We start from the raw sequence: 56,349 nt of genomic DNA, 5'->3' as shown, positions 1-56,349 counted from the left end.
GGCGGGTCGAGCGGCTCGCCGTCGAGCAGAACATCGCCGTGAGCAACGCGGGCCTCCAGCCCCAGCGGGACACCATCCCGCGTCGTCAGCCTTTCGTCGCGAATCATGGCGCGAACGTCCTTCTGGCTGCCATAGCCAAGATTGGACACCAACTTAATCAGCCGCATTGATCCTCGAATGATGATGGTGCGGTGGCCAAACACGCCACCCGCTGCGGCAAAAGCATAGGTCGTTGCTGCCGCAGCGTCGAGAGGCGACGGCGGGGGTGGACAGACGCGCCGCCGATCCGCTATGCCGGGCCGATGTCCGATGCTCTGAACGCCCTGTTCCACCCTTTCGCCAAGGGTCTCCTGCCCCGCCCCCAACCGGGGCGCGGCGTCTTTCTTCGTGCCGAGGGTCCGCTCGACCCCGACTGGCGCAACGCGCTGCTGTGCGAGCAGAGCTTCAAACCAGCCCACGAGGCGCTGCGGCGCGATGGCTGTACCGTCGTTCCCACCTTCGAAGGCGACGGCTACGATCTTGGCCTCTGTCTGCTGACCAAGCACAAGACCGAGACGCTGGCCAATCTGGGGCGCGCCTGGGCGGCGTTGCGACCGGGCGGCGTTCTCGTCTGTGCCGGTGGCAACGATGTCGGCGCGGGCTCGATCGAACGCGCGCTCAAAACGGCGATCGACGGGGTGTCCTCGCTGTCGAAATCGCATTGCAAGGTGTTCTGGGCCGAACGGGGCGACACGATCCCCCCTGCCCTTGCCGCCTGGGCCGAGGCGGGACAGATGCAACAGGGGACCGAGACCGGCTGTTGGTCGCGCCCCGGCCTCTATAACTGGAACAAGGTCGATGCCGGATCGGCGCTGCTGGTCGAGCATCTTCCCGCCGACCTAACGGGCCGCGTCGCTGATCTGGGGGCTGGATGGGGCTATCTGTCGCTGGCCCTGCTGGCACGGGCACCCAAGATCGCGTCGCTCGATCTGTTCGAGGCAGAGTGGCATGCGGTTGAAGCCGCAAGAGCCAATCTCGCCCATTCGTCCGCCTCGGCCCGGCTCGGCTTTCACTGGCACGACGTCGCCGCCGGGCTGCCGACCGCCGCGTTTGACTGGGTGGTGATGAACCCGCCGTTCCATCAGGGCAAGGCGACCGACATCGATCTCGGCCGCGCCTTCATCACCAACGCCGCCGCCGCCCTGGCCCCCGGCGGGCGGTTGCTGTTCGTCGCCAACCGCCAGCTTCCCTACGAGCCGGTCGTCGCCGCCCATTTCCGCCGCCAGACCACACTGGCCGAAACCGGCCTTTATAAGGTGATCGAGGCTCGGATCTGAGGGGCTTACCCGCCCTTGCGTGAGGTCGACCAGATCCCGACCAGGATCGCGGTAATCCCAACCAGATGGTAGGGCTGGACCGTCTCGCCCAGAAAGGCCACCGCCAGCCCGACGCCGAACACCGGCATCAGATGGATGAACATCCCGGCGCGGACGGCCCCGACCCGGGCCACCCCGATCGTATAAAGCAGATAGGCGATCACCGAGGGGAATACCCCGATATAGCCCAACGCGGCATAAGCCTCGGGCGACCAGTGCGGGACGTGGCCCAGCAGCCGCTCGCCCAGATACAGGACGAACAGGATGGGAATCGCGACGGCGATCTGAATCCCCATCAGGCCGATGCGGTCAAGCTGGGGCGGCACCTTGCGCTGCCACAGGGTATAGAACGCCCACGACACCATCGCGCTGAACACGACAAGATCGCCGATCGAAAAATCCAGCCGGGCCAGACGGGTCCAATCGCCATGCAAGATGATGGTGAGGACTCCGGCAAAGGACAGGATCAGCCCGATTACCTGCCAGCGATGCAGGCTTTGCCCGTAAAACATCGCCCCGAACAGCAGGATCAGAATCGGGATGAAGGAGTTCAGCAGCAAACCGTTCTCGGCAGCGGTCCATTGCAGGCCGAGATAGACGATGGAATTGAAGGCGACGACACCGACCACCGCAAGCCGCAGCACCAGCCAGCGATAGGCCCAATAGACCGGCCAGTCGCGGCGCATCGGTCGCCAAGCCAGCGGCAGAAGGCACAAAAAGGCGATAACCCAGCGCCACAGCGACAGCGTCATCGGCGGCACTTCGCCCCGCATCGCCCGCCCGATGATGAAATTTCCCGCCCAGAACAGCGGCGGCGGAATCAGCAACAACAGGCCGGTGATCTGGGTCTTGGACAGCCCGCGTTCCATATCGTTCCTCTCCGTGCTTGGGGGGACGCCTCTGCCCGCTGCGCTATCGTGGCAAAAGACACGGTCTAGGCAAAAAGAAAGCCGCCCGAAGGCGGCTGTCTTTTTTAGGAAAATTGGTCGGAGCGACAGGATTCGAACCTGCGACCCCCAGTCCCCCAGACTGATGCGCTACCGGGCTGCGCTACGCTCCGACCGTGGCGGGTAAACTCCGCCGAATATTTCGACCAAAGTCGCCAGGGACTTTGGAAGTCTTCCTCGGTGATGGGTCACCGTGGAGAGGGGCGAACTATAGTCAGGCCCCGGGCAGGATGCAAGGGCGTTCTTCACCCTTTTTGACAGAAACTTTGATACGCCTCAGCGGCGATGCAGCAGACCACGAAGGACCTCGAGTTCGGCGAGGATATCAAGCAGGGCAACGCGGGTATCGGCCCCCAGGCCGCGCGCAGGCGGCACAGAGGGGGCAACCGGAGCCGAAGGACGTACCGGGATCGGCGCCGCGACCATCACGCTGGACACCGGAGCCGGGCCGGAGACGGTTCCGGTCGCCGGGGCGCGCGGAGCAACGGTCGAGATGACCGGAGTCGGACGACGTTCCGGAACGACGACAACCGGCAGATCCTCGGCAGGGTCGTCCGCATCCTCGGTCTCGTCATCACGATCGTCATCGGCGGTAAAGGCGAGCGGACGAACACTGGAGGCAGGCGAATCCGACCCGCTGGGGCCGACGCCGCTTTCCTTCAGCAATTTCTGCACACCTTTGATGGTGTAGCCTTCGCGGTAAAGAAGGTCGCGGATGCGCCGCAACAAGGCGACATCCTCGGGCCGGTAATACCGCCGACCGCCGCCCCGCTTTAACGGGCGAACCTGGGGGAACCGCCCCTCCCAGAAGCGCAGGACGTGTTGCGGCACTTCCAGTTCATCAGCCACCTCGCTGATGGTACGGAACGCCGTTTCCGACTTGCCGGAGCGCCGGCCCTGAGACAGATCGCCCTCGTCCTCAGCCATCACTTCGAGCCAGATCCGCCAGCACGGCCGTCATTGATCTGCTTTTTCAAAAGCTGCGACGGCCGGAAGACCAGAACCCTGCGGGGCAGGATCGGCACTTCCTCACCGGTCTTGGGGTTACGTCCGATGCGCTGTCCCTTGGACCGCACAGAGAAGCTGCCAAACGACGAAATCTTGACGGTTTCGCCCCGACCGAGCGCTTCCGCGATTTCATCCAGTACTGCTTCAAGAAGGTCTGCGGACTCGTTGCGAGACAGGCCGACTTCCTGATAGACGGCCTCGCCCAGCTGCGCCCGCGTGATGGTCTTTTCCGTCATGCCGCCCCACGCCCATCCCAGAGCCAAAGATGCGTCAGACCCTAGACCCTTCAGATAAATCCGTCAATATCAGAGGGATGCGTCGCTTGCTTACCGTCGAGGAACAAGGAGAGGACGCCGAGGCTACATCCGCACCAGGGCGGAGCCCCAGGTGAAGCCGCCGCCCATCGCTTCCAGCAGAACCAGCTGGCCGGGACGGATGCGCCCATCGCCGACCGCCTGGGCCAGCGCCAGCGGCACCGACGCCGCCGAGGTGTTGGCGTGCTCGGCCACCGTCATCACCATCCGCTCCATCGGGAAACCGAGCTTGCGCGCGGTGCCTTCGATGATGCGGCGATTGGCCTGATGCGGCACCACCCAATCGATGTCGGCCGCCGTCAGATTATTGGCGGCCAGCGCTTCCTGAACCACCGAGGCCAGATTGACGACGGCGTGACGGAACACCTCGCGGCCTTCCATCCGGACGTGGCCAACCAGGGTCGAGCTAGAGGCACCGCCGTCGACGTAGAGCAGGTCGCTATGACGGCCATCGGAATGAAGATGGGTCGAGAGAATGCCGCGATCGTCCGGGGTTCCCTCCCCTTCACCGGCGCGCAGCACAACGGCACCGGCACCGTCGCCGAACAGAACGCAGGTGGTGCGATCATTCCAGTCGAGGATGCGCGAGAAGGTCTCGGCCCCGATCACCAGGGCGGTCTTGACCTGCCCGGCGCGAATGAAATTATCGGCGACCGTCAGGGCATAGAGAAAGCCGGAGCACACCGCCTGAACGTCGAAGGCGAATCCTCGGGTCAGACCCAGCGCGGCCTGAACCCGGGTGGCGGTGGCGGGAAAGGTGCGGTCGGGCGTCGCGGTGGCGAGAACGATCAAATCGACCTCGTCCGCGTCGATTCCGGCATGGGCCAGCGCGGCCCGTGACGCGGCAATCGCCAGATCGGATGTCAGCTCACCTTCGGCGGCGACGTGACGTTGGCGAATGCCGCTCCGTTCGACGATCCACTCGTCGGACGTCTCGACTCGGGTCGCCAATTCGGCGTTGGTAACGACCCGCGCGGGCAGATACGCCCCGCAGCCGATGATCTGGGAGCGGCGCAGCATCAGTTTAGCGGGTTCCGGCGGCAAGTTGGGGGGACGTAATGTTGGCCGGCTTCAAACGATCGAATTCCTTGCGAATCCGCTCATTATATCCATGGGTCACCAGTTCGACCGCAACACCGATCGCATTGGCGAAGCCAAAGGCGTCGGTGCCGCCATGGCTTTTGACCGCGATGCCGTTCAGGCCCAGGAACATCGCCCCGTTATAGCGGCGGGGATCGGTGCGGACCTTGACCCGGTTCAGGGCGCGACGGGCAAACAGGAAGCCGATTTTGGACATCAGCGAGCTTTTGAACGCTTCCTTCAGGAAGGTCGAATAAAGCTTCACTGTTCCTTCAGCGGTCTTCAGCGAGATATTGCCGCTAAATCCGTCGGTCACCACGACATCGACGGTTCCGGCACAGATATCGTTGCCTTCGACGAAGCCGTAGAAATTGATCGGCAGATGACTCTCGCGCAGGGTCGCCGCCGCCGTCTTGACGACGTCGCTGCCCTTCATGTCCTCGGAGCCGACATTCAACAACCCGATCGCGGGCGTTTCCAGCCCCAGCACGGCGCGGGCATAGACTTCGCCCATCACCGCGAACTCGACCAGATTGTTGGCGTTACAATCGATGTTCGCGCCCAGATCGAGCATCAGGGTTTCACCCCGGATGGTCGGGAACAAGGCGGCGATTGCCGGGCGGTCGATTCCCGGCAATGTCCGCAACACGAACTTCGACACCGCCATCAGCGCGCCGGTGTTGCCAGCGGAAACGACTCCGGCGGCTTCACCTTTTTTGACAGCATCGATGGCCAGCCACATGCTCGACCGCCGCCCCGTCCGCAACACCTGTCCCGGCTTGGCGTCGTTGCTGACGGCCTCGTCGGTATGACGAACCGAACAGACCCCCGCGATCCCGGGATACGGGGCCAAAAGGGGGGCCAGACGGGCTTCGTCGCCAAACAACAGGTAGCGGACGTGGGGCAAACGCTCGTGAGCCATTCGCACCCCTTCCACGACGATTTCAGGGGCAGAGTCGCCCCCCATGGCATCAATGGAAATGGTGACGGGGACGCTCACTGGCCGATGCTCCGCTGCTTAGAGGCTATAGTCGGATCAGGCTTCGGCCTGGACGACCACCTCGCGGCCATCATAATGACCGCAGGCGCTGCAGACATGGTGCGGAAGCTTGGGCTCGCCGCAATTCGGGCACTCAGCACCAACCACGTTGGTCAGGGCGTGATGGGACCGACGCATGTCGCGGCGGGACTTGGAGGTCTTCTTCTTCGGAACAGCCATTTCAATTGCTCACTTCGACCCACGATGGGAAAGGGAGGTTTCTTATCCAAAAACCTCGGCCAGGGCAAGGATTGCTTTCCATTCAGCCTTTTTTTGCTGCAAGGCAGCCAACGCCGAGAATGGGCTTGCCTTTGGTGCTGGTGCGTCATCAGCCCCCGAAGGGGCTTCGAAGGTCGCGCCGGGGGCACGCGGAAACGGGTCGAGCGCCAGCGCCAGATGCTCGGCGACGACTTCGCCCAGATCGATTTTGCCGTCCTCGATCGGGTCGGGCGGATCCTCGCCGTCCCAGATCAGGTCGATTTCGTCTTCCTCGTCCTCGGGAGCCGGACCGAAGGTCAGGCTGAACGGCGCCTCTACGACGGCCGCCAGCGGCACCAACGTCACCACGCAGGTCTGTACCACCTGGGCATGAAGACGCCCCTGGAGCCGCACCAGACCGCGACGGGTGGGGGGATTGATCTCGATCTCGGCGGTCAGGCTGTCGATTGCGACCAGATCGAAGCGCAGGGCCAGGGCGGCCCGCTCGGCCGGGTCGGCTTCCAGCCGGTGGCGGCTGAGCTTTGACGGCAACTGGTCGATCCGGATCGGACGGGAAAATTCGGGAGCGGCTGCGACCGGGATCATTGCGCGGCCTCCGCAAGCGGGGCGAAGCTGACCTGCCCCTCGACCAGTCCGGCACCGGCACCGGCCAGCCACGTGTCCTGCTGACGCAAATAGGCGGCCATCTCCGCGACCACCCCTTCGGCGGGCGCGGGGTCGGCCGCGCCGTAGAGATTACGCTGCAACGCGGAGATCAGTGATTCGTCGCCCTCGCTCAGGCCCTTGTCATAGGCGGCGACGCGGCCATAAAACGCCTGGGCCATCTGTTTGACCCGCTTGCCCACCGCCATGTCACTGACCCCCAGTTCGCGCAGGTTCTGTTCCATATCGGCGAACATCATGTCGAACAGCGCCTGGGAGACCTCCCGCGCCGCCTCGCGCCCGTTGCCCTCGACCCGACCCAAACCGCGCATTACCAGAAAGGCATGCAGCACGATCAGGTCAAAGCGGCCGTCCAGGCTGTCTGGCACCTGCTGGCGAAGATAGAAATCCGGCTGCCGCGCCTGCATGATAATCGCGGTATACAGGCTATGAGCGGCGCGACGGCGACGGCGGCCGTCGAGGAAACGACGAAGCGGCATGGTTGGAGTTCCTGGCATTTAGGACATCACCCCGCCGGCGCGACGTTGGCGACGTCGTTGACAAGGCCAGGAGACGGAGTGCACTCTTCCCCCCCACATTGGCCTCGGAGGCCGTTTCCGTCAATGCTCCGCCGACCTCTGCGCATGAAAAAGCCCCGCCCCGCCCGGTTTGCCCTGGCCACCCTTGCCGTCGTCCTGGCGTCGGGTGCGTGCACCCCGATTGTCGAATTGCGCGGCAACCTGCCGCCGCCCGAACAATTGTCTCAGGTCGTCGTCGGCAAAAGCTCGCGCGATGACGTCCAGTCGCTGCTGGGTACGCCGTCCAACGTCAGCCCGTTCGACGAGGATGCGTGGTACTACGTCTCGACCGTCACCGAACGGGTCTCGTTCTTCGAACCGGACATCAAGGAACGCAAGGTCATCGCCGTGCTGTTCGACCGCAGCGGAACCGTCCGCGCTGTCGACACCAAAGGATTGAGCGACGGCCACGACGTGATTCCGGTCGGACGCGAGACTCCCACCGCGGGACAGGAAATGACGATCCTGAAGCAATTGCTGGGCAATCTCGGCCGCTTCTCGAAGCCGGCGCAGGGGCAGTAGCCGAACCCCGCCTCATCCCGGCAGGTTTCAGACAAACAAAACCCCCGGCCGCGTTGGCGACCGGGGGTCTTTTTCGTTCAATCGAGATCAGCTCGCAACGATCGCCAACAGCAGGATGGCAACGATGTTGATGATCTTGATCATCGGGTTGACCGCCGGACCGGCGGTGTCCTTGTAGGGATCGCCGACAGTGTCGCCGGTGACCGCCGCCTTGTGGGCGTCGGACCCCTTGCCACCATGATGGCCGTCCTCGATGTACTTCTTGGCGTTATCCCAGGCCCCACCGCCCGAGGTCATCGAAATGGCCACGAACAGGCCGGTAACGATGGTACCAAGCAACATCGCGCCCAGCGCGGTGAACGCCGCCTTCTGATTGGCGGCAAACAGGATCACGAAATACAGCACCACCGGCGACAGCACCGGCAGCATGCTGGGAACGATCATTTCCTTGATCGCAGCCTTGGTCAGCAGATCGACAGCGCGGCCGTAATCCGGCTTGCCGGTGCCTTCCATGATCCCGGCGATTTCCTTGAACTGACGACGGACCTCGATCACCACCGAACCGGCGGCGCGACCAACCGCCTGCATGCCGAGCGCCCCGAACAGATAGGGCAGCATGCCGCCAAGGAACAACCCGATCACCACATAGGGGTCTTCAAGGCTGAACTGGACGTTGAGGTTGGGGAAGTAGTGCTTCAGATCCTCGGTATAGGCCGAGAACAGAACCAGCGAGGCCAGACCGGCGGAACCGATCGCATAGCCCTTGGTGACCGCCTTGGTGGTGTTGCCGACGGCGTCGAGCGCGTCGGTGATCTTGCGGACGTCCTTGGGCAGGTTGGCCATTTCGGCGATGCCACCGGCATTGTCGGTGACCGGGCCATAGGCGTCGAGCGCGACAACCATACCGGCCAGGGCCAGCATCGTGGTAGCGGCGATCGAGATGCCGAACAGACCAGCGACCGAGTAAGCGGCGATGATGGCGACCGAAATCACCAGCACCGGAAGCGCGGTGGCTTCCATCGACACGGCCAGACCCTGGATCACGTTGGTACCGTGACCGGTAACCGAGGCCTTGGCGACCGACTGAACCGGACGGAAATCGGTGCCGGTATAATACTCGGTGATCCACACCAGCAGGCCGGTGACGACCAGACCGATGATGGCGCACAGATAGAGCTTGGTGCCGGTGATGATGCCGCCGGTCGAGCTGTAGGTGGCGTCGAAGCCGCCAAAGCCATAGACCAGAACCGCGGCAATCAGCGCCGCCGACAGAATGCCGGTGACGATCAGACCCTTATACAGGGCCTTCATGATTTTGCCCGAGGCGTCGAGCTTCACGAAGAAGGTTCCGACCACCGAGGCGAAGATGCACACGCCACAGATCACCAGCGGAAGCTGCATCATCAGCAGCTTTTCAGCCGGATCGGCAAAGAAGATCGAGCCTAGCAGCATCGTGCCCACCACGGTGACGGCATAGGTCTCGAACAGATCGGCGGCCATACCCGCGCAATCGCCGACATTGTCACCGACATTGTCGGCGATGACGGCGGGGTTGCGGGGATCGTCTTCGGGAATACCGGCCTCGACCTTACCCACCAGGTCGGCACCGACGTCGGCACCCTTGGTGAAAATGCCGCCGCCCAGACGGGCGAAGATCGAAATCAGCGACGCACCGAACGACAGCGCCACCAGCGCCTCGAGCAGCTTGCGCGATTCGATCCCGGCATTTTGCAGGATGGTGTAATACCCGGCGACGCCGATCAGGCCCAGACCGACCACCAGCAGGCCGGTGATCGCACCGGACTTGAAGGCGACGTCAAGAGCCTGCTGCATGCCCCCCGAGCGGGCGGCTTCGGCGGTCCGCACGTTGGCGCGCACCGAAACGTTCATGCCAACATAGCCAGCGGCACCCGACAGCACGGCACCGATGACGAAACCAACCGCCTGATAGGTGCCCAGGTAGTAACCGAGAACGACGGCAACGACCAGACCGACCATGGCGATGGTAGTGTATTGGCGGTTGAGATAAGCGGCGGCACCCTCCTGCACCGCTGCGGCGATCTGCTGCATGCGGTCGGTCCCGGCCGACGCTGCCAGCACGGAGCGTACAGCGTACCCCCCGTACAGCAGCGCCAGGACGCCACATGCGATCACAAATAGGTTGATGTTCATTTGGCTTGAATCCCCCTGATGAAGCCGACGGCGCCGGATATCCCAGTCACGGGCGATCGGGGGCCAGTGCGTCAGGAGCCGCGCCGCAAGCCTGTAAGACCCTGCCAGAAGAGCCAGAGTGATGCAATAAGTTGCTGAAATCGGCTGATCAAAGACAGACTATTTCAGGCTGGGATTCTCGATGACAACCCGGCGCAAATATCCCGGACCCAAGGTACGGTCGGCGACGATCATCAACCTGCGGCTGATGGCCTGGGTATCGAGCGGCTGGTCGGGCTGCACGTTGGTACCAAGGAAGTTGATCATATCTTCTAGAAACGCGTTCTGAAGCCGGGGCAGATTACGGGCGACGATATCCTTGTTGCGCGCCTCGACCTCCAGCCGGACGATCATCTCGGCCTGCTTGCGCACTTCGTGATTCTGGATCACCGGCACCATCAGCAGCCCGAAATCGACATAAGAGGGCGGCGTGGGCGGCGGTGGTGGCGGCGGGGCTTCGTCGTGATGCGACAGCGGATTATCGATCCCCAGCTTGGCCAGTGGATCGATCCCCCAGAAATACAGACCGCCGACGACACCTGCGAGAATCAGCAGCAGAGAGATCACGATGAAAATCACTCGGATCACTCGAGGTATCCTCCACGGTCCGAATTGGCGCGGCCCATTTTGTTACGAACCGGCGCGAAAATGCCGCCAGCCGCCCTGGGCGGCATCAAGCGGTTCACCATCGGGACCGATCGTTACCACGCCCGTTCCGGCGACGATCGCGCCGATCCGGGTCAGTGGCAGGCCAAGCGCGGCGGCCAGCGCCTGAACGTCCGTCACTGCCCCAGGCGGAGCGGTGAACAGCACTTCGTAATCATCCCCCCCACTCAGCAGACTAGCAAGCGTTACGAGACCGGAATCGACAGCCCGTCCCGCCGCCTCCGACAGCGGCACCCGACCGGCCTCGATCCTGGCCCCGACGCCGGAGGCGCGGCAAAGATGGCCGAGATCCTGAATCAGTCCGTCCGACACATCCATCGAGGCCCCGGCCAGTCCGATCAGGCGCGGCCCCAAGGTGACGCGGGGACGCGGCAAACGATAACGGTCGGCAAGAAACGCGATGTCGTCGGGAGCCAGCCGTCCGTCCAGATCGCCTTGTGCCGCGCGCAGGCCCAGCGCTCCATCGCCGATCGTCCCCGAGACCCAGAGATCGTCGCCGACCGAGGCCCCCGAGCGGGCCAGCCCCTGCCCCGCCGCCACCCGCCCGATCGCGGTCAGCGACAGAGTCAGCGGCCCCGGGGTGGCGACGGTATCGCCCCCGATCAGGACGGTGCCAAAGCTCGTCAGATCCTCGCCCAGGCCCGCCGCGAAAGCGCGCAGCCATGCGGCGGTAACGTCGCGGGGAAAGGCGGCGGCCAGCAGCAAGGCCACCGGCTCCGCTCCCTTGGCGGCGAGATCGGACAGATTGACCCGCACCAGCTTGCGGGCGATCAGATCGGGCGGGTCGTCGGGAAGGAAATGCACCCCGGCGACCATCGCATCGACAGTCAAAACGGTGTCGGTCCCCGGCAGGGCGGCGAGGAACGCGGCATCGTCACGCAAGCCCCGCGCCGCCGGATGTCCTCCGGTCAGCGGCACGAACAAGTCGGCGATCAGGGCGAATTCGTCAACTGGCGCGTCGGCCACCGTCGCCTCAGCCCCCCCGGCCCATCTCTCCGGGGCGGATCGCCTGACCCATCCGGTCGAGCACCGCATTCACCAAACCCGGTTCGGGGCCGGAATAAAATGCGTGGGCGACATCGACCCATTCCGAGATGCACACCCGCGCCGGGGTCTGCGGACGGGCTTCCAGTTCCCAGGCTCCGGCCCGCAGGATCGCCCGCAGCACCGCTTCCAGCCGTTCGACCGTCCAATCGCCGGACAGAGCCGCGCCGATGCGCTGATCCAGGGGGGCGGTGTCGGCGGAAACGCCACGGACGATCCGGCCCAGCAGCGACGAATCCGGTTCGGCGATCGGACCGCGCTTGGCCTCGGCGCGGCGCTCGCGATCATCGACCAGCGCCTGTTCGGCCGTGGTCGCCGTCATCTCCATCTGATACAGCACCTGCACCGCGACAAGGCGGGCGGCACTGCGGCGAGCGACCGAGGGATTGACTGTCATTATGCCAACCCCAGCTCGCGCTTGATCGCCAACATACGCAGGCAGGCCCGACCGGCCTGACCGCCCAGATTCTTGCGCTTGGGATCGGCGCGGTTCAGCGCCTGCGCCTCGTCGTGACAGGTCAGGACGCCATTGCCGAACGCCAGCCGGTGGGCAACCGACAGATCGGCCAACCCGCGCATGCATTCGGTTCCGACATGATGGTAATGGTCGGTTTCGCCGCGGATGGCGCAGCCCAAGGCGACAAAGCCGTCATAGCGGGCGGCATCGGTGCCGTTGGCGGCGGCGGCCAGAACCAGATTCAACGCGCCGGGCAGTTCGAAGATGCCAGGAACGGTCAACAGATCGTGGCTGGCACCGGCGGCGTCCAGCGCCTCGCGCGCACCGGCCAACAGGCCGTCGGCGATATGGTCGTAGAAACGGGCCTCGATAATCAGAATGCGGGCCATGCGGTCCTCCTTGTCGTTAGCCTCGGTCGGCTATCCTCAGCCGATCGAGATCGGCCGCTGTTCGACCACCTTCAGGCCGTATCCGTCCAGCCCGACGATGCAGCGGCGGGTGTTGGACAGCAGAATCATTTCGTGGACGCCAAGGTCGAGCAGGATCTGAGCGCCAACGCCGTAATCGCGCAATTCCGGCGCGGGCTGGCGGCCTTCAAGCTGAGCGCGAATCCGCTCGGACAGGCTGTTCGGGCGCGGCTCGCGCACCAGAACCACCGCGCCGCTGCCGTGCGCCGCAATCATTTCCATTGCGGAATGAAGCTCGCCTGCCTTGCCCGACCCCTGGTCTCCCAGCACGTCGTCCAGCACGTTGACGGCATGGACCCGCACCATCACCGGACGGTCGGGAACGATGTCGCCTTTGACCAGGGCGATATGTTCGGCGTAATCGACGGTGTTGACGTAAACCAGCATCCGCCAGTCGCCGCCCCAGGTCGAGTGGAACGGGGATTCGAGCGACCGCTCGACGGTGCGTTCATTCCGGCGGCGATAGGAAATCAGGTCGGCGATGGTGCCGATCCGCACGCCGTGGAACTGAGCGAACTGCACCAGATCGGGCAGACGCGCCATCGTGCCGTCGTCGTTCATGATCTCGCAGATCACCCCGGCGGGGTTCAGCCCGGCCAGACGCGAGATATCGACCGCCGCCTCGGTATGCCCGGCGCGGACCAGAACGCCACCCTCGCGCGCCACCAGCGGGAAGATGTGGCCGGGGGAAACGATGTCGCCCGCCCCCAGCGCCGGATCGATCGCCACCTCGATGGTGCGGGCGCGGTCGGCGGCGGAAATGCCGGTGGTGACCCCGTCGCGCGCCTCGATCGAGACGGTGAAGGCGGTCTGAAGCCGCGAGCGGTTGTCCGAATTCATCAGCTTGAGGCCGAGATGGTCGATCCGCTCGCGCGTCATCGCCAGACAGACCAGCCCACGGCAATGCTTCACCATGAAATTGATCGAATCGGCGGTGGCGAATTGCGCCGGAATGATCAGATCGCCTTCGTTCTCGCGATCCTCATCATCGATCAGAATGAACATCCGGCCTTGCCGAGCATCCTCGACAATGTCCTCGATGCTCGACAGATAATCTCTATATGCCGAAACCACGGAGCTATTCCCTTTGCAGCAGGCGCGCAACATAGCGCGCAAGCATGTCGATTTCCAGATTGACCGTATCCCCGGGCCGGTACAGGCCAAAGGTGGTCACGGATTGGGTATGCGGGATGATATTGACCCCGAAGCGGTCGCCTTCAACCTCGTTGACGGTCAGCGAGACGCCATCGAGCGCCACCGACCCCTTGGGCGCGACGAAATGCGACAGCGCCGCCGGGGTCTCGAACACAAAGCGCATCGACTGGCCGTCCGGGCGCATCTCGGCGACACGGGCAACGCCGTCGACATGGCCCGACACGATGTGGCCGCCCATTTCGTCGCCCATCCGCAGCGAACGTTCGAGATTGACCCGGCTGCCGGTGACCCAGCCGCCCAGGGTGGTCTTCGACAGAGTTTCCCCCGAAACCTCGACGGCATGCCAGCCCGGTCCGGTTTCGACCACGGTCAGACAGACGCCGTTATGAGCGATCGAAGCGCCGATGGCGATGCCTGCGGGATCAAAGCCGCTGGAAATCTCGAAACGGGTCTCGCGGCCCTCGCCGCGAACCACCCGCTTCACCTCGCCAAGCGCGGTGACGATGCCGGTGAACATGGGTCCGTCCTCTGTTAGATGCGGGAATAGGTTTCCATCACGTCGTCGCCGACCGTGCTGATATCAACCCGGCCAAAACGCGGCGTTTGCGACAGGCGGTCAATGCCAAAGCCGACCAGGGCGGCCAGACCGTCGCCACCGATCATCCGGGCGGCTCGGAACCAGATCAAGCGGTCAACCAGATCGGCCCGGAGCAGCGCGGCGGCCAGGTGAGCGCCACCCTCCACCAGGATCCGGGTCAACCCGGCCGAGCCCAGCGCCGTCAGCGCCGCGACCGGATCGACCGCGCCATCGGGGCCGGGCGGGCATTCGAACAACTCGATCCCGGCGGCGGCAAAAGCCCGAGCGCGGTTGCGGTCGCCTCCGGCCAGGGTCACCACCCAGGTGGGGATATCTTCGGCGGTGGCGGCAAGACGATGAGTCAGCGGCATCCGCAGGCGGCCATCGAACACGATCCGCACCGGAGAGCGCGCGCCCAAGCCGGGCAGACGGCAGGTCAGTTCGGGATCGTCGGCAAGCGCGGTCCCGCTGCCGATCATCACCGCGTCGTTCTCGGCCCGCAGAAGATGGGCATGGGCGCGGGCGGCGGGGCCGGTGATCCAGCGGCTTTCGCCGGTATGGGTGGCGATGCGGCCGTCCAATGTGCTGGCCAGCTTAAGCGTCACCAGCGGCCGCCCCTGCTCGATCCGGGACAGGAACCCGGCATTGAGATCGCGAGCCTCGGCCTCCAGCACGCCTTCGACCACACTCACTCCGGCGCGGCGCAGGATCTCGACGCCACGACCCGACACGCGGGGATCGGGATCGCGCAGGGCCGACACCACCCGGACGATCCCGGCCGCGATCAGCGCCTCGGCACAGGGCGGGGTCTTGCCATGATGAGCACAGGGTTCCAGGGTGACATAAGCGGTGGCGCCGCGCGCCGCGTCGCCCGCCATTGCCAGCGCCTCGGTTTCGGCATGGGGGCGTCCCCCGGCGGCGGTACAGCCGCGTCCGACGACACGCCCGGCAGCGACAATGACGCAGCCGACGGCAGGGTTGGGCCATACTTCGCCGAGACCGCGCCGGGCCAGGGCCAGCGCGGCACGCATATGGGCACGATCGGTCTCGGCCCGATTGGGCTCAGTCGGCGGGTGGGCCAATCATCTTCCCCAGGAATTCCTCGAAGTCCTTGGCTTCGCGGAAATTGCGGTACACCGAGGCGTAACGGACATAGGCGACCTTGTCGAGGTCCATCAGCACCTCCATCACCAGTTCGCCGATGAATTTGGAGGGGACTTCGTTCTCGCCGATGCTTTCCAGGCGGCGGTGGATGCCGTTGACGATCCGCTCGATCTGATCTTCTTCGACCGGACGCTTGCGCAACGCGATTCCGATCGAGCGCAGCAGCTTGTCGCGATCGAAAGGAACCCGGTCGCCATCCTTTTTCACCACCACCAGATCGCGGATCTGCACCCGCTCGAAGGTGGTGAAGCGCGACCCGCAGGCCGGACAGGACCGGCGGCGGCGAATCGCCGAATTATCCTCGGTTGGGCGGGAATCCTTTACCTGAGTATCGTCGTGTCCACAAAACGGGCAACGCATGGGATTCTCCGCGCAAGGCGGGGCGGGGACCGGACGGCCCCCGCCCGAAGTCAGGACAGATTAGCTGTAGATCGGGAAACGGCGGCACAGCGCGGTCACTTCGGCACGGGCACGGGCCTCGGCTTCCGCGTTGTTGTCGGGGTTCTGCACCAGACCGTCGAGCACGTCGCCGATCAATTCGCCGACCTGACGGAATTCCTCGACGCCGAACCCACGGGTGGTCGCCGCCGGGGTACCGAGCCGCACACCGGAGGTGATCGTCGGCTTTTCCGGGTCGAAGGGAATGCCGTTCTTGTTGCAGGTCATCCCCGCCCGCTCCAGGCTGGCCTCGGCCGCCTTGCCGGTCAGCTTCTTCGGACGCAGATCGACCAGCATCAGGTGCGAATCGGTGCCGCCAGAAACGATATCGAGGCCACGACGAACCAGGGTGTCGGCCAGCACGCGGGCATTGTCGACAACCTGACGGGCGTACAGCTTGAACTCGGGGGTCAGCGCCTCGCCGAACGCAACCGCCTTACCGGCGATCACATGCATCAACGGGCCGCCCTGGATGCCCGGGAAGATCGCCGAATTGATCTTCTTGCCCAGATCGGCATCGTTGGACAGGATCATGCCGCCACGCGGACCGCGCAGGGTCTTGTGGGTGGTGGTGGTGACGACGTGGGCGTGGGGCAGCGGGTTCGGATAGACGCCACCGGCAACCAGACCGGCGAAGTGAGCCATATCGACCATGAAATAGGCCCCGACCTCGTCGGCGATGGCGCGGAAGCGGGCGAAGTCGATCTCACGCGGATAGGCCGAACCACCGGCGATGATCAGCTTGGGGCGATGGGTGCGGGCCAGCGCCTCGACCTCGGAATAATCGATCTGGGCGTCCTGCTGGCGCACGCCGTACTGCACCGCCTTGAACCACTTGCCCGACTGGTTGGGACCGGCGCCGTGGGTGAGGTGACCGCCGGCATCCAGCGACATTCCCATGATGGTATCGCCCGGCTGGGTCAGAGCCATGAACACGCCCTGATTGGCCTGCGAGCCGGAATTGGGCTGGACGTTGGCATAGGTGCAGCCGAACAGAGCACAGGCGCGTTCGATCGCCAGACGCTCGACGACATCGACGAACTCACAGCCGCCGTAATACCGCTTGCCGGGATAGCCTTCGGCGTACTTGTTGGTCAGGACGGTGCCCTGAGCCTCAAGCACGGCCCGGGAAACGATGTTTTCCGAGGCGATCAGTTCGATCTGGCCCTGCTGACGCTCAAGCTCGTGAGCGACGGCGGCGGCGATATCGGGATCGCGGCTGGCCAGAGAAGCGGAAAAGAAAGCGGAGGGGGAAAGGCTGGACATCGGATCTCTTTCGAGCAGAAGGAGGTTTGAACACGGGAACGAACGGAATCGCGGAGACTATTTTTCGCCGTATTCGGACAGTTTCGCCACCCGGCGGGCATGACGGCCGCCTTCGAACGGTGTCTCCAGGAAAATCTTCAGACAGTCGCGGGCGACTTCGGGGCCGATCGTGCGTCCACCCAGCACCAGAACGTTGGCGTCATTGTGCTGACGGCACATCTTCGCGCCGTACCCGTCATGGACCAAGGCGGCGCGGATATGGGCGTGGCGGTTGGCGGCAATCGAGATCCCGATGCCCGAGCCACAGATCAAGAGACCGAGATCGGCCTCGCCCGTTTTCAGGGCCAGAGCCAGTTTCAACGCGAAATCGGGATAATCGACCGAGGCGGAACCGTCGGTGCCGAGGTCGAGACCGCGCCAGCCAAGACTGGGCAGATCGGCCGCAAGCAGCGTCTTCAACTCAACACCGCCATGGTCCGAAGCGAGAGCGAGGGTGCGCTGGGTCATCGACTCGATCCTGACAATCCTATGGATTGGGGTAGATACCATATGTCGCAACGTTTTGCCAATGCGCCACCAGCCGCTGGGGAATGCGTGGGAATGGGGGCTGGCGCTCCGGGAATTGCCACGAAGGAAATCCGCCTTACTTCCGCCTTAATAGTTAAGTCCGAACCGGACAGTGTGTCTGACCAATTCGCAGTCAGGGGCGATCGCGATTACTGATTGAGACGAATGTCACAAGAATTCGTTACTCGCGTCAAACAGTTTCGAATTGACAAGGATGGTCCAACATGCATTCATTGATTCCAACGTACCAACGATATCTGGTCGGATAAAAAGATGAGTGACACAAGCCAGGAAAAGACCAATCGCGACGATCTGCTCCGTATGGCAGTCGACGTGGTCGCTGCCTATGTCGGCAAGAACCCGGTGCCTGCTGGACAATTGCCTGACCTCATCAATACCGTTTATGGCTCGCTATCCTCTCTTGATGGCGGCCAGCCCGAGATAAAGCCTGAGACGCCCAAGCCCGCCATCGCGATCAAGCGGTCGGTGACGCCCGATTACATCATCTGCCTTGAAGACGGTAAGAAGCTGAAGATGCTGAAGCGGCATCTTCGCACCACCTACAACATCACGCCGGACGAATATCGGGCCAAATGGGGTCTTCCCCCCGATTACCCGATGGTTGCCCCCAATTACGCCGCCCAGCGGTCCGATTTCGCCAAGAAGATCGGTCTGGGCCGCAAGGCCGCCGATCCGGTCGACGAGACTCCGCCGCCCCGCCGTGGACGTCGTTAGAGCGATTTTTCCCCCACCACGAAAAACCCGGAGCCGCGCAAGCCTCCGGGTTTTTTTATGATTTCTCCGCCGCTTTTTTCGCCAGAACGTATTCCAGCCGTCGCAGCGCCTGAGTCCGCAACATCGCCTCACCGGCACTGGCCGGACCCGAGATCGAGATTTCGGTCAAGGAGGGAACGTGAAAGGCGGTGACCTTCACCAGCGCACCGACCCGGCGGAATTCGAACAGCACCTCACCGGACATCGTCATTGATCGCGCTCCTTTCCGCGCCATCCTAGAACCGTTTCCATCCAAAGGATACCCGCGGAACCAGACCGCCTCGCCCGCGTCTTCCGGCACGCAATCGGGACTCCCCCCCCTCACCCACCACCGACGCGGCCAGATTGGGCAAACGCTTCGCGCTCAGATTTACATCTGAAAACTGTTGTTAATTATGATCAAACATTTTTGTTGAGTTAAATTTCTCCATCCCCGTATGCTGGCCCCCGACCTCATGGAGAAATTGCGATGAAGACACGGACGCTCGCCGCCGCCCTGATTCTCACCCTGTCGCTGGGAACAGGAGCGGCGCAGGCCGAAGACAAGGTCCCGGCAGATATCCTGAACGTCTCTTACGATATCTCGCGCGAGCTGTTCGCCCAGATCAACCCGGCGTTCCAGGCCAAGTGGCGCAAGGACACCGGACAATCAATTGAGGTGAAGCAGTCGCATGGCGGCTCGTCGAAACAGGCCCGATCGATCCTCGAAGGACTCCCGGCCGACGTGGTGACCTTCAATCAGGTCACCGACGTTCAGGTCCTCGCCGACAAGGGCTTTGTCCGCGCCGATTGGCAGCAGGCCTACCCCAATTCCGCATCGCCGTTTTATTCCCTGCCCGCCTTCCTGGTGCGCAAGGGCAACCCCAAGAACATCAAGAGCTGGGACGATCTGGTCCGCTCCGATGTCAAGGTCGTGTTCCCCAATCCCAAGACCTCGGGCAATGCGCGTTATACCTATCTGGCCGCTTATGCCTTCGCGCTGGAAAAATTCGGCGGCGATCAGGTTCAGGCCAAGGATTTCATCCGCCGCCTGCTCGCCAACGTGCCGGTGTTCGACACCGGGGGACGCGGAGCCACCACCACCTTTGTTGAACGCGAGACCGGCGACGTGCTGATCAGCTTCGAAGCCGAGGTCAAGGGAATACAGAAAGAATACGGCACCGACAAGGTCGAGGTGGTGATTCCGCCGGTCAGTCTGTTGGCCGAATTCCCGGTGGCGGTGGTCGACAAGGTCGCCGAAAAGCGCGGATCGCGCAAAATCGCCTCGGCCTATCTCGGCTACCTCTATTCCGACGAGGCCCAGGACATCCTGGCCAAGAACTATAACCGGGTGAGCAACCCCAAGATCGCCGAGAAGTACAAGGCGCAATTCCCGAATGTCCGTCTCTACACCGTCGAGCTGTTCGGCGGCTGGGATAACATCCGCAAAATTCACTTTGCCGAGGGCGGCATTCTCGATCAGGTGTTCGAGAAGAAATGAGCTCTGGACGGGGAATTCTTCCCGGCTTCTCGCTGTCGCTGGGGCTGGCGGTCACCTATCTCGGCCTGATCGTCCTGCTGCCGATCGGAGCCCTGTTGTTGCACGCCGGGGGGATGTCGGCCCACGATTTCATCGCCGCCACCACCGGGCCGCGCGCCCTGGCCAGCTATCGGGTGACCCTGCTGTCGGCGGTCGAGGCGGTGATCTTCAATGCCCTGGCGGGCCTGCTGCTCGCCTGGGTGCTGGCTCGGTACGACTCCCCGGCCGCCGCCTGCTCGACGCTCTGATCGACCTGCCCTTCGCCCTGCCCACCGCCGTCGCCGGTGTCGCACTGACCGCGATCTTCGCCTCCAACGGCTGGTTCGGGCAGGTGCTGGTGCCCTATGGGATCAAGATTGCCCATGCCCAACTGGGCATCGCCGTCGCGATGGCGTTCACCAGCCTACCGTTCGTGGTCCGCACGGTGCAGCCGGTGATCGAGGAATTGGAAACCGACATCGAGGAAGCGGCGCGGATTCTGGGGGCCAGCGAGCGACAGGTGTTTGGCCGGATCATCCTGCCGGTGATCCTGCCCGCTTTGATCGCCGGATCGACCCTGGCCTTCGCCCGCTGTCTGGGTGAATTCGGCGCGGTGATCTTCATTGCCGGAAACCGTCCGTTCGAAACCGAGATCGCCGCTTTGCTGATCTATATCCGTCTCGAAGAATACGATTACGCCGCCGCCGCCGCGATCGCCACGGTGATCCTGGCGGCCTCGTTCCTGGTGATGGTCGCCGCCAATGCGCTTCAGGCGTGGCAACAACGCTATCTGGAACGGGGCTGACGACGATGATTCCCTCGATGGCCGTTTCGCATCACCGCCATGTCCAGTCCAAAGGCTGGGGACGTCTGGTTCTGATCGGACTGGCGGTGGGATTGGGCGTTTTGCTGCTGGCGGTGCCGCTGGCGGTGATCTTTGCCCACGCCTTCGCCAGGGGGTGGGAAGCGTGGTGGCACACCGTCTCTTCGCCCGACACGGTTCAGGCCTTGTGGCTGTCACTGTTCACCGTCGCGGTGGTGGTGCCGATCAACGCGATCTATGGATTGTCGGTGGCCTGGGCCGTCACCAAGTTCCGCTGGCAGGGCAAGAAGTGGCTGGTCAGTCTGGTCGAACTTCCCTTCTCGATGTCGCCGATTGTCGCCGGTGTCGCCTGCCTGATGGTCTATGGCAGTTCAGGATTACTGGGCGGAGTGCTGGAAACGCTCGACCTCAAGGTGATGTTCGCCGTGCCCGGCATCGTCATCGCCACTCTGTTCGTCACCAGCCCGTTCATCGCCCGCGAACTGATCCCGCTGATGCGGCTTCAGGGCACCGAGGAAGAGGAAGCGGCCCAGGTTCTCGGTGCGGGAGGCTGGTGGACCTTTCTGGCGGTAACCCTGCCCAATATCAAATGGGCGTTGTTCTATGGCCTGATCCTGTGTGCCGCCCGGGCGCTGGGTGAGTTCGGCGCAGTCTCGGTGGTGTCAGGCCATATTCGCGGTGAAACCAATACCTTACCGCTGCATATTGATCTGCTGTATCACGATTATGACGGCTCGGGTGCCTTTGCCGCCGCCTCGGTTCTGACCTTGCTGGCCCTGGTCACCGTGGTTTTGAAGATTCTGGTCGAAGGGAAAGGCAAGCCACAGGAGTAATCTCGATCTTGCGTCACACCAATGTCTTCGCCTGATGACTTGCCAGAATGGCTGAGGGTGGTAGGCTTCGCCCCCGCATCTCGTCCAGTCTGTCCCGGATTCGCCCCATGAACTTCATTGCCGCCATTGAGGCCCTGAATTCCATCGCCCAGGCCCTTGACCGGCTGTCGCCCAAGCCGCTGGCGAAGGCGGATCTGTCGGTCGCCGACGCCTTCGTGTGGTATGCCGATCCCGACAGGTTCGACCCGATCACCACCGTCAACCGGGTCGAGATCGAGCTGTTGCGCGGGATCGAATCCCAGCGCGAGCAATTGCTCGACAATACCCGCCGCTTCGCCCGCGGGCTTCCGGCCAACAATGCCCTGTTGTGGGGGGCGCGCGGCACCGGCAAATCCTCGCTGGTCAAGGCGGTTCATGCGACAATCAATGCCGAAAGCCCCAAGGCGCTGGCCCTGGTCGAAATCCACCGCGAAGACATTCCCACCCTGCCCCGCTGCCTGCGCCTGCTGAAGGAAAGCGACCGGCGCTTCATCCTGTTCTGCGACGATTTGTCATTCGACCAGCAGGACGACGCCTATAAGTCGCTGAAGGCGGTGCTGGAAGGCGGCATCGAGGGACGCCCGGCCAATGTCGTGTTTTATGCCACATCGAACCGCCGCCACCTGATGGCGCGCGACATGATCGACAATGAACGCGCCACCGCGATCAATCCGGGCGAGGCGATCGAGGAAAAGGTCTCGCTGTCCGACCGCTTCGGCCTGTGGCTGGGCTTCCACCACCTCGATCAGGATACCTATCTGTCGATCATCGAGGGCTATGTCGCCCGCTATCGCTTGCCGATTGAGACCGTCGAATTGCACCGCGCCGCCAACGAATGGACGGTGACGCGCGGCGCCCGCTCAGGCCGGGTGGCATGGCAGTTTATTCAGGACCTCGCCGGGCGTTTGGGGCGACCGTTGTAAAGTTCGCGATTTCTCCTGATATCCCCCTTCACGCGCCCCCTTAAACAGAGTTAAGTGATTCCCTGGGCGATGATCCTTTGCGGATCGGGGGATCGGGAAAGAACCGATGGACACGGACGGGACCAGTGACGGCAAGGCCGAGGGAACTGAGACAGTATCGGTACCTCTGCGCACATTCTTCAGCCGGTTTCTCCAACTGGCCGGTCCGTACTGGCGATCCGAGGAAAAGTGGAAGATCCGCTGGCGGCTGACGCTGTTTGCGGTCCTGACGGTCTGTCAGGTGATCATTCCGATCCAGATCAATCTGTGGAATGCCCGCTTGTTCGATGCGCTGGAACAGCGCTCGATCCACCAGTTCTATGCCCTGATCGCCCAGATCGTCGTGATCCTGATTGCCAGCATGACCGTGACCGGTCTGCATCTGCGCTTGAAACGCCAACTGCAACTGGGCTGGCGGCGCTGGCTGACCCGGCGGTTGCAGGATAATTGGATGGCGATGGGCCACCATTATCAACTGATCCATCTGCCCGGCAATCACGACAATCCCGATGGCCGTATCGCCGAAGACATCCGCACCTGTACCGAATCCGCCGTCGATCTGGCCCATTCGCTGGTCTATTGCGGCCTGCTGCTGTTCAGCTTCATCAACATCCTATGGACGCTGTCCGAGGGGATCAGCATCACCCTGGGCGAGACCACGATCCCCATTCCCGGCTTTATGGTCTGGGTTGCCCTGGCCTATGCTTCGGTAGCGTCGTCACTGGCATTGTGGATGGGACAGCCTTTGATCCGTGCCACCGACCGCCGCCAGACCGCCGAAGCCAATTTTCGCTTCGGACTGGTCCGCGCCCGGGAAAATTCCGAAGCGATCGCCCTGGTCCATGGCGAAGTGGGCGAGCGCCGCCGGTTTTCGGAACTGTTTCGCGGCATCGAGGGAGCCTGGCGGCGCCAGACCGCCGGCCTGACCCGTCTATTCCTGTTCACCTCGGGCTATGCGGTGTTTTCGACCGCCTTTCCGATTTTGATCGCGGCACCGCGCTATATCGCCGGAACGATCTCGCTGGGCCAGACGATGCAATCGGCCCTGGCGTTCCAGCAACTGACCTCGGCCTTGTCCTGGCCGGTCGATAACATGCAGAAGGTGGCGGAGTGGCGCGCCTCGGTCGAGCGGGTGCTGTCGCTGAACGACGCCCTCCAGGCCCTGCGCGACGATTCCACCCGGCCCGACGCCCATGCGGTGATCGTTGAACGGTCGAACATCCCGACGCTGTGCTTCCACGATCTGACCATCGCCGACGCCGACGGGCGGATTGTAATCGAAGGCTTCTCGGCCGAGATCGCGCCGGGCGAACGGGTGCTGATCGGCGGCGATCCCGGCGCGGCGGTCAAGCTGTTCAAAGTCGTCGCCGGGTTGTGGCCATGGGGCAAGGGCACGGTCAGCCTGCCCTGCGACGCGACCTTGTTCTTCCTGCCGCAACGCCCCTACATGCCGATCGGCTCGCTGCGCGGCGTGCTGGCCTATCCCTCGACGTCGGACAGCTTTGCCGAAGGAGCGATGCGCGACGCCCTGGTCCGGGTCGGACTGGCCCATCTGACCGAGCGTCTGCGCCAGCACAACAGTTGGGATCAGGCCCTGACCGCCGGAGAGCAGCAGCGTCTGGGCTTCGCCCGCCTGTTGCTGCACCGGCCGCGCTGGATCGTGATGCAGGAAGCGACCGATGCGCTGGACCCCGAAGGCGAACGCCGCCTGATGCAATTGCTGATCGACGAGTTCCGCGAAGCGACGATCGTCACCGTCGGCTTCCATGCCGATCTCGAAGCCTATCACCAGCGCACCCTGACCCTTTCCGCCAACCATGACGGCAAGATGCTGATCAAGGAAACGCGTAAGGACTGGCAGACCCAGTCCAAGTCGCATTCCTCAAGCTGGAGCGGCCGCCTTCTCAGTCCGCTGCGCCGCCGCAGCGAACGCCGGTCTCTGACCAACGGACTGGGGGGAAAACATGGCGACTGGCGGAATTAAGGAGAGCGACAGCAACGACGCGACCCTGCGCACCTACCGCGACCATGTTCAGGATTATATCGATGGCACGGCGCAGAGTGTTTCCGGGGCGACGCAGGACTGGATCGATGCCGCCCTTGCCGGGCTGCCCGATACGGCCCGGCTCCTGGAACTGGGCAGCGCGTTCGGCCGCGATGCCGCCTATATCGAATCTCACGGCTTCGCCCTCGAATGTACCGACGCGGTGCCGGAGTTCGTCGCCTGCCTTCAGGCCGCGGGGCACAACGCGCGGCTGTTCAACGCGCTGACCGACGATTTAAATTCGTCCTACGATTTGATCTTTGCCAATGCGGTGTTGCTGCACTTCACCCGGGACGAGTTCGCCTCTGTCCTGGGCAAGATGCTGCGGGCGCTGGCTCCGGGCGGGCGCTTTGCCTTCAGCCTGAAGCGTGGCGAGGGCGAATCCTGGTCCAGCGCCAAAGTCGGCGCCCCCCGCTTCTTTTGCTATTGGGAGCCGGAACCGCTGGATTCAGCGCTGCGCAGGGCGGGATTTTTCACCTGGACCATCGACGAAGCCCGGACCGGGCGGGCTCACCCCGACTGGCTGTATGTGATCGCCCGCGCCCCCGGCTGAGTGCGCCAGAACCGACATAAGCCGCAGACGTTCGACTCGGATCATCGCCCAGGGGAACGCCAGCATCTCGCGTCCCCAACCCAGCCACCACTCCAACCCAGACTGTTCCGGCCGCCGCGCCGCCACCCCGGAAACGGGCAGACCGAGGCGGCGAAAGGTATAGAGCGCGCGCGGCAGATGATGCGGGTCGGTCACCAGCAAAAGCCGCCGCCAGCCCTGGGCCGCGACGATCGGATGGCACCCGACGGCATTGCCGATGGTGTTGCGCGATGCTGCCTCGACGAAAATCCGCTCGGGTGCCAGCCCGGCCGCCAACGCCAGATCGCGCATCACCTCCGCCTCGGGGCGGGGATGGCGAACCGGCCCCCCGCTCATCAGCACGGCCGCGACGTGTCCCGAAACCGCCAGATCGATAGCACAGGCAACCCGACGCGCCAAAGCCGGGCTGGGACCGCCATCGAGAGCGACGCTGGCCCCCAAAACGATGGCGGCATCGAACGGCGGGACAGACGAGGGCATGGGGGGCGGAACCTCCGGCGCAGCAGGGGAACAAAAATTACAATTACGCAGCATAAACGGGTGGAAAAATCTTGAAACGCCGTTTCCTCCGCCCGGGTTCCGACGTATCCTGCGCCCGCGTCACGCCGGCCGGGGGGCTGGTGCCGCGCAATCCTCCCCTGAGTTATGGGAAAAGGCCAAGATGAGCGAGACCGTCAAATATCTGTTGTCCGAAGACCGAATCCCCAAGGCCTGGTACAATCTGGCCGCCGACCTGCCCGTGCCGTTGCCGCCGCCGCTGCATCCCGGCACCGGCCAGCCGATCGGTCCGGACGATCTTGCTCCTATTTTCCCGAAGGCGGTCATCGAGCAGGAAGTCAGCACTGAGCGTTGGATCGACATTCCCGAGCCGGTGCGTGAGGTCTATCGCCTGTGGCGTCCGGCGCCGCTGATCCGCGCCCGTGGGTTGGAAAAGGCACTCGACACCCCGGCCAAGATTTACTTCAAGTACGAGGGCGTCAGCCCGGCGGGCAGCCACAAGCCCAATTCGGCGGTGCCGCAGGCGTTCTTTAACAAGCAGGAAGGCATCACCCGTCTGGCCACCGAGACCGGTGCCGGTCAGTGGGGCAGCTCGCTCGCCTTTGCCGGATCGCTGTTCGGCATCGAAGTCGAAATCTATATGGTCAAGGTGTCCTATCAGCAGAAGCCGTACCGCCGCGCGCTGATGGAAACCTATGGCGCCACCTGCATCGCCAGCCCGTCGAACCTGACCCAGGCCGGGCGCGACGCCCTGGCCAAGGACCCCAATTCGAACGGGTCGCTCGGCATCGCGATTTCCGAGGCGGTCGAAGTCGCCGCGTCGCGCGCCGACACCAATTACGCCCTGGGCAGCGTGCTGAACCATGTCTGTCTGCATCAGACCATCATCGGCGAAGAGGCGATGTTGCAGATGGAGATGGCGGGCGATCAGCCCGATATCGTCATCGCTTGTACCGGCGGCGGCTCGAACTTTGCCGGTCTTGCCTTCCCCTATATCCGCGAGAAGATCAAGGGCTCGAAGGTGCGGGTGATCGGCGTCGAACCGGCTTCGTGCCCGACCTTGACCCGGGGCCGCTATGCCTACGATTACGGCGATACCGGCAAGCTGACCCCGATGGTCAAGATGCACACCCTGGGCTCGACCTTCATGCCGCCGGGATCGCATTCTGGCGGGCTGCGCTATCACGGCATGGCCCCGATGGTCAGCCATGTGAAGGAATTGGGCCTGATGGAGGCGCGCTCCTATCACCAGAACGAATGCTTCGCCGCCGCCGTCCGCTTCGCCCGCGCCGAAGGCATCGTGCCTGCGCCGGAATCCTCGCACGCGATCAAGGGCGCGATCGAGGAGGCGTTACGTTGCAAGCTGGAAGGCCGCTCCGAGACGATTCTGTTCAACCTGTCGGGCCACGGCCATTTCGACATGCAGGCCTATACCGATCATTTCGGCGGCAAGCTGATCGACCCGGCCTTTAACCAGAGCGCGCTCGACACCGCTTTGTCGGAACTGCCGAACATCGGCTGACCGCACGCCCCGCTCCCGCCTCACGGTGGGAGCGGACACTCTCTTTGCCCCAAAAACGACAACGCCGCCGTTCCCAACGGAACGGCGGCGCTGCCATTACAGCCTGAAGGCGTGATTACTTCACGGTCTTCAGATAGGCGATGACGGCGGCCACGTCGGCGGGGTTCTTCAGACCACCGAAAGCAGCGCCCATCTTGTTGCCCGGAATGGTTTCCTTCGGATTGGCGAGATACTTGGTCAGCATCGCCTCATCGATGGTCATGCCCGAGGCGAGGTGAGCCGGGGAGTATTTGTAGTTCGGGGCCAGACCGACCTTGCGGCCATACGCGCCCGACAGGCTGGGGCCAACGCCGTTCTTGCCGGCTTCGATGCTATGACAGGCCTTGCACTGGTTGAAGGCGGGCGGGGCATCGGCGGCGGTGGCGGCGAAGGGGGCGGCGAACAGGGCGACGGCAGCGGCCAAGCCCAGCTTTCTGAAGGTAAACATGAGGTTATCTCCCGTTGCGCAGAATGTTGGTGGCGCGAGGTCCCGGTTATCCCTTATGACTGTGACAATTTCAAGTGGGGAGTAGAGGTCGGTGTGGGGCGCGGACAAAACTTTCGAGTAGGCCCCCCCCTGCCCAGGTCCCCCCTCGCACACCAGAAGCCCAGGCCAAACACACGGAAAATCAACCTGAGGCTGACACCGCATCTCCAGCCACCGGGGGGAAGTGGCCGGAGAGAATCCGTGTGGATTCGGTTATTTCAGGGTCTTCAGATACTCGATCACCGCTTTGACATCGTCGGGATTCTTCAGGCCGGCGAAGACCATCTTGTTTCCGGGAATGACCGTCTTCGGATCAGCCAGATATTTGGTCAGGGTCGGCTCGTCCCAGGTCAGACCGGACTTCATATGCGGGTCGGAGAATTTGAACCCGCTGAGAGTTCCCGCCTTGCGCCCGTACACGCCCGCCAGACTGGGGCCAACGCCGTTCTTCCCCGCTTCGACGCTATGACAGGCCTTGCACAGGGTAAAGCCTGCCGGGGCATCGGCAGCGGACGCCAGAGCGGGGACTGACAACAGCGCGGCGCCAAACAGGAAACCAGCAATCCTATAGACCTTCATTACGCCCTCCTCGAACGACCCACAAAGCCCACACGGGGCATGTGGTAACTGTTTCCTAAGATTGTGCCGAATTCAAGCACGACTCGGACAGAAAGCGTTTAATTCAGCCCGGTACAGGAAATGTCTGATATGCAGCCGACTCCCTTGCCCATTGACGGTGTTTTGTGCGACCTGCGCGCCGCCCTGGAATCGTCGCCCGGTCTGGTGCTGCTGGCCCCACCCGGCGCGGGCAAGACCACCCGGGTTCCGCTGGCCCTGCTGGACCAGCCATGGCTGGCCGGACAGAAGATCGTGATGCTGGAGCCGCGGCGGCTGGCGGCCAGGGCCGCTGCCCGGCGGATGGCGGCCGAATTGGGTGAAGCGGCGGGCCAGACCGTCGGCTGGCGGGTCCGTTTCGACTCGAAGGTCGGCCCCACCACCCGGATCGAAGTGGTCACCGAAGGCATCCTGACCCGGATGCTCCAGGACGATCCGTCGCTGCCGGGAATCGGGCTGGTGATCTTCGACGAATTCCACGAACGCTCGCTCCATGCCGATCTTGGCTTTGCCCTCGCGCTGGAGGCGCAGCAGGGCCTGCGCGACGACCTGAAATTGATGGTGATGTCGGCAACGCTGGACGGCGGGCCGGTGGCGCGGCTGATGGGCGGTGTCCCGGTGATCGAAAGTCCCGGCCGGGCCTTTCCGGTCGAAACCCGCTTTCTTGCCCGCCCCGACCCGCGCCGCTTCGTTGACGAGGCAGTCCGCGCCGTGGTCCGCGCCCTCGACGAGACCACAGGCGACGTTCTGGTGTTCCTTCCCGGCTCGGGCGAAATCAGGCGGGTCGAAGCGCGACTGGCCGAACATCCGGCCACGGCGGGGGTGAGTCTGGCTCCGCTCTACGGCGATTTGACCGCAGAGCGCCAGGATCTGGCGATCTCGCCCTCCCCCACCGGACAGCGCAAAGTGGTGCTGGCCACCTCGATCGCCGAAACCTCGCTGACGATCGAAGGAGTGCGCGTCGTCGTCGATTGCGGCCAGTCGCGGGTGCCGCGCTTTGACCCCGGCAGCGGCATGACCCGGCTGATGACGCAGCCGGTCTCGCGTTCGGGGGCCGATCAGCGTCGCGGCCGCGCCGGGCGGTTGGGGCCGGGCGTGTGCTACCGGCTGTGGTCCGAGGCCGAAGACCGCGCCCTTGCCCCCCAGCCGGTCCCGGAAATCTTGGTGGCCGATCTGGCCCCGCTGGCGCTCGACCTCGCCCGCTGGGGCGTTGCCGATCTGACCACCCTGGCCTGGATCGATCCCCCGCCCGAGGCGCATCTGGCGGCGGCGCGCGAGGTGCTGACCCGACTGGGCGCGCTCGATGGCTCGGGCCGGATCACCCAGCATGGCAAAGCGATGGCCCGGTTGCCGATGCATCCCCGCCTCGCCCACATGATGTTGAAGGCACGCGAGATCGGTCTGGCCGGGCTGGCCTGCGATCTCGCCGCGCTGCTGGAGGAACGCGACCTGTTGCGCGCCGGTCGAAGCGGGCGGGATGCCGATCTTCGCCTCCGTCTCCAGGTGCTGCGCGGCGGCGAGTCTCCCGATCCCCGCCACGGCCTGACCGTCGACCGGGGCGTGCTCAGCCGGGTCCGTCAGGCCGCCCGCGATGCCCGCCGCCGTCTCGGTCTGCGCGGCGACGAACAAGCGGGCAGCGACAGCGATGCCGGGCTGCTGCTGGCCTTTGCCTATCCCGACCGTATCGCCCGGCGGCGTCCCGGCGGCGAGCCGCGCTATACTCTGGCCAACGGTCAGGGCGCAGCATTCGCCGATCCCGAGCCGCTGGCGGCGGAACCTTGGCTGACTTTGGCCGAATTAGACGGTGATCGCCGCGAGGCGCGGATCTTTCTCGCCGCCCCGATCGCCCTGGCCGAGATCGAAACCCACTTCGCCGACGACATCGAAACCGTCGCCCTGTGCGCCTGGGACAGCCGCGAGCAGATGGTCCAGGCCCGGCGGCAACGGCGGTTGGGACGGCTGGTACTGGACGACAAACCGTGGAGCGGGGCCGATCCCGACGCGCTGGCCGCCGCGATGACCGAGGGCGTGCGCGAGATGGGACTGTCCTGCCTGCCCTGGACGCCGGATTTAGAGGGAATGCGCCGCCGGGTCGGCTTTCTTGCCGCACTCGATCCCGAGGCGGGCTGGCCCGATCTGTCCGATGCCGCCCTGCTGGATGGGCTGGAAAGCTGGCTGACCCCGTTTCTGCCCGGATTGGTGCGCCGAGCCCACCTGACCCGGCTCGATCTGGGGGCCGCGCTCTCGACCCTGCTGCCCTATGACCGACGCCGCCAGCTCGACAGCTTTGCCCCGACCCACGTCACCGTGCCGTCGGGATCGCGTCTGCCGATCGATTACAGTGGCGAAATCCCGGTGCTGGCGGTGCGGTTGCAAGAGATGTTCGGCTGTGCCGAGACCCCCCGGATCGCCGAGGGGCGGGTGGCGCTGCTACTGCACCTGCTGTCGCCAGCGCGGCGGCCGGTCCAGGTAACCCGCGATCTCGCCAGCTTCTGGGCCGGGGCTTATCGCGAGGTCCGCGCCGACCTGAAAGGACAATATCCCAAACATTGGTGGCCGGACGATCCGATGCAGGCCGAACCGACCGCCCGGGCCAAGCCGCGCCGGGCGTAACCGCCCGGCCCCGGCATTACTTCGCGGGATCGACGAACTCGACGCGGCCATGTTCGGGCACCGTCTTCTGCTCACCCGATCCGGTTCCGTGCGGCTGCGGCGCCGACGCGGCAGCGGGGGCAGCCGGGGCCGGGGCGGCGGCTGCCGGGACATGGCTGGCAGGCTGACCCTGGCGGGAGGCCAGGATCGCCGCTTCGCGATTCTGGCGATACAGGCTGCGAATCGCGGCATATTCGTCGAGCGAACTGCGGCGCAGATCCTTCAGCGGATCAAGCAGGCTGGTGCGGGTATCGAGCACATCCGCGCCGGTGCCGATATTGTTGATGACGTCCAGGCCATTGGCCGACATCACCGCACCGGTCGGGCTGGCCCAGAACTCGGCAACCTTGCCGGTGCCGTCGCGCAGGTTCGAGGGGCCAAAGAACGGCAGCATCAGATAGGGGCCTTCATCCATTCCCCACACCGCCAGGGTAACACCGATGTCGGTCTTGTGCGACTTGGCCCCACCGCTGTCGGCGACGGCGTCGCGAGCCCCCAGCAGGCCGAAGGTGGAATTGATAACGAAGCGACCGAGCGAATCCGCTGCCGCACGGGGATTCCCCTGCAACAAATCGTTGCCGGCGACGTACGGCTCCTGAAGGTTGGTCAGGATGTTATGGACGGCATCGCGGAACCAGTCGGGCAGATTGGAGCGATAGGATTCGGCGACCGGAACCATAATCGCATCGTCGAGCGCCATATTGACGTCGTAGATCGCCCGATTGGTTGGTTCCAACGGATCGTTCAGGGCCTGAATTTCGGCACGTTCGTCGGGATCGTCGGGAAGAGTGGTGCAACCAGAGAGCGCGGCCAGCGACACGGCGACACATGCGCAACAGAAACGAAACCCTCGACTCATGAGACCCCCCAGCCGCGACATCTGACGCAGGAACACCAAACCGTGCGGTTCCGTTCGCATGTCGTGGCCCAGGAGTCAACCTTTTCACGCAGACGAAACGGTGCCGATCCTCGGCCGGGTGGGGAGCCATCCCTCCCTTCGCTGCCGACCGGCAGCGAAGGGAGGGGGTCGACGACTCTAGTACATATGCTGACCGCCATTGACGGAAATGGTCGATCCGGTGATGAAATCGGCATCGTCGGCGATCAGGAACAGCACGGCGCGAGCGATGTCATGAGCGCGACCCAGACGCCCCGCCGGAATCTTCGCGACGATCTTTTCCAGCACCGGGGCGGGAACGGACCTGACCATGTCGGTATCGACGTAACCGGGCGCGATCGCGTTGACGGTAACACCGCGGGCGGCTCCTTCCTGGGCCAGAGCCTTGGTGAAACCGTGAATGCCCGATTTGGCGGCGGCATAATTGGACTGGCCGTATTGTCCCGCCTGACCGTTGATCGAGCCGATATTGACGATCCGGCCAAAGCCGCGTTCGCGCATGCCGTCAATCACCAGACGCGAGGTGTTGAAGCAAGAGGTGAGGTTGGTGCGGATCACGTCGTTCCACATCTCGGGGCTCATCTTATGCAGGGTCGCGTCGCGAGTGATCCCGGCATTATTGATGACGATGTCGATCGGACCGTGTTCGGCGGTGATGGTCTTGATCGCCGCATCGGTCGCGGCGAAATCGCCGATATCCCACTTGATGGCGGGAATGCCGGTCTCGGCGGTAAACGCGCTGGCTGCCTCGTCATTCCCGCCGTAATTGGCGACGACATGATATCCGGCTGCCTTCAGGGAGGTGGAGATGGCGCGCCCGATGCCTCGGGTGCCGCCAGTGACCAGTGCCAAGCGACCCATGGTGTTTCCTCCTTGTAATGATCGATTTAGGCTGGCTCTTGATGGCCATAACCGCCCGAAACAAAAAAGCGGTGCCGGGGGACGGGACCCGGCACCCCCCGACGATCAGCGCTCGACGCAGAGCGCGATACCCATCCCGCCTCCGATGCACAGGGTGGCGAGACCCTTGTGGGCGTTGCGACGGCGAAGTTCGTGCAGCAGCGAAACCAGCACGCGGGCACCCGAGGCACCGATCGGGTGTCCAAGCGCAATCGCGCCGCCATTGACGTTGACCTTGTCGGTATCCCATCCGATCGCGCGGTTGACCGCAATCGCCTGGGCGGCAAAGGCCTCGTTGGCCTCGATCAGATCGAGATCGTCATGACGCCACCCGGCCTTTTCCAGCGCCTTCAGCGAGGCGGGAATCGGGCCGGTCCCCATCACCTTGGGATCAACCCCGGCGGTGGCCCAACTGGCGATGCGGGCCAGCGGGGTCAGGCCGCGACGCGACGCCTCTGCGGCACTCATCACCACCAGGGTGGCGGAACCGTCATTGATCCCCGACGCATTACCGGCGGTAACGGTGCCGTCCTTGGCGAACGCGGGACGCAGCCGCGACAACACTTCCAGCGACGCGCCGAACCGGGGGAACTCGTCGGTATCGAACTGTTTTTCTTCTTTTTTGACCACAATCGGTACCGGAACGATTTCGTCCTTGAACCGCCCCGCCTTGATCGCCGCCTCGGCCTTGGTCTGGCTGGCCAGCGCGAACGCGTCCTGGTCCTCGCGGGTGATGCCGAACTCGCGGGCGACGTTCTCGGCGGTGACCCCCATATGGTAGTTGTTGAAGATGTCGGTCAGCCCGTCATGGATCATCGTATCGACGAAACTGACATTGCCCATCTTGGTTCCGCCGCGCAGAAACGCGGAATGCTGGGCGTTGGACATGCTTTCCTGGCCACCGGCAACGACGATCGAGGAATCGCCCGCCTTGATCGCCTGGGCGGCCAGAGCGACGGCGCGCAAGCCCGAGCCACAGACCTGATTGATGGTGATCGCGGTGCTTTCGACCGGCAAACCAGCGGCAAGAGCCGCCTGACGGGCACCGTTCATGCCCTGCCCCGCCGTCAGAATCTGACCCAGGATCGCTTCGGACACATCGGCCGCCGCAACACCGGCCTGGTCCAAGGCGGCGCGAATGGTGATCGCGCCCAATTGAGCTGCGGAATGGGAAGACAACGACCCGGAAAAGGCCCCGATCGCGGTACGAACGGCAGCGACGATAACAATATCAGTCATGAGCCTTGAGTCTCCCTTATCGAGCACGGTTCGTCCGTGCCACCACTGATAGACAGAACTGCTATTATCGTAATACTGCCTTGCTCACATGTCATGCAACACCGTATCGTTACGGGTATCGACGGCGGATCCAGCGCACCAGTGGAGCTAGCACATCGGTTCGCGCCCGTGGCCCGGTCAACAGGCCGACATGGCCGCCTGCGACTACCTTGACCCGCGCCCCGGCGATCCGCTCGGCCAGTACCAGGGCGGATTCGGCCGGAACGATCCGGTCGTGTCCGGGAATGACGGCCAGCGTCGGCCCCCTCACCTCTTCGGGCAGCACCGGGCGGCTGTCGATCTGCCATGCCCCCCGCGCCGGAGCATTGGTGCCGTACCAGTCAAACAGGCATTCGCGCGCCACCGCCGCTGCCAGCGGCACCCCGTCATTGGCCCAATCCTCAAGCGCGACGAAATCGCGGGCGCGGGCACTGCTGGGCTTCAGATGGGCAAAGGCGGTGAATTTCCGCGCCGCCAGTCCCGGATCGAGAGCGGCGAACAGCGCCTGGAGCATATCGACCGGCAGACAGCCAAATCTGTCGATTGCCGCCCCCAGCACCGGCTCCAGCGCCAACAGCAGCGGCGCCACGGCAGCCCGACCGGCGGCAAAATCGAACGGCGTCGCCAGCAGGGCCAGCCCGGCAACGCTGTCGGGACGACGTTGCGCCAACGGCAAAGCCAGCAAGCCCCCCATGCAATAGCCGACCAGAACCGGGGGACGACCGCACAGCGCGGCGACCCGCTCCAGCATTGGCTCCAGCCGGTCGAGCACATAATCGGTCAGGGTGAAATCGCGTTCGTCGGGGCCGGGAACGTCCCAATCAACCAGGAACGGGGCCAGTCCCCGTGCGGCGAAATAGCGCATCAGACTGCGCCGCTCGGTCAGATCGAGGATATAGGCGCGATTGACCAGCGATGGGATCACCAGCACCGGAACCGCCGGGTCCGCCCCGGCATCGGTGCGATAATCGAGCAACCGGGTACTGCCCCGTCGCCATGCCTCGGGCGGTGGCGGCAGGGCACGGCGATAGGGATGGTGCCGATAGGACTCGATCCCGTTGAGGAAAGCTGCGTGACGACGCCCCGCCTCGGCGGTCAGGGCGTGTTCGAACCGGGCGAACGCGTCAGGACCGGCGGCGTCGAGGCTTGCCTTCAGCCGGCTCGCCGGCTCGGCCAAGTGCGGCTTCCAGGACAGCGACCCTTTCTTCCAGAGCGGCAAGACGGAGAGCGAGCCCCACAGAGTCGCCAGATGGGTCAGCAGATGCAGCGGCAGCGGGCGCGGCCCGATCCGGGGCGCGGGTGGTGGGGGAAGAAGGAGGCGGGGGCGACTCTGTCGGTTCATCCGCTCGCGCCTTATTGTTCGGGCTGGTGGCGGAAACCGCTAATCCGGCGGCCTCGGCCATCGCCGCGGCACATCCGGTCATCATCGTCACCCCTTTGGCCACCGCCTCGGCCATCGCCGGATCGGTGGACAAAGCGGCGACTTGCTGCTGCCACAAATCGAGGTAGCGGCGCGCCAAGTCGGCGACTTCCGGTGGCTGATCCGTCATGGCCTGAGTATAGCAACGCCCCTCTGCTTTGACCACGCCCCTGATACGATCAGAGCGGGATGCGAATCGACGCGGACAGGATTGATCTGTTAAGATGAATCAATGTCAGGGCAATGAGGCCCTGCCGTCGCAGTCGAGATGAAGAGCCAGATGTCGGAGACCCAGACCGCCGCCAAGGCGCCCATCACGATCAAGAAGTATGCGAATCGTCGGCTTTATAACACCGCGACCAGCAGCTACGTGACCCTCGATCACCTTTGTCAGATGGTGAAGGATAATCAGGACTTCGTTGTCTATGACGCCAAGTCGGGCGAGGACATCACCCGGTCCGTCCTGACCCAGATCATTGTCGAGGAAGAGGGCAAGAACGGCCAAAATCTGCTGCCGATCAGCTTCCTGCGCCAATTGATCGGTTTTTATGGCGATTCCCTGGGCGGGTTGGTGCCGCGCTATCTCGAATACAGCATGCAGGCATTTTCCAAAAACGAGGAACAGATGCGCGATTATATGCGTACCACCTTGAGCGGTGGGCTGTTCCCCTTTAATCCGTTCGAGGAAATCACCAAGCAGAACAAGGCGTTCGTCGAACAGGCGGTCAAGATGTTCTCGTCCTTCTATCCGGTCCCGACCGCAAGCCAGACTGCGGCCGAGCCCGAGAGTGACAAGACCAAGACCGATCCGCCCCGCCGTTAGACCGGGCTCTCAATCGCAGGCCCCCCCGACCCAAAGGCCGTCGATGCGCCGTCTTTTCGCCGCCCTGATTCTAGTGCTGTCTTTGGCCGCTCCGGCGACGGCCCCGGCGCGCGAGTCGTTGACGATCGGCATCTCGCAATATCCGGTCACGCTCAATCCCCTGATCGAATCGATGTTGGCCAAGACCTATGTCCTGGCCTTCGTCACCCGGCCGATTACCGCCTATGATGCCTCGTGGTCGCTGGTCTGCCTGCTGTGCGAAACGGTGCCGACGCTGGAAAACGGGCAGGCCAAAATCGAACCCCTGCCCGGCGGCAAAAAGGGGATCGCCGTCACCTATACCCTGAAATCGAACGCGAAATGGGGCGACGGCACCCCGGTCAGCAGCGCCGATGTCGCCTTTACCTGGACAGTGGGCCGCCACCCCCGCTCGGGCGTGTCGAACAGCGAGATTTTCCGCCGCATCACCCGGGTCGAGGTGGTGGATGCGCGCCGCTTCACCCTGCATTTCGACCGGGTAACCTTTAATTACAACGCGATCAACGATCTGCGCCTGCTCCCCGCCCATATCGAGCGGCGGCGCTTCGAAGCCGCGCCGGATGCCTATCGCACCCGCACCGCCTACGACCAGGACAGCGCCAATCCCGGTCTTTACAACGGTCCCTACCGGATCGCCGGACTGTCACAGGGCTCGCACATTCTGCTGGCCCGCAACGAATTTTGGACCGGACCGCAACCGACGTTCGACCGCATCCAGATTCGCACGATCGAGAACAGCGCGGCGATGGAAGCCAACCTGCTGTCGGGCGGAATCGACATGATCGCGGGCGAACTCGGTCTGCCGCTCGAACAATCCCTGGCTCTGGAAAAGCGCCTGGGCAACCGCTTTTCCTTCATCACCCGCCCCGGTCTGGTTTACGAACATATCGACGTCAACCTGTCCTCGCCGATCCTCGCCGATCGGCGGGTGCGCCGCGCTCTGCTGGCCGCGCTCGACCGCGATGGACTGACCCGGCAATTGTTCGATGGCCGCCAGCCGGTCGCCGCCTCGATGGTTCCCCCGCTCGATTGGGTCTTCGCCGAGGATATCCCGGCGGCCAAATACGATCCGGCCACCGCCGCCGCCTTGCTCGACGAGGCCGGATGGCGTCTCGGCCCCGGCGGCATCCGGATCAATGACAAGGGCGAGAAGCTGGCGCTGGAACTGCTGACCACCGCCGGAAACCGCTCTCGCGAATTGGTGGCCCAGGTGATCCAGGCGCAATGGCGCAAGGCCGGGATCGATCTGCGGCTGCGCGCCGAACCGCCGCGAGTGATGTTCGGCGACACCGTGACCCAGCGCAAATTCCCCCATCTCGCGATGTTCGCCTGGTATTCCTCGCCCGAGAACGTGCCGCGCACGACCCTGCATTCGACCCTGATCCCCAGCGCCGACAATAATTGGTCAGGGCAGAATTATCCGGGCTATGCCAACCCGAAAATGGACGAATTGCTGGACGCGATCGAGACGGAAACCAGCCGTCCCCGCCGCAAGGCGCTGTGGCATGAGCTGCAACAGATCTATGCCGAAGATCTGCCCGCCCTGCCGCTCTATTTCCGCGCCGATTCCTACATCCTGCCCAAAGGGATGAGCGGTCTGGCCCCGACCGGACATCAGGACCCCAGCCCCTATTGGGTCGAGCAATGGCGCTGGGACTGATCCGCCCGGTCGTCTCGCGCCTGGGCCAATCCGTTCTTGTCCTGCTGGCGATGTCGTTCGTCGTCTATGGCCTGATGGGGCTGATGCCGGGCGACCCGATCGACCTGATGATCGCGGGTGACCCCAGACTGTCCGCCGAAGACGCGATCCGGCTCAAGGCGCTGTACGGCCTCGACCGTCCCTGGACCGAGCGTTGGGTGCGCTGGCTGGCCCAGGCGGTCCAAGGCGAGTTCGGTTTTTCCCGCCTCTACGCCGTTCCGGTCGCCGACGCGATGGCCCCGGCGCTGGCCAACACCGCACTGCTGATGGTCTCGGCCCTTGGCGTCTCGCTTGCGCTCGCTCTGCCGTTGGGCCTGTGGGCGGCAAGGCGACCCGGCTCGATCGCCGACATGCTGGTCAATCTGCTTGCGTTCGCCTCGGCGTCGGTCCCGGTGTTCTGGCTGGGGCTGATGCTGATCGTCCTGTTTGCCGTTGGCCTCGGCTGGCTTCCCCCCGGGGGGATGAGCACGGTGGGCGGACCGGGGAGTCTGAGCGACCGCCTCGCCCACCTTGTCCTCCCCGTCGCCACCTTGGCCCTGGCCGGGCTCGGCCAATTCGCCCGCCACATGCGGGCGGCGATGATCGCCGAAGCCGGACGCGATTACATCCGCACCGCACGGGCCAAGGGATGCTCGCCGCTCCGGGTTCTGTTGCACCATCAATTGCGCAATGCCCTGTTGCCGGTCGTCACCATCATCGCCCTCGAAATCGGTGGATTGTTCTCGGGCGCGCTGGTCACCGAAACCGTGTTCGCCTGGCCGGGAATGGGGCGGCTGATCTATGCCTCGGTGATGGGCAACGATTTCAATCTGGCCCTGTCCGGTTTGCTGCTGGCGACGGCGATGACCCTGGCCGGATCGATTCTGGCCGATCTGGCCTACGGACAGCTTGATCCGCGGGTGCGGGGCCGATGAAAGCCCCGCTCGCCCTGGTGACGGGAGGACTCCTCCTCTCGCTTCTGATCGTTACGACACTGGCGGGACCGCTTTTCTTACCCGCGCCCGAAGCGATGGACCTGACCGCCCGGTTGGCTTCGCCATCGCCCGATCACCTGCTCGGCACCGACGAGTTGGGGCGCGACATCCTGGCCCGGCTGGTCGAAGGCGGCCGGGTCTCGCTGGCGGTAGCGGCGCTGACCGCGACCTTGGCCGCATTGTTCGGCACTGCGATCGGGCTGGTATCCGGATATTACGGCGGCATGGCCGATTCGGCGCTGATGCGCCTGACCGACGGAGTGATGGCCCTGCCCTTGCTGCCTTTGCTGATCGTTCTGGCCGCCGCCGACCCGACCCGATTGGGCATTCCGACCGATCTGGCCGCATCTGAGCCGATAGCGGTGGCGCGGCTGGCGCTGATCGTCGCTTGCGTCAGTTGGACCGGGGTGGCCCGGCTGGTCCGCGGCTCGACACTGTCGGCGCGCGCCCGCGACCATGTTCGCGCCGCCGAAGCGCTGGGGGCCGGGCCGGTGCGGGTGATGGTCCGCCATATCCTGCCTGACGTCGCCTCGCCGGTGGTGGTCGCCGCGACGCTTTCGGTTGGCCATGTGATCCTGATCGAAAAGCGCGCTGTCGTTCCTCGGGCTGGGGCTGCGCCCGCCGCTGGCGTCGTGGGGCAACATGCTGACCGGGGCGATGGATGTGGTGTGGACCGCCCCGGCAATGGCGATCTGGCCGGGGGTCGCGATCTTTGTCACCGTTCTGGCCTTCAATCTGTTAGGCGAAGGGTTGCAGAGGTTTTTATCGCCCAGCCTCTGCCGCCGATAAAGGCAGCAGGGCAATAGCCTGCTTAAAGAGAAGGCAGAAGCACAGCCAAATCGGCTCAGTCTCTACGCTTTGATGTGGCGTGATACTTGCGTCCAGCCAATGAGCGACCGAGGTGGAGCGTCCGATCCATGCTGTCCCGCATCAAAGTGTCCCACAAGCTTTTGCTGATTTACGCCCTCGATATGATCGCCGTGATCTTTCTGGGCTTCAGCCTTGCCGAAGAAAAATTCCTGTCGATCAATTTCGCCCGGCGTGAGCTGGTCGGGATCGATTATATCACGACGGTGCGCGAGACGCTGTTTGCCGCCCTTGCTCCCGAGCGGCCGCCAACCTTGCTGAGCGAACGGACCCAGGCTCTGCGCGAGGCCGAGGCGCGGTTGGGAGACGGGATGGAAAGCGCACCGCTGATCGATGCGGCGGTAACCGCGACCCTTGCCCTCGATCACGGGGCCGAGGCCGGTCCGGCGGTCGAGTCGCTGCACCGGGTCATCGCCCGGATCGGCGACATGTCGAACCTGATCCTCGATCCCGATCTCGACAGCTATTACACGATGTCGCTGGTGGTGATCCGCTTTCCCGAACTGGTCGAGACCCTGGCGCGGCTGCGCCAGATCGCCGGGGCCATTTCCGGCGGCGATGTCAGCGGCAATGCCGCCCTGGCGGTGCTGCAAGGTCAATTGTCGGCGATTTCGAAGGGGATCGAGGACGATCTGGCCGCCGGGATTCGCGGCAATCCCGACGGATCGTTACGGCAGGCATTGTCTCCGCGCTTCGCCCCGCTGTCGGCAGCGCTTGAGCGGCTGAACGCGGTGATGGCCCCCGAGGTGATCGTCGACGGACTGTCCACCACGGAACGCGAGCAACTGACCCGCGCCCTTGATGACACCCTGACCGAGGCCGAAAGCTCCTGGGGCGCGGCGGCGACCGAGTTGAACCGGCTGATCGGGCTGCGGATCGACGGCTTTTTCCTGCGGATGTACGAGCATTTTGCCCTGGCCGGAATCCTGTTATCGGTGATCCTGACCCTGGTTCTGATGGTGGCGCGGCGGATCGCCAAGCCGATCGGCGAGTTGGCCCAGGTCGCCGATCAGGTCCGCATCAATAACGATTATTCGCTCCGCGCCCGCTGGGACAGCAGCGACGAGATCGGCCGACTGGTGGTTGCCTTCAACACGATGCTGGAGCGGTTGCAGACCGAAGGGGCCAGACGGCAGGAAATGGCGGCCCAGGCACGCGCCGCCGAAGCGCAACGCGAACTGATCGCGGCGATTTCCACTCCCCTGCTGGTGGTACGTCTGTCCGACCTTGCCGTGATCCACGCCAACGAACCGGCCGAAACCCTGCTTGGCAGCGACGGCACCGGGTCGTGGCTGCCCCGGATCGATCTCGAACGGCTGATCACCGCCTTGGGCGATCACGGCGAGGTCAATGAATTCGAGGCCGAGTGCCATGGTTTGGACGGCACCCCGTTCTGGGCCTTGATGTCGGCGCGTCATCTGGTGTTCCAGAACCAGGACGCAGTGCTGGTGATCGTCACCCCGATCAACGAACGCCGCCGGATGGAAGAGGAATTGCGTCACGCCAAGATCGGGGCGGAAAAAGCGCTCCAGGATCTGCGCGAGGCCCAACACAGCCTGATCCAGGCCGAGAAAATGGCCTCGCTGGGCGGTCTGGTCGCCGGTGTCGCCCACGAGATCAACACCCCGGTCGGAATCGGCCTGACCGGAGCCTCGACCCTGGCGGTCGAGACTGACAAAATCCGCAAGCTCTATCAAAACGACGACATGAGTCAGAGCGATTTCGAGGATTACCTCGACATTGCCAATCGCAGCACCCGGCTGCTGATGTCGAACATGGAACGGGCCGCCTCACTGATCCAAAGTTTCAAGCAGGTCGCGGTCGATCAGGTCAGCGACGAACGCCGCAGCTTCGATCTGGCCGACTATATCGACGAGGTGCTGACCAGCCTGCATCCCGCCTTGCGCAAAAGCGGGATCGAGGTGGGCGTCTCCTGCCCCTCGGGCCTCGAGATCGACGGGTTCCCCGGCGGTCTGTCCCAGGTTCTGACCAATCTGGTGTTGAACGCGATCAATCACGGCTTCGAGGATGGACGCCAAGGCAAGATCTCCATCGCCGTCGATCTGCCCGACGATACGACGGTCCGGGTCCGGGTCAGCGATGACGGCAAAGGCATTCCCTCGGCCAATCTCGGGCGGATTTTCGACCCGTTCTTTACCACCCGCCGCACCGCGGGCGGGTCAGGACTTGGACTCCATATCGTCTACAATATCGTGACTGGAACACTGAAAGGTGGCATCGAGGTCGATAGCGCCGAGGGAATCGGCACCACCTTTTCGATCGTGTTCCCCCGCATCGCCGATCGGATCGGCGCTCGGGATGTGGCTTAAAGGGGGGCTTTGCACGTCATGGCCAAGCTGGTTTTTGCCGACAAGAAATCACAGCGCGACGACGTTACCGCCAGCCGCCAGGGCTGGAAGGTGCTGATCGTCGACGACGATGCCGAGGTGCACACGATCACCGAACTGGCGTTGCGCAGCCTGACCTTCCTCGGTCGACCGATCGAGTTCCTTCACGCCTATTCCGGCATCGAGGCCCGCGAGGTGCTGGCGCGTGCCCCCGATGTCTCGCTGATCCTGCTCGACGTGGTGATGGAGACCGATGATGCCGGTCTGCGCTTTGTCGAGCATGTCCGGGGCGAGGTCGGCAATACCAAGGTCCGCATCGTGCTGCGAACCGGCCAGCCCGGCCAGGCTCCGGAGCAGGATGTGATCCTGCGCTACGACATCAATGATTACAAAGCCAAGACCGAGCTGACCCAACAAAAGCTGTACACCACGGTGATAACCGCGCTCAGGGGCTATCAGGATCTGATCGCGCTGGATTCCGGGCGCCAGGGGCTGCGCAAGATCATCGACGCCTCGGCGACGCTGATGCAAAGCCGCTCGATGCAGATGTTCGCCAGCGGGGTACTGACCCAGTTGAGCGGGCTGCTCGGCACCACCGGCTGCGGCATCTTGTGCACCCAGGCCGAACCGAGCGAGACCGCCGATCTGACCATCATTGCCGCGTCGGGCAAGTTCGAACCGCTGCTGTCGTCACCGTCCGAGACAGCCGCCCCCGACGTGATCGGACGCATCCGCAGCGTGCTGGCCAGCCGCGATACCGTGATTGCCGATACCCACACCATCCTTTACCTGCGCACTCCGAATTATCGCGACGTCGTGATCTATGTCGAGGCCGACCGGCCGCTGGAGGAACTCGACCGCTCGCTACTCGAAGTGTTCGGCACCAACATCTCGATCGGCTTTGACAATCTGGAAATGATCGACCGGATCGTCCAGAACAACGAAGTGCTGGAGCGCCGAGTGATCGAACGCACCCGCGACCTCCACGACCGCGAGGCCCGGCTCCTCACCATCATGGAAGCCAGCCCGATCGCCGTCGCGATCCTGAAGCTGGAGGATGAGCAGCCGATCTTTGCCAATTCCCGCTTCTACGACCTGCTTGGGTTGACGGCGGAGCAGACCGACGGCATCACCCTGGCCAAGCTGTTCGCCGATCCCGCTGACCGGGGTCGGGTCAAATCCGCGCTGGCCGGCGAAACCGGACTGATCAGCGATCTCGAAATCAGCCTCAACCGGCCCCAGGGCGACTCGTTTTGGGGGTTGCTCTCGGCCCGGCGGCTGGTGGTCGACGAACGTGACTGCGCCCTGGTCTGGCTTTACGACATCAGCCAGCGCAAGGAGATGGAGCGTGAGTTGCGCCAGTTCGCCACCACCGACCACCTGACCTCGGTCGCCAACCGCCGCCATTTCCTTGAAAAGGCGACCCTGGAATTCGAACGCTCCCGCCGCTATGGCCACCCGCTGACGGTGATCATGGCCGATATCGATTTCTTCAAGACGATCAACGACACCCATGGTCATCAGGTCGGCGACCGGGTGATCCGGGACTTTGCCCGAACGCTGCAATCCTGCCTGCGCGGTTGCGATCTGGTCGGACGGCTGGGCGGTGAGGAATTCGCGGTGATTCTGCCGGAAACCCCCGCTGCCGAGGCCCTTTCTGCCGCAGAACGCAGTCGCGCCGCGATCGAAGCGTTGGAGGTGACGTTGCCTGACGGCAACAGTCTGCGTTTTACCGCGAGCTTTGGCTGCGCCTCACGCAATGAAAGTGATGCCAGCTTCGACGCGACCCTGGCCCGCGCCGATGCCGCCCTCTACCGATCCAAGGAGGGCGGCCGTAATAGCGTCACTGCCGCCGATTAAAGCGAAAGCGAAACCCACACCAACCGAACCCGGTCGGAGTGGGCGCCGCGTCCAGCCCAAGCGATGCTCAGACCGCCAGCGACCACGTTCGCCCCCGGCGAGCCAGAGGGCACACCGTGACCGGACCCAAGTCGCCTTGTTAGGGTGCGCCTAGCGCAGACGAAGACGAACTTCGTCTAACAACGACAGGAGCGAATCGACGACAACCCCATCCCGATCCATCAGATGGCGAACCATCGGATCGCCGATCACCTCATCAAGCGAGGGTTCGGCATTCCCGGCATAGCAGGGGGAACGACGGGTACGAGGATCGAACACCCGGGATACGATCCGGGCGGGTTGGCGAGAACCGACGAGAATCGGGACGGCTCTGGTCGTGCCTGACAGCATGGTAGCCTCCTCGTCTGAGAACAATCGGTCGAGAAAACCATACGGCATTCGGCGCAAAACACCAAAGTTAATTTGATTTCACTTTAATAAAGAATTTCCTGTTCTTCCCATTTCAGAAATATGTCTATTGGATAAGATCAGGTATTATCCCTATATATGCTGCATCACAGCAAAGTCGGCATTTCCGGTATGGATATTGACCCGGGCGGGCGAAAAAGGAATTCAGAATCAGGGTCGTGTTCGGCGAATCTCATCCGCGCCAGTTCGCGCGAACCGACCGCGTAGCAATAGGTGCATCCGTGCGGGCAGGTATCGTACTCGCCGATATCACGACTTTCGTGACACTGACAGCCGGGCCTTGTTCCCCGAGGCCGCGCTGGAACCGAACGGGGCCGCCCCCACGCCGCCGCCACCCGTTCCAGACGTCTGGCATCGATGCAGCGACCGGGAGCCGCGCCGGGCACAACCAATCCCGGCTGGGCGCATAGCGACACCGTCATTCCCCGCTCTGCCGCCAATCCAACCAAACGGATCAGCAAAGCCTGTTTTTCCGCAAGGGGGGGATCGACCCAGTCGAACCGCTCCCCCGCCGCCGAAGCCAGGGTCAGGTTACGCTCGGTCTTGCGATAGAGGCTGGCGAAGGAAACCACGACCTCATCGACCGCCCCCGCCAAAGCGTCGGCCAGGGTCGCGAAAGTGTCCAGATGCCAGGATTGCGGCGTCAGCGAAGAGATCAGCACCGGATCGTAGCGCCAGACCACCGTGCCCACCCCGTGACGCGCCACCACCTCGCGGATCGCGGCGATGGCGCGGGCGGGATCGATCACCGACCGTTCTAAACGGCGGGGATAGCCGGTTACGGTATGGTGTAAGACAAAGGGGTAGCCTGCGGATCGGACTTCGTCCAGCGCGGGAAGAAACGGCGCGACGTTGCGGCTCCAGAACACATAGCCATCGACCCCGGCGCGCAGGGGGATCGTTGAAATCTGCCGCCCATAGGGATTGACCGCCTTGACCCAACCGGCGCGAAAGCGATTGAGGAACCAGCGCCCATAAAAGGCCGGGATATCGGTGCGATAGCTGGCCGAAACGATCATGCGGAACTGAGCCTCTTGCCGGGCGCCACCTCCGGTGGCTTGGCCGCGGCCTTTAGTGGCCGCACTCGCATCGTGCGTCAGGTTTGACGCACGATGCTCTGAAGAGGCCTGTTTAGCGCAGAAACTTAGCCTTCGCGAACATTGTTGAGGAACTGGCTGACCTCGCTCCGCAAAATGTCGCACTCGCGCCGTAACCGCCCGGCGGCATCATGGACTCCGCTGGAAATCTGGCGGGTTTCCGTCACGGCATGGGTCACTTCGGCGATCGTGTCGCTGACCAAAGCGGTTCCCGACGAAGCCTGATGGACATTGCGGGTGATTTCCTGGGTCGCCGCCCCCTGCTGTTCGACCGCCGAGGCGATTGTCGTGGTCGAATCGCGAATGGTGCCGATGGTCCGGGCAATCGAATCGATCGCGCTGACGGCAACGGCGGTCGCCTGCTGGATCGCCGAAATCTGCTCGCCGATTTCCTCAGTCGCCTTGGCGGTCTGGTTGGCGAGGTGTTTGACCTCGCCCGCGACGACGGCAAAGCCCTTGCCCGCCTCGCCCGCCCGCGCTGCCTCGATCGTCGCGTTCAGCGCCAACAGATTAGTTTGCGCCGCGATATCGTTGATCAAATTGACCACCGCCCCGATCCGTTGCGCCGCATCGGCCAGTCCGCGCACATGCTCGCTGGTCCGTCCCGCTTCGTTCGAGGCGTCGATGGCGATCCGGGCCGAAGTCGTGACCTGACGACCGATTTCGCCGATCGACGAGGTCAATTCCTCGGTGGCGGCGGCGACAGTCTGCACATTGACCGAAGCCTGCTCTGCCGCCGAAGCGACAGTTACCGAACGGGTCGAGGTCATCTCGGCGGACGCAGACATCTGCGCGGCATTTTGCTCCAGTTCGACCGCCGCCGTCGCGACGACATCCAACGCCTGCGTCGCCGCCGCATCGAAAGTCTTGGCGAGACCAGCAATCCGGTGCGCTTCATCGGCGCGGCGAGTCTGCTCGGCTTCACGCGCCGCCGACATCTCCCGATTCTCGATCATCCGCCGCCGGAAAATTTCCAGCGCCTCGGCCATCCGGGTCAGTTCGTCATTGCCCCGATCGCTCACAATCGGACTGTCGAGATCGCCATCGGCCAGCGACAGCATCCGTTCGGACTGGGCGCGAACGCGACGGCCGATCCCGTGGGCAACCAGCAACCCGACCAAGACCGACAGAACCAGGGCGATACCGCCCGCTGCGGCGATCAGCCCCAGGGCCCGCCGGGTTTCGACCTCGACATCATCGACATAAACCCCGGTGCCGATCATCCAGCCCCACGGTTCGAAGCCAGCGGCATAGCCCAGCTTGGCCGAAGGGGCCGTCTCGCCCGGCTTGGGCCACTGGAACGGCAGGAAATCGCCGCCACGCCGCGCCGCCTTGATCAGTTCGTCGATGGTGCGGACGCCATTGGAATCGACGGTATCCTTCAGCTTGTAGGTCCCTTCCAGATCGGTCCGGATCGGATGGGACAGCAATTTGCCGTCGTAATCGTAGGCGTAGAAATATTCCTGACCGGAAAAGCGGATGGCCCGGATCGCATCGCGGGCCAGACTCTTGGCCTGCTCTTCATCAAGCCGTCCAGCCGCGACTTCCCCGTGCAGCGCCCCCACCACCCGAACGGCGGATTCGGTCACGCTTTTGATCTGAAGGCGATGAGCGGCATCGATCTTATCGTGGACGATATTTGCAGCAAAGACTCCAACAAGCAAAATCGCCACAGCCGACAAAAACGGCATAAAGAGAATTTGCTGACGAATACTAAGTGCTTTCATGGGGGCAGATCCCTTGGTCGTTCGATTTCAAGTGTCTTCCCCCCGGTTTTTCCACGTCTTCTTTTTATTGACACAGGTCACCTAGCCGCCTGATACCGAGCCGCATTGCTGCGCCTCAGACGGGCTGGCCCGGCTTCTGATTGCAATCCGAAAGGCTTATCGACCGTAATGAGCGAAATGCAACCACACCCATTGTGATGTCGCCAAATGAGAAAACATATAAAAAATGAAATGTATATCTTTATAATATCCTCCCTTTTGAGGTTGAAAAGCAAATCCTGTCAATCGTCTTATCAGCTCGCCCACATTATCACTATAACCTTTGACCTAAGCTGATCCATCAGAGTCCATCCCTATCAATCGTCATGCGTGGGGTGGGATCACCCGCCATCCAAACCAGAGGGGTATCGCTGGCATCTTGACCGCCGATCCCGCATTCTTGGCGCTCTCCCTCGGAAGAAAGGCACTGCCATGTCCGTCTTCATGCTCAGCGTCGATTACCTTGCGCCGCTGGAACAGATCGATCAGGCCCTGGATGCTCACCGGGCCTGGGTCGACAAAGGCTTTCAGGATGGTTTGTTTCTGTTGTCCGGGCCAAAGACTCCACGGACTGGCGGCGCGATTCTGGCGTATGGAAACGACCGTGCCGAGGTGGAAGCCCGTATCGCCGAAGACCCGTTCGTGATCGGCGGTCTGGCCCGCTACACCGTGCATGAGATGGTGCCGCGGACGGCCGACCCCCGCCTGGCGTTTCTGATCGATTCATAGACTGCACCTGATGCCCTGTCGGCCATTGAAAGCCAACGCCTTCACCCCCAAATCTGGAGTCGTTACAGGGCGTCTTCGCCACCACCGGCTGGTGAAACATGACGCCTCGGGTTCGGGTCGGAAGGAATGAACCATGTCAGTCGCAGCCATCCTTGATATCAAAGGCCACAACATCTTCACCATCCGGCCCGATCATTCGGTTGCCGATGCTGCCTCTCTGCTGACGGGAAAGAAAGTCGGCGTCGCCGTCGTCTGCGACAGTTCGGGCTCTCTGCTTGGCGTCCTGTCCGAACGTGACATCGTCCACAGCATCAGCCAGTTCGGCAAGGCGGCGGTCGATATGCCGGTCCGCAACATCATGTCGAGCCCAGTGGTCACCTGTTCCCCCACTGATTCGGTCAAAGGCGTGCTGCTGGTGATGACCGAGCGGCGGATTCGCCATCTTCCCGTCGTCGCCGACGGGCAATTGCTGGGAATCGTCTCGATTGGTGACGCGGTCAGCTATCGTCTGCGCGAAACCCAGCTTGAAGTCGGCGTCCTGCGCGATTTCGCGGTAACCCGGTAAACCACCCTCTTATGCTGCAATGCAAAAATTGACGTTGCGCCGGACCGGAAAAGGTCTAAAGTGGCCTCATGTTGCACTGCACAAAAGCGCATCCCACTTGCGGAGCGCCGCGTGACGCTGGGAAAGGGTTTACCATGAGCTTCAAAATCGACGGCTTCGAAACGTTCGTCTCGTTCGGAAAAGATAACGCCGACGCTCTAAGCAAGAGCAGCGCCGCCAGCGTCAAGGCGATCGAAGAGATCGCCAAGGCGCAGCAGGCGGTTCTCGCCCGCTCGATTGAAAAGACCGACGCCGCAGTCAAGGCGTTGTTCGCGATCAAAAGCCCGACCGAGTTCGCCGAGCTTCAGACCCGTCTGGCCCGCCAGTCGTTCGAGGACGCCGTGCTTGAGACGCGCAAGCTGGCCGAGGTGACCACCGCTGCGGTGACTGCGGTTCTGGAACCGCTCAGCACCCGCTTCAGCGACAGCACCAAAGCCGCCTGATCCGCCGCGATCACGATCCCCGGTCCACCGTCGCGGTGGCCGGGGAATCCTATCCCAGTTGCACCGGCTGACGCCGTGCCCCCCAATCACCGGGATAGGGTTCAAACCGACCGGCCAGACCGGCGCCGCAGGCGCAGCATTGTCCGTTCGCGGTCAGGGTCCATCCGGTCAGCCGGTACCAATCGCGCTCAATCAGCTTCGCCCCGCAAACGGCGCATCGGGTACTGCCGCCGTCGAGATCGTGGACATTCCCGGTATAGACATGGCGCAGGCCGTTGGCCTGGGCAATCCGCCGCGATCGGGTCAGCACCGCCGGATCGGTGGCAAGATGGTCGCGCATCTTCCAGTCCGGATGGAATGCCGACAGATGCAACGGCACCTCCGGCCCCAAAGCGGTGGCAATCCAGTTTGACAGTGCCTCGATCTCGGCGGGTGAATCGTTTTCGCCGGGAATCAGCAAAGTGGTGATCTCGACCCAGGTCGGGGTCTCGTGGACCAACCAGCGCAAGGTCTCCTTGACCGGCTCCAATTGCCCACCGCACAGACGGCGATAAAAATCGTCGGAAAAAGCTTTCAGATCGATATTGGCGGCATCCATTCCGGCGAACAGATCGCGCCGCGCCGCCGCCTCGATATACCCCGCCGAAACCGCCACCGTTTTCAGCCCGCGCTCGTGGCAGGCCTGGGCGACATCGACGGCATATTCCAGAAACACGACTGGGTCGTTATAGGTAAACGCAACCGACCGGCAGCCCAGCCGGACCGCCGCCTCGGCAATCGCCTCGGGCGAAGCGGAATCGTTCAGTCGGTCGACAGTGCTGGCCTTGGAAATGTCCCAGTTCTGACAGAAGGTGCAGGTCAGATTGCACCCGGCGGTACCGAACGACAGCACCGGCGTCCCCGGCAGAAAGTGGAACAGCGGCTTTTTCTCGATCGGGTCGATGCAAAATCCTGACGAACGACCATAGGTGGTCAGCCCCATGCCGTCCGCTGACGCCGCTCGGACGAAGCACACACCGCGTTGTCCCTCACGCAGGGCACAATGACGGGGGCAAACTTCGCAGACCACCCGACCGTCGTCGTGTCGATGCCAGTGGCGCGCCGGGTGAAGAGAGCCCTGGATGGCATTATTCATATCCGAAGAGTAGCATAAGTTCGGACACATTGCCTATGAGAGGGACCGAAGTGACCGCGATTCGTCCTCCCGCCGTCGCCGGACAGTTCTACCCCGCCGATCCGTCCGAGCTTTCTCGTCAGCTTGTGGCCCTGCTCGCCGCAGCTCCGGCCGCCCATCCTCCCGCGCCCAAGGCGATTATCGTTCCACATGCCGGGTGGGCCTATTCCGGCCCGATTGCCGCAACCGCCTATGCCCAGGTGGCTCCGGCCCGAGGAACGGTGCGGCGGGTGGTGCTGCTGGGTCCATCGCATCGGGTTGCCTTGCGCGGATTGGCTCTGTCCGGTGCCGATCTGTGGACGACCCCGCTGGGCCCGGTCGCCCTTGACCGCGACGGCACCCAGCGTCTCGCCGCTTTGCCCGGCCTCGGTCTGTTCGAACCGGCACACGCCCAGGAACACGCCCTGGAGGTCCAGCTTCCCTTCCTGCAAACCGTGTTGGGGCCCGATTTTCTGCTGCTGCCGCTCGTTGTCGGCGAAGCTCCGGCCGAAACGGTCGCCGCCGCTCTCGACACCGTCTGGGGCGGAGCCGAGACCCTGATCGTGATTTCGACCGATCTGTCACACTATCTCGATTACCAATCCTGCAATCGCCAGGACCAATCCACCGCCGCCGCGATCGAGCGGCTGGACGGTGATGGGATCGCAGGCGATGCCGCCTGCGGACACAATCCGCTGGCCGGATTGCTGCTGACGGCGAAGCGGCGGGGATTACGGATCGAGCGCCTCGACCTGCGCAATTCCGGCGACACGGCCGGACCGCGTGACCGGGTGGTCGGCTATGGCGCCTGGGCACTGTATGAAACCGACGATGACGCCCAGGCGATTCGGAGCCTTGGCCCCACCCTGCTCGATCTGGCCTGGACCTCGATCCGCCATGGTCTCGCCCACGGCAAACCGGCACCAGTACCGGCCGAGCGTGCTGATCGGCTCAGTCACCCCGGCGCCGCGTTCGTTACCCTGACCCGAGGCGGACAATTGCGCGGCTGCATCGGCTCGCCGCTGGCATGGCGGTCGCTGGCCGAAGATATCGTCGACAATGCCTTCAAGGCCGCGTTCAGCGACCCGCGCTTTCCCCCGCTGGCCGAAAGCGAGCTGGACGGATTGGCCCTGTCGGTGTCGGTGCTGACCCCGCCAGTCGCGATGCGCTTCGCCGACGAAGCGGATTTGCTGGGCCAATTGCGGCCACGCCGCGACGGGCTGATTATCGAGGATGGAGCAAGGCGGGCTCTGTTTCTGCCCGCAGTGTGGGAGCAATTGCCCGACCCCCGGTCCTTCCTCGCTCATCTGAAGCAGAAAGCGGGACTGAAGATAGGGCATTGGTCAGCCACCTTCCGCGCCAGCCGGTTCGAGGCAATCGAAATCGGCAAGAATGCGCGGGGATAACCTGCCGGGCTCGGGGGAGCGTCATGCTCCCCCGTTTCGGCGTGCAAGCCGGGTCAGGCGACCCGGATATTGCGGAACTGCCAGGGATCACTGGTGTCGATATCTTCGGGGAACAAGGTGCCGCGCCCATCGAGCGGGGTCCAGTCGGTATAGGCCCCGACCACCGGTCCCAGGTAAGGACGGCAGATTTCAAGGATACGCTGGAAATCGATCTCGTCCGGCTCGACGATACCGCGTTCGGGGTTTTCCATCACCCACACCATCCCGGCCAGAACCGCGACGGTAACCTGAAGGCTGGTGGCGTTGTTGTGGGGGGCGAGCGCACGGGCTTCGCCGACCGAAAGCTGCGACCCGTACCAATAGGCCCCCTTGGCGTGACCGGCCAGCAGCACGCCCAGCTCGTCGATGCCGCCGGTGATCTCGGACATCATCAGACGCTGACGCGGCTGCTGGACCCAGCCCTTGCCCGCCAGTTCGTGAACCGACTTCACCGCATCGTCGCAGGGGTGATAGGCATAGTGGCAGGTCGGGCGATAGACCACTTTGTCGCCGTCGCGCACCGTCAAAAAGTCCGAGATCGAGATCGCCTCGCTGTGGGTGATCAGGAAGCCGTGGAACGGCCCCTCGGTCGGAGTCCAGGTCCGCACCTGCTGACTGGCCCCCGGACGCATCAGATAGATCGCGCTGTCGCAGCCGAAATCGTGGCGACGACCATCGGCGGGCAGGCCCTTTTCATGCGAGCCCCAGCCCAGTTCGGCGGGCTGGCAGCCTTCGCCGACAAAGCCGTCGATCGACCAGGTATTGACGAACTCGCCCTTTTCCTTGGGACGGTCGGCCACCTGGGTGTCGCGCTCGGCGACGTGAATGACCTTGACGCCGACTCGCTCGGCCAGCGCGGCCCACCCGGCGCGGTCGCGGGGGATCGTCGTACCATGCCCGGTATCGGCGGCGACGTTCAACAGGGCCTGCTTGACGAAATGCGACACCAGACCCGGATTGGCCCCGTGGGTGATCAGCGCGGTCGAGGCCGGACCGGAACGGCGCAGACCCAGCATCGTCTCACGCAGGGCGTAATTGGTGCGGCGGCTGGGGCTGAGGCTGGGATCGGTATAGCCGCCCGGCCACGGCTCGATGCAGGTGTCGAGATAAAGCGCGCCGAGATCGCGGCACAGTTCGACCAGGGCCACCGACGACACGTCAACCGACAGATTAAGCAGGAAGTCGCCCTTGCCCAACATCGCGCTCAGTCGCGGACGATAATCCTCCTGCGTCAGAGCCTGATTGATGAAGCGCAGCCCGTATTCGTTGGCGACGTCATGACCGCGTTCGTCGGCGGTGATGATGGTGATCCGAGTCGGATCGATGTCGATATGGCGCAGGATCAGCGGCATAACCCCCTGTCCGATGCTGCCGAAACCCACTACCACCAATCGTCCGTCAAACGCGATATGCTTCATCTTTTCTAGTCTCCACTAAGCAAGCGGTTCCCGTCCATTAAGGTTGCCGAACCAAACACGAGGTGATCGCCCACTCTCCCGCAAAGGAGGGGGTTGGGGCGCGGAACGCGTCGGCGGCAGACGACCGGATTGACCGGTCATGCCTGACCGCCGTCACATACTTTTTTCAAATCTTGGGATAAAGGCCCGTTCGCGGGTCACAACCATGTCCACCTCCCTTTCGGGGACCGGCCCATACGGCCAGCTTCTCCAAAAAGGACGCGATCGTCGTTGCATAACCCCAACGGGCCATAGGCACGTGCGTGTGCGTCTCTCAACCAATGTATAACGGCCAACAACGCATCATGCAAGTGACATTACCCAACCTTCGGCGATCCCGGTTTGCATACGGCCGATATCCGGGATAGGATCGTGTCCTCGAAGCCAAAAAGTCGCAGCCAAGACAGACATTTAAGTCAGCTCTGACTTGGCGGCACATCGCTTATGCCGTGGTTTCGCAGCGTGGTTTCGCTTTAATACAGAACTAAACATCGACATTATGCGGTAAATCCCAAATGAACGCTGTGTCCCCCTATCGTGTTCTGGTCGTTGACGACGATGCGGGGGACGTCGCCCTTGTGTCGCAAGCGATCGGAGAAGGCCCCTTCCCCTGCATCGTCGAACGCGCACGCGACGGGATCGAGGCGCTGGAACGCCTGCGCCCACTTTCGGCCGACGCCGATCCCGACATGCCGCACCTGGTGCTGCTCGACATCAATATGCCGCGCAAGGGCGGCATCCAGGTGCTCGAAGAAATCCGCGCCGACCCTCTGCTGAACCATCTCCCCGTCGTGGTGATGTCGACCTCGACCTCGCAATGGGATGTCGCCACCGCCTATCGCGCCGGAGCCTGTGGCTATATCGCCAAGCCGATGGAAATCGACGACCTGTTTCGGGCGATTCATGGCGTCGAGACCTATTGGTTCGGCGTAGTGCGGCGGCCGGAATAAGCCGGACCCCCTCCCACCCAGACCTCGCCTATACCCAAGGTCATGCTCATTCCTATGTCACTTCGCTGTGACGGGGGCGGGCTACGAAATTTTGTGGCGTTTCTCGCCCCATTTTCGGTTAAACATGCCAGCCATGCGGCTGGGGTGCGTTGCACAATGGCTGAATTCGATGGAATTCTGCCACTCTGTACTGGTTCATCCTTACGCGGTCAGGGGTAGGTAGGACTTGAACCGCGCTTTTGGGTAGCCTAGGATGCGCCCCGACGTTTTTTTGGGCATGTTTGACAACGTGACTAAGATTTGAGCATATCCATCCGGTCCGGAGCGGCGGCACCCGCCCCGGAGACAGGATGTTCGCTGGAGGAGGGCTGAGGTTCTATGACCGTCCGTATCAACCGCCGTCGTGCCATCACCGTGCTGGCTGCCGCCGCCGGCCTGCCCCTGATTTGGCAGGCGAGCCAGGCGCAGGCCGCCCGTCTGGTCCGTTGGGAAGGCACCACTCTCGGCGCTCCCTCGACCATCCAGCTCTATCACACCGATGAAGCCAAGGCCCGCGCCGCCATCGCCGCCGGTCTTGAGGAACTGGCCCGGCTGGAATCGATTTTCAGCGTCTATCGCGCCGATTCGGCGATCACCGCGCTCAACCGCGACGGCCGCCTCGACAACGCTCCGGTCGAACTGATCGAAATGCTGACCCACGCCCGTGAGTTGGCGAAGATCAGCGACGGCGTCTATGACCCGACGATTCAGCCGGTGTGGCAGTTGTATTTCCAGCATTTCACCGCCGCCAACCCCGACCCCGCCGGTCCCGCCGCCGCCGACATGGCGAAGGCCCTGGCCCTGGTCGATTGGCGCGGGATCGAGATCGATCCGGTTAACCGCACCATCGCCCTGGCCCGTCCTGGCATGGCGATCACGCTCAATTCCGGCGCTCAGGGCTACATCACCGACCGCGTCGCCGACGTGCTGCGGAGCCATGGCTTCGTCAACATGCTGGTTGATATGGGCGAACCCCGCGCGCTGTCGACCAAGCCGGACGGCTCGGCCTGGCGGATCGGCATCGCCAACCCGGCCGATCCTTCGCGCGCCGTCACCGAAATCGACGTCGTCGACAAGGCGGTCTCGACCTCGGGCGGCTATGGCACCCTGTTCGACGATGCTGGCCAGTTCACCCATCTGATCAACACCCGCACCGGCAAGACCGCGCCGGCGATGGTGGGCGTTTCGGTGGTTGCCAACAACGCCACCACGGCTGACGGGCTGTCGACCGCGCTTTTGCTGGCTCCGGTCGAACGGCGCCAGGACATCCTGCGCGCCGCCGGTGGTCTGACGGCGATCTTCGTCACCCCCGATGGCGTTACCGCCACGGTGACGGCCTAAGACAGAACCGTTTGAAAGGCGGCATGGAGACATGAGCCAGGGTTTGGACCACACAGCGACTCCGGGAGGCGAGACCACCATCGAGGCCGTGGCCAAGGTGGTTGCCTTCGAACACGGACTGGCCATTCTGGAACCGGAACCGACCGGGTCCTGTAACGGCTGCATGTCGGCGGCGTTGTGCGGCACCAAAACCGGCAACACCTCCCGCCTGCTGGCCAAACGCTTTACCCTGGCCAATAGCGCCGGGCTGCGGATCGGCGACCGGGTGGTCGTCGGCCTGGGCGGCGGATCGCTGATGCGGGCATCAATCACCGCGTATGCGATCCCGCTGCTGACCATGCTGGTTGCGATGGTCACCATCGACCAGTTGGGCGGCGGCGAAACCCGGACTATGGTGGGAACCGTCGTCGGACTGGGCGTGGGCATCGTGATCGCCCGGCTGACGGCGTCTTATCTCGCCAAAAAGGGGGATCTGACCCCCCGCTTTATCCGTCGCGCCTACGGCCCCGGCCCGGGCGAAAGCTGCCATACCGATCTCGGGTGAGGGATATTCGATGCACGATTTACTGCTGCTGATCGTCGGAGCGGCTCTGGTCAACAACGTGGTGCTGGCCCGCTTCCTGGGCTTGTGCTCGTTCATGGGTGTGACGACCAAGC

59 protein-coding genes and 1 tRNA gene (1 of these 60 only partly in view) are annotated in these 56,349 nt (G+C 63.6%); 26 read left to right on the top strand and 34 right to left on the bottom strand.

The features are described from left to right. Positions 1-167, bottom strand: partial view of a pseudouridine synthase gene (locus K678_RS05255; protein WP_021131419.1) — the 5' end (the start) only. 535 nt of this gene lie to the left of the window's left edge; 167 of the gene's 702 nt are visible here — the first part of the coding sequence; its start codon is at positions 165-167; its stop codon lies beyond the left edge, outside the window. Between the two features lie 24 nt (positions 168-191). Here K678_RS05255 and K678_RS05250 point away from each other — a divergent pair, with 24 nt between their 5' ends. After that, complete coding sequence (locus K678_RS05250) at positions 192-1,316, top strand: class I SAM-dependent methyltransferase (protein WP_155804462.1); 1,125 nt, start codon at positions 192-194, stop codon at positions 1,314-1,316. Positions 1,317-1,321: 5 nt separating this feature from the next. Here the strand turns inward: K678_RS05250 and K678_RS05245 are convergent, their stop codons facing one another. The 9 genes from K678_RS05245 to K678_RS05205 all read right to left on the bottom strand — a co-directional run bounded on the left by K678_RS05245 (position 1,322) and on the right by K678_RS05205 (position 7,104). After that, the gene (locus tag K678_RS05245) at positions 1,322-2,224 is read right to left on the bottom strand and encodes a DMT family transporter (RefSeq protein ID WP_021131417.1); all 903 of its coding nucleotides are present in this window, start codon (positions 2,222-2,224) and stop codon (positions 1,322-1,324) included. 114 nt (positions 2,225-2,338) lie between these two features. Further along, positions 2,339-2,415: transfer RNA gene (locus K678_RS05240), tRNA-Pro, on the bottom strand. A gap of 163 nt (positions 2,416-2,578) precedes the next feature. After that, entirely contained in the window at positions 2,579-3,229 is a 651-nt protein-coding gene (locus K678_RS05235; protein ID WP_021131416.1) for a MerR family transcriptional regulator, read from the bottom strand. After that, positions 3,229-3,546 (bottom strand): integration host factor subunit alpha, encoded by a 318-nt coding sequence (locus K678_RS05230; RefSeq protein WP_021131415.1) that lies wholly within the window; start codon positions 3,544-3,546, stop codon positions 3,229-3,231. The genes K678_RS05235 and K678_RS05230 overlap by 1 nt, the downstream gene beginning before the upstream one ends. A gap of 123 nt (positions 3,547-3,669) precedes the next feature. Next, on the bottom strand, positions 3,670-4,641 hold the full coding sequence (locus K678_RS05225) for a beta-ketoacyl-ACP synthase III (protein ID WP_196802539.1): 972 nt from the start codon (positions 4,639-4,641) through the stop codon (positions 3,670-3,672). A gap of 7 nt (positions 4,642-4,648) precedes the next feature. Further along, positions 4,649-5,704, bottom strand: a complete 1,056-nt coding sequence (gene plsX / locus K678_RS05220) for a phosphate acyltransferase PlsX (protein WP_039852088.1) — start codon at positions 5,702-5,704, stop codon at positions 4,649-4,651. 36 nt (positions 5,705-5,740) lie between these two features. Continuing rightward, on the bottom strand, positions 5,741-5,923 hold the full coding sequence (gene rpmF / locus K678_RS05215; RefSeq protein WP_002729772.1) for a 50S ribosomal protein L32: 183 nt from the start codon (positions 5,921-5,923) through the stop codon (positions 5,741-5,743). Positions 5,924-5,965: 42 nt separating this feature from the next. Further along, complete coding sequence (locus K678_RS05210; RefSeq protein ID WP_021131412.1) at positions 5,966-6,547, bottom strand: YceD family protein; 582 nt, start codon at positions 6,545-6,547, stop codon at positions 5,966-5,968. Further along, complete coding sequence (locus K678_RS05205; protein WP_021131411.1) at positions 6,544-7,104, bottom strand: ubiquinol-cytochrome C chaperone family protein; 561 nt, start codon at positions 7,102-7,104, stop codon at positions 6,544-6,546. Before K678_RS05205 ends, K678_RS05210 begins: the two co-directional genes overlap by 4 nt. A 144-nt stretch (positions 7,105-7,248) precedes the next feature. On the opposite strand from K678_RS05205, the gene K678_RS05200 reads away from it, so the two are divergent. Beyond that, entirely contained in the window at positions 7,249-7,704 is a 456-nt protein-coding gene (locus tag K678_RS05200; protein WP_021131410.1) for an outer membrane protein assembly factor BamE, read from the top strand. Positions 7,705-7,791: 87 nt separating this feature from the next. Here K678_RS05200 and K678_RS05195 read toward each other — a convergent pair whose 3' ends face one another. From K678_RS05195 to rpiB, 11 genes are all read right to left on the bottom strand, one after another. Beyond that, entirely contained in the window at positions 7,792-9,876 is a 2,085-nt protein-coding gene (locus K678_RS05195; RefSeq protein ID WP_021131409.1) for a sodium-translocating pyrophosphatase, read from the bottom strand. Between the two features lie 159 nt (positions 9,877-10,035). After that, a complete protein-coding gene (locus tag K678_RS05190; RefSeq protein ID WP_021131408.1) occupies positions 10,036-10,503 on the bottom strand; it encodes a hypothetical protein in 468 nt (155 codons plus the stop codon). A gap of 42 nt (positions 10,504-10,545) precedes the next feature. Next, complete coding sequence (gene thiL, locus K678_RS05185; RefSeq protein WP_021131407.1) at positions 10,546-11,547, bottom strand: thiamine-phosphate kinase; 1,002 nt, start codon at positions 11,545-11,547, stop codon at positions 10,546-10,548. 7 nt (positions 11,548-11,554) lie between these two features. Beyond that, positions 11,555-12,022: a transcription antitermination factor NusB gene (gene nusB / locus K678_RS05180; RefSeq protein ID WP_021131406.1), complete on the bottom strand. Its 468-nt coding sequence runs from the start codon at positions 12,020-12,022 to the stop codon at positions 11,555-11,557. Continuing rightward, on the bottom strand, positions 12,022-12,471 hold the full coding sequence (gene ribH, locus K678_RS05175; RefSeq protein WP_021131405.1) for a 6,7-dimethyl-8-ribityllumazine synthase: 450 nt from the start codon (positions 12,469-12,471) through the stop codon (positions 12,022-12,024). The genes nusB and ribH overlap by 1 nt, the downstream gene beginning before the upstream one ends. Positions 12,472-12,507: 36 nt before the next feature. Next, entirely contained in the window at positions 12,508-13,656 is a 1,149-nt protein-coding gene (gene ribB, locus K678_RS05170; protein WP_051185836.1) for a 3,4-dihydroxy-2-butanone-4-phosphate synthase, read from the bottom strand. Beyond that, positions 13,628-14,221 (bottom strand): riboflavin synthase, encoded by a 594-nt coding sequence (locus tag K678_RS05165; protein WP_021131403.1) that lies wholly within the window; start codon positions 14,219-14,221, stop codon positions 13,628-13,630. The genes ribB and K678_RS05165 overlap by 29 nt, the downstream gene beginning before the upstream one ends. Positions 14,222-14,235: 14 nt before the next feature. Continuing rightward, positions 14,236-15,363 (bottom strand): bifunctional diaminohydroxyphosphoribosylaminopyrimidine deaminase/5-amino-6-(5-phosphoribosylamino)uracil reductase RibD, encoded by a 1,128-nt coding sequence (gene ribD, locus K678_RS05160; RefSeq protein ID WP_021131402.1) that lies wholly within the window; start codon positions 15,361-15,363, stop codon positions 14,236-14,238. Next, on the bottom strand, positions 15,344-15,805 hold the full coding sequence (nrdR, locus tag K678_RS05155) for a transcriptional regulator NrdR (RefSeq protein WP_021131401.1): 462 nt from the start codon (positions 15,803-15,805) through the stop codon (positions 15,344-15,346). Before nrdR ends, ribD begins: the two co-directional genes overlap by 20 nt. A 60-nt stretch (positions 15,806-15,865) precedes the next feature. Further along, positions 15,866-17,149, bottom strand: coding sequence for a serine hydroxymethyltransferase (glyA, locus tag K678_RS05150; protein WP_021131400.1), 1,284 nt, complete (start codon positions 17,147-17,149; stop codon positions 15,866-15,868). A 57-nt stretch (positions 17,150-17,206) separates the two neighbouring features. After that, positions 17,207-17,656 carry a ribose 5-phosphate isomerase B gene (gene rpiB / locus K678_RS05145; protein WP_021131399.1) on the bottom strand — a complete coding sequence of 150 codons (450 nt, stop codon included), beginning with the start codon at positions 17,654-17,656 and terminating at the stop codon, positions 17,207-17,209. 333 nt (positions 17,657-17,989) lie between these two features. Between rpiB and K678_RS05140 the strand changes: the two genes are divergently transcribed. Continuing rightward, positions 17,990-18,451, top strand: a complete 462-nt coding sequence (locus K678_RS05140) for a Ros/MucR family transcriptional regulator (RefSeq protein WP_021131398.1) — start codon at positions 17,990-17,992, stop codon at positions 18,449-18,451. Between the two features lie 55 nt (positions 18,452-18,506). Here K678_RS05140 and K678_RS05135 read toward each other — a convergent pair whose 3' ends face one another. After that, entirely contained in the window at positions 18,507-18,701 is a 195-nt protein-coding gene (locus tag K678_RS05135) for a DUF6898 family protein (protein WP_021131397.1), read from the bottom strand. A gap of 258 nt (positions 18,702-18,959) precedes the next feature. On the opposite strand from K678_RS05135, the gene cysP reads away from it, so the two are divergent. From cysP to K678_RS05105, 7 genes are all read left to right on the top strand, one after another. Then, a complete protein-coding gene (cysP, locus tag K678_RS05130) occupies positions 18,960-19,970 on the top strand; it encodes a thiosulfate ABC transporter substrate-binding protein CysP (protein ID WP_021131396.1) in 1,011 nt (336 codons plus the stop codon). Next, on the top strand, positions 19,967-20,257 hold the full coding sequence (locus K678_RS19925) for an ABC transporter permease (RefSeq protein ID WP_021131395.1): 291 nt from the start codon (positions 19,967-19,969) through the stop codon (positions 20,255-20,257). The genes cysP and K678_RS19925 overlap by 4 nt, the downstream gene beginning before the upstream one ends. Further along, on the top strand, positions 20,206-20,793 hold the full coding sequence (gene cysT, locus K678_RS05125; RefSeq protein WP_414532713.1) for a sulfate ABC transporter permease subunit CysT: 588 nt from the start codon (positions 20,206-20,208) through the stop codon (positions 20,791-20,793). The genes K678_RS19925 and cysT overlap by 52 nt, the downstream gene beginning before the upstream one ends. A gap of 5 nt (positions 20,794-20,798) precedes the next feature. Further along, positions 20,799-21,644 carry a sulfate ABC transporter permease subunit CysW gene (gene cysW / locus K678_RS05120; protein WP_021131393.1) on the top strand — a complete coding sequence of 282 codons (846 nt, stop codon included), beginning with the start codon at positions 20,799-20,801 and terminating at the stop codon, positions 21,642-21,644. Between the two features lie 107 nt (positions 21,645-21,751). Next, positions 21,752-22,606: an ATP-binding protein gene (locus K678_RS05115; protein ID WP_021131392.1), complete on the top strand. Its 855-nt coding sequence runs from the start codon at positions 21,752-21,754 to the stop codon at positions 22,604-22,606. Between the two features lie 106 nt (positions 22,607-22,712). Further along, entirely contained in the window at positions 22,713-24,629 is a 1,917-nt protein-coding gene (locus K678_RS05110; protein WP_021131391.1) for an ABC transporter ATP-binding protein/permease, read from the top strand. Then, positions 24,610-25,242, top strand: a complete 633-nt coding sequence (locus K678_RS05105) for a class I SAM-dependent DNA methyltransferase (protein WP_021131390.1) — start codon at positions 24,610-24,612, stop codon at positions 25,240-25,242. Before K678_RS05110 ends, K678_RS05105 begins: the two co-directional genes overlap by 20 nt. Here K678_RS05105 and K678_RS05100 read toward each other — a convergent pair. Then, the gene (locus K678_RS05100; protein WP_021131389.1) at positions 25,138-25,761 is read right to left on the bottom strand and encodes a YdcF family protein; all 624 of its coding nucleotides are present in this window, start codon (positions 25,759-25,761) and stop codon (positions 25,138-25,140) included. The two genes, K678_RS05105 and K678_RS05100, sit on opposite strands and share 105 nt — an antisense overlap. Before the next feature lie 181 nt (positions 25,762-25,942). Here K678_RS05100 and K678_RS05095 point away from each other — a divergent pair, with 181 nt between their 5' ends. Then, complete coding sequence (locus K678_RS05095; RefSeq protein ID WP_021131388.1) at positions 25,943-27,301, top strand: TrpB-like pyridoxal phosphate-dependent enzyme; 1,359 nt, start codon at positions 25,943-25,945, stop codon at positions 27,299-27,301. 115 nt (positions 27,302-27,416) lie between these two features. On the opposite strand, the gene K678_RS05090 is transcribed toward K678_RS05095, so the two are convergent. Further along, a complete protein-coding gene (locus tag K678_RS05090; RefSeq protein WP_021131387.1) occupies positions 27,417-27,788 on the bottom strand; it encodes a c-type cytochrome in 372 nt (123 codons plus the stop codon). Between the two features lie 252 nt (positions 27,789-28,040). Further along, positions 28,041-28,406 carry a c-type cytochrome gene (locus K678_RS05085; protein ID WP_021131386.1) on the bottom strand — a complete coding sequence of 122 codons (366 nt, stop codon included), beginning with the start codon at positions 28,404-28,406 and terminating at the stop codon, positions 28,041-28,043. Positions 28,407-28,535: 129 nt separating this feature from the next. Between K678_RS05085 and hrpB the strand changes: the two genes are divergently transcribed. Continuing rightward, positions 28,536-31,055: an ATP-dependent helicase HrpB gene (gene hrpB / locus K678_RS05080; RefSeq protein WP_021131385.1), complete on the top strand. Its 2,520-nt coding sequence runs from the start codon at positions 28,536-28,538 to the stop codon at positions 31,053-31,055. 16 nt (positions 31,056-31,071) lie between these two features. Here hrpB and K678_RS05075 read toward each other — a convergent pair whose 3' ends face one another. The 4 genes from K678_RS05075 to K678_RS05060 all read right to left on the bottom strand — a co-directional run bounded on the left by K678_RS05075 (position 31,072) and on the right by K678_RS05060 (position 35,512). Further along, the gene (locus K678_RS05075; RefSeq protein WP_039852100.1) at positions 31,072-31,953 is read right to left on the bottom strand and encodes an MlaA family lipoprotein; all 882 of its coding nucleotides are present in this window, start codon (positions 31,951-31,953) and stop codon (positions 31,072-31,074) included. 177 nt (positions 31,954-32,130) lie between these two features. Continuing rightward, positions 32,131-32,853: an acetoacetyl-CoA reductase gene (gene phbB / locus K678_RS05070; RefSeq protein WP_021131383.1), complete on the bottom strand. Its 723-nt coding sequence runs from the start codon at positions 32,851-32,853 to the stop codon at positions 32,131-32,133. Between the two features lie 105 nt (positions 32,854-32,958). After that, on the bottom strand, positions 32,959-34,131 hold the full coding sequence (locus tag K678_RS05065) for an acetyl-CoA C-acetyltransferase (RefSeq protein ID WP_021131382.1): 1,173 nt from the start codon (positions 34,129-34,131) through the stop codon (positions 32,959-32,961). A 109-nt stretch (positions 34,132-34,240) separates the two neighbouring features. Then, on the bottom strand, positions 34,241-35,512 hold the full coding sequence (locus tag K678_RS05060) for an alpha/beta fold hydrolase (RefSeq protein WP_021131381.1): 1,272 nt from the start codon (positions 35,510-35,512) through the stop codon (positions 34,241-34,243). A 358-nt stretch (positions 35,513-35,870) separates the two neighbouring features. Here K678_RS05060 and phaR point away from each other — a divergent pair, with 358 nt between their 5' ends. The 6 genes from phaR (at position 35,871) to K678_RS17580 (ending at position 44,200) form a co-directional block, all read left to right on the top strand. Continuing rightward, entirely contained in the window at positions 35,871-36,413 is a 543-nt protein-coding gene (gene phaR / locus K678_RS05055) for a polyhydroxyalkanoate synthesis repressor PhaR (RefSeq protein ID WP_051185837.1), read from the top strand. A gap of 43 nt (positions 36,414-36,456) precedes the next feature. Further along, a complete protein-coding gene (locus tag K678_RS05050; RefSeq protein WP_021131379.1) occupies positions 36,457-38,112 on the top strand; it encodes a peptide ABC transporter substrate-binding protein in 1,656 nt (551 codons plus the stop codon). Continuing rightward, a complete protein-coding gene (locus K678_RS05045; RefSeq protein ID WP_021131378.1) occupies positions 38,097-39,065 on the top strand; it encodes an ABC transporter permease in 969 nt (322 codons plus the stop codon). Before K678_RS05050 ends, K678_RS05045 begins: the two co-directional genes overlap by 16 nt. Continuing rightward, on the top strand, positions 39,062-39,931 hold the full coding sequence (locus K678_RS05040) for an ABC transporter permease (RefSeq protein ID WP_021131377.1): 870 nt from the start codon (positions 39,062-39,064) through the stop codon (positions 39,929-39,931). Before K678_RS05045 ends, K678_RS05040 begins: the two co-directional genes overlap by 4 nt. Before the next feature lie 111 nt (positions 39,932-40,042). Next, complete coding sequence (locus K678_RS17585) at positions 40,043-42,322, top strand: ATP-binding protein (protein WP_021131376.1); 2,280 nt, start codon at positions 40,043-40,045, stop codon at positions 42,320-42,322. Positions 42,323-42,340: 18 nt separating this feature from the next. Continuing rightward, positions 42,341-44,200, top strand: a complete 1,860-nt coding sequence (locus tag K678_RS17580; protein ID WP_021131375.1) for a diguanylate cyclase — start codon at positions 42,341-42,343, stop codon at positions 44,198-44,200. A gap of 150 nt (positions 44,201-44,350) precedes the next feature. Here the strand turns inward: K678_RS17580 and K678_RS05025 are convergent, their stop codons facing one another. The 3 genes from K678_RS05025 to K678_RS05015 all read right to left on the bottom strand — a co-directional run bounded on the left by K678_RS05025 (position 44,351) and on the right by K678_RS05015 (position 47,492). Continuing rightward, entirely contained in the window at positions 44,351-44,590 is a 240-nt protein-coding gene (locus K678_RS05025) for a hypothetical protein (protein ID WP_021131374.1), read from the bottom strand. Positions 44,591-44,754: 164 nt separating this feature from the next. After that, positions 44,755-45,687 carry a DUF1848 domain-containing protein gene (locus K678_RS05020; RefSeq protein WP_021131373.1) on the bottom strand — a complete coding sequence of 311 codons (933 nt, stop codon included), beginning with the start codon at positions 45,685-45,687 and terminating at the stop codon, positions 44,755-44,757. Positions 45,688-45,812: 125 nt separating this feature from the next. Next, on the bottom strand, positions 45,813-47,492 hold the full coding sequence (locus tag K678_RS05015) for a methyl-accepting chemotaxis protein (RefSeq protein WP_039852082.1): 1,680 nt from the start codon (positions 47,490-47,492) through the stop codon (positions 45,813-45,815). A 471-nt stretch (positions 47,493-47,963) separates the two neighbouring features. Between K678_RS05015 and K678_RS05010 the strand changes: the two genes are divergently transcribed. From K678_RS05010 to K678_RS05000, 3 genes are all read left to right on the top strand, one after another. Further along, positions 47,964-48,260 (top strand): YciI family protein, encoded by a 297-nt coding sequence (locus K678_RS05010; protein WP_021131371.1) that lies wholly within the window; start codon positions 47,964-47,966, stop codon positions 48,258-48,260. Positions 48,261-48,393: 133 nt separating this feature from the next. Further along, complete coding sequence (locus K678_RS05005) at positions 48,394-48,825, top strand: CBS domain-containing protein (protein ID WP_021131370.1); 432 nt, start codon at positions 48,394-48,396, stop codon at positions 48,823-48,825. A 134-nt stretch (positions 48,826-48,959) separates the two neighbouring features. After that, positions 48,960-49,307 carry a phasin family protein gene (locus tag K678_RS05000; RefSeq protein ID WP_021131369.1) on the top strand — a complete coding sequence of 116 codons (348 nt, stop codon included), beginning with the start codon at positions 48,960-48,962 and terminating at the stop codon, positions 49,305-49,307. Positions 49,308-49,356: 49 nt separating this feature from the next. Here K678_RS05000 and amrS read toward each other — a convergent pair whose 3' ends face one another. Beyond that, positions 49,357-50,442, bottom strand: a complete 1,086-nt coding sequence (gene amrS / locus K678_RS04995) for an AmmeMemoRadiSam system radical SAM enzyme (RefSeq protein WP_051185834.1) — start codon at positions 50,440-50,442, stop codon at positions 49,357-49,359. A 35-nt stretch (positions 50,443-50,477) separates the two neighbouring features. Here amrS and amrB point away from each other — a divergent pair, with 35 nt between their 5' ends. Continuing rightward, positions 50,478-51,866 (top strand): AmmeMemoRadiSam system protein B, encoded by a 1,389-nt coding sequence (gene amrB, locus K678_RS04990; protein WP_231376209.1) that lies wholly within the window; start codon positions 50,478-50,480, stop codon positions 51,864-51,866. 53 nt (positions 51,867-51,919) lie between these two features. Here amrB and K678_RS04985 read toward each other — a convergent pair whose 3' ends face one another. Further along, entirely contained in the window at positions 51,920-53,323 is a 1,404-nt protein-coding gene (locus tag K678_RS04985; protein ID WP_021131366.1) for a homospermidine synthase, read from the bottom strand. A gap of 554 nt (positions 53,324-53,877) precedes the next feature. Between K678_RS04985 and K678_RS04980 the strand changes: the two genes are divergently transcribed. The 4 genes from K678_RS04980 to K678_RS19690 form a co-directional block, all read left to right on the top strand. Beyond that, complete coding sequence (locus K678_RS04980; protein WP_021131365.1) at positions 53,878-54,312, top strand: response regulator; 435 nt, start codon at positions 53,878-53,880, stop codon at positions 54,310-54,312. Positions 54,313-54,690: 378 nt separating this feature from the next. Then, positions 54,691-55,692, top strand: coding sequence for an FAD:protein FMN transferase (locus K678_RS04975; RefSeq protein ID WP_021131364.1), 1,002 nt, complete (start codon positions 54,691-54,693; stop codon positions 55,690-55,692). Positions 55,693-55,723: 31 nt separating this feature from the next. Continuing rightward, a complete protein-coding gene (locus tag K678_RS04970) occupies positions 55,724-56,236 on the top strand; it encodes a SoxR reducing system RseC family protein (RefSeq protein ID WP_021131363.1) in 513 nt (170 codons plus the stop codon). Positions 56,237-56,246: 10 nt separating this feature from the next. Further along, positions 56,247-56,349, top strand: a 103-nt coding sequence (locus K678_RS19690; RefSeq protein WP_021131362.1) for an Rnf-Nqr domain containing protein, incomplete at its 3' end; no start/stop codon positions are given.

It is taken from the genome of Magnetospirillum fulvum MGU-K5, assembly GCF_000442515.1.
Taxonomy (GTDB): Bacteria; Pseudomonadota; Alphaproteobacteria; order Rhodospirillales; family Magnetospirillaceae; genus Phaeospirillum; species Phaeospirillum fulvum_B.
This window is presented reverse-complemented; position numbering and strand designations above follow the sequence as displayed.

Coding starts and splice junctions, on each gene's coding strand:
- K678_RS05245 (WP_021131417.1), bottom strand. CDS start 2,224: ATGGAACGCGGGCTGTCCAAGACCCAGATCACCGGCCTGTTGTTGCTG.
- K678_RS05235 (WP_021131416.1), bottom strand. CDS start 3,229: ATGGCTGAGGACGAGGGCGATCTGTCTCAGGGCCGGCGCTCCGGCAAG.
- K678_RS05230 (WP_021131415.1), bottom strand. CDS start 3,546: ATGACGGAAAAGACCATCACGCGGGCGCAGCTGGGCGAGGCCGTCTAT.
- rpmF (WP_002729772.1), bottom strand. CDS start 5,923: ATGGCTGTTCCGAAGAAGAAGACCTCCAAGTCCCGCCGCGACATGCGT.
- K678_RS05210 (WP_021131412.1), bottom strand. CDS start 6,547: ATGATCCCGGTCGCAGCCGCTCCCGAATTTTCCCGTCCGATCCGGATC.
- K678_RS05205 (WP_021131411.1), bottom strand. CDS start 7,104: ATGCCGCTTCGTCGTTTCCTCGACGGCCGCCGTCGCCGTCGCGCCGCT.
- K678_RS05200 (WP_021131410.1), top strand. CDS start 7,249: ATGAAAAAGCCCCGCCCCGCCCGGTTTGCCCTGGCCACCCTTGCCGTC.
- K678_RS05195 (WP_021131409.1), bottom strand. CDS start 9,876: ATGAACATCAACCTATTTGTGATCGCATGTGGCGTCCTGGCGCTGCTG.
- nusB (WP_021131406.1), bottom strand. CDS start 12,022: ATGACAGTCAATCCCTCGGTCGCTCGCCGCAGTGCCGCCCGCCTTGTC.
- ribH (WP_021131405.1), bottom strand. CDS start 12,471: ATGGCCCGCATTCTGATTATCGAGGCCCGTTTCTACGACCATATCGCC.
- ribB (WP_051185836.1), bottom strand. CDS start 13,656: ATGTTGCGCGCCTGCTGCAAAGGGAATAGCTCCGTGGTTTCGGCATAT.
- K678_RS05165 (WP_021131403.1), bottom strand. CDS start 14,221: ATGTTCACCGGCATCGTCACCGCGCTTGGCGAGGTGAAGCGGGTGGTT.
- nrdR (WP_021131401.1), bottom strand. CDS start 15,805: ATGCGTTGCCCGTTTTGTGGACACGACGATACTCAGGTAAAGGATTCC.
- glyA (WP_021131400.1), bottom strand. CDS start 17,149: ATGTCCAGCCTTTCCCCCTCCGCTTTCTTTTCCGCTTCTCTGGCCAGC.
- rpiB (WP_021131399.1), bottom strand. CDS start 17,656: ATGACCCAGCGCACCCTCGCTCTCGCTTCGGACCATGGCGGTGTTGAG.
- K678_RS05140 (WP_021131398.1), top strand. CDS start 17,990: ATGAGTGACACAAGCCAGGAAAAGACCAATCGCGACGATCTGCTCCGT.
- K678_RS05135 (WP_021131397.1), bottom strand. CDS start 18,701: ATGACGATGTCCGGTGAGGTGCTGTTCGAATTCCGCCGGGTCGGTGCG.
- cysP (WP_021131396.1), top strand. CDS start 18,960: ATGAAGACACGGACGCTCGCCGCCGCCCTGATTCTCACCCTGTCGCTG.
- K678_RS19925 (WP_021131395.1), top strand. CDS start 19,967: ATGAGCTCTGGACGGGGAATTCTTCCCGGCTTCTCGCTGTCGCTGGGG.
- cysW (WP_021131393.1), top strand. CDS start 20,799: ATGATTCCCTCGATGGCCGTTTCGCATCACCGCCATGTCCAGTCCAAA.
- K678_RS05115 (WP_021131392.1), top strand. CDS start 21,752: ATGAACTTCATTGCCGCCATTGAGGCCCTGAATTCCATCGCCCAGGCC.
- K678_RS05110 (WP_021131391.1), top strand. CDS start 22,713: ATGGACACGGACGGGACCAGTGACGGCAAGGCCGAGGGAACTGAGACA.
- K678_RS05105 (WP_021131390.1), top strand. CDS start 24,610: ATGGCGACTGGCGGAATTAAGGAGAGCGACAGCAACGACGCGACCCTG.
- K678_RS05100 (WP_021131389.1), bottom strand. CDS start 25,761: ATGCCCTCGTCTGTCCCGCCGTTCGATGCCGCCATCGTTTTGGGGGCC.
- K678_RS05095 (WP_021131388.1), top strand. CDS start 25,943: ATGAGCGAGACCGTCAAATATCTGTTGTCCGAAGACCGAATCCCCAAG.
- K678_RS05090 (WP_021131387.1), bottom strand. CDS start 27,788: ATGTTTACCTTCAGAAAGCTGGGCTTGGCCGCTGCCGTCGCCCTGTTC.
- K678_RS05085 (WP_021131386.1), bottom strand. CDS start 28,406: ATGAAGGTCTATAGGATTGCTGGTTTCCTGTTTGGCGCCGCGCTGTTG.
- hrpB (WP_021131385.1), top strand. CDS start 28,536: ATGCAGCCGACTCCCTTGCCCATTGACGGTGTTTTGTGCGACCTGCGC.
- K678_RS05075 (WP_039852100.1), bottom strand. CDS start 31,953: ATGAGTCGAGGGTTTCGTTTCTGTTGCGCATGTGTCGCCGTGTCGCTG.
- phbB (WP_021131383.1), bottom strand. CDS start 32,853: ATGGGTCGCTTGGCACTGGTCACTGGCGGCACCCGAGGCATCGGGCGC.
- K678_RS05065 (WP_021131382.1), bottom strand. CDS start 34,131: ATGACTGATATTGTTATCGTCGCTGCCGTTCGTACCGCGATCGGGGCC.
- K678_RS05060 (WP_021131381.1), bottom strand. CDS start 35,512: ATGAACCGACAGAGTCGCCCCCGCCTCCTTCTTCCCCCACCACCCGCG.
- phaR (WP_051185837.1), top strand. CDS start 35,871: ATGTCGGAGACCCAGACCGCCGCCAAGGCGCCCATCACGATCAAGAAG.
- K678_RS05050 (WP_021131379.1), top strand. CDS start 36,457: ATGCGCCGTCTTTTCGCCGCCCTGATTCTAGTGCTGTCTTTGGCCGCT.
- K678_RS05045 (WP_021131378.1), top strand. CDS start 38,097: ATGGCGCTGGGACTGATCCGCCCGGTCGTCTCGCGCCTGGGCCAATCC.
- K678_RS05040 (WP_021131377.1), top strand. CDS start 39,062: ATGAAAGCCCCGCTCGCCCTGGTGACGGGAGGACTCCTCCTCTCGCTT.
- K678_RS17585 (WP_021131376.1), top strand. CDS start 40,043: ATGCTGTCCCGCATCAAAGTGTCCCACAAGCTTTTGCTGATTTACGCC.
- K678_RS17580 (WP_021131375.1), top strand. CDS start 42,341: ATGGCCAAGCTGGTTTTTGCCGACAAGAAATCACAGCGCGACGACGTT.
- K678_RS05025 (WP_021131374.1), bottom strand. CDS start 44,590: ATGCTGTCAGGCACGACCAGAGCCGTCCCGATTCTCGTCGGTTCTCGC.
- K678_RS05020 (WP_021131373.1), bottom strand. CDS start 45,687: ATGATCGTTTCGGCCAGCTATCGCACCGATATCCCGGCCTTTTATGGG.
- K678_RS05015 (WP_039852082.1), bottom strand. CDS start 47,492: ATGAAAGCACTTAGTATTCGTCAGCAAATTCTCTTTATGCCGTTTTTG.
- K678_RS05010 (WP_021131371.1), top strand. CDS start 47,964: ATGTCCGTCTTCATGCTCAGCGTCGATTACCTTGCGCCGCTGGAACAG.
- K678_RS05005 (WP_021131370.1), top strand. CDS start 48,394: ATGTCAGTCGCAGCCATCCTTGATATCAAAGGCCACAACATCTTCACC.
- K678_RS05000 (WP_021131369.1), top strand. CDS start 48,960: ATGAGCTTCAAAATCGACGGCTTCGAAACGTTCGTCTCGTTCGGAAAA.
- amrS (WP_051185834.1), bottom strand. CDS start 50,442: ATGAATAATGCCATCCAGGGCTCTCTTCACCCGGCGCGCCACTGGCAT.
- amrB (WP_231376209.1), top strand. CDS start 50,478: ATGAGAGGGACCGAAGTGACCGCGATTCGTCCTCCCGCCGTCGCCGGA.
- K678_RS04985 (WP_021131366.1), bottom strand. CDS start 53,323: ATGAAGCATATCGCGTTTGACGGACGATTGGTGGTAGTGGGTTTCGGC.
- K678_RS04980 (WP_021131365.1), top strand. CDS start 53,878: ATGAACGCTGTGTCCCCCTATCGTGTTCTGGTCGTTGACGACGATGCG.
- K678_RS04975 (WP_021131364.1), top strand. CDS start 54,691: ATGACCGTCCGTATCAACCGCCGTCGTGCCATCACCGTGCTGGCTGCC.
- K678_RS04970 (WP_021131363.1), top strand. CDS start 55,724: ATGAGCCAGGGTTTGGACCACACAGCGACTCCGGGAGGCGAGACCACC.